The sequence below is a fragment of the Paenibacillus sp. ISL-20 genome (assembly GCF_018613005.1).
Taxonomy (GTDB): domain Bacteria; phylum Bacillota; class Bacilli; order Paenibacillales; family Paenibacillaceae; genus Paenibacillus_AQ.
Genome location: NZ_JAGGRD010000051.1, coordinates 1 through 57,671 on the forward strand (window position 1 = coordinate 1; position 57,671 = coordinate 57,671).

Annotated in this window: 52 protein-coding genes, 1 tRNA gene and 1 rRNA gene (1 of these 54 running past the window's edge); 36 read left to right on the top strand and 18 right to left on the bottom strand. The window is 47.0% G+C overall.

Annotated features, from left to right (window positions below; genetic code table 11):
• The 3 genes from J7E85_RS25830 to gyrA all read right to left on the bottom strand — a co-directional run.
• Positions 1-85: ribosomal RNA gene (locus J7E85_RS25830) — 16S ribosomal RNA — on the bottom strand; the annotation flags it as partial.
• A 297-nt stretch (positions 86-382) separates the two neighbouring features.
• Complete coding sequence (locus J7E85_RS25835; RefSeq protein WP_215162861.1) at positions 383-1,495, bottom strand: HD-GYP domain-containing protein; 1,113 nt, start codon at positions 1,493-1,495, stop codon at positions 383-385.
• A 173-nt stretch (positions 1,496-1,668) separates the two neighbouring features.
• Positions 1,669-4,167 (bottom strand): DNA gyrase subunit A, encoded by a 2,499-nt coding sequence (gene gyrA / locus J7E85_RS25840; RefSeq protein ID WP_215162862.1) that lies wholly within the window; start codon positions 4,165-4,167, stop codon positions 1,669-1,671.
• Between the two features lie 411 nt (positions 4,168-4,578).
• On the opposite strand from gyrA, the gene J7E85_RS25845 reads away from it, so the two are divergent.
• Positions 4,579-5,397, top strand: coding sequence for a YheC/YheD family protein (locus J7E85_RS25845; RefSeq protein ID WP_215162863.1), 819 nt, complete (start codon positions 4,579-4,581; stop codon positions 5,395-5,397).
• A gap of 133 nt (positions 5,398-5,530) precedes the next feature.
• Here J7E85_RS25845 and gyrB read toward each other — a convergent pair whose 3' ends face one another.
• The 6 genes from gyrB to dnaA form a co-directional block, all read right to left on the bottom strand.
• On the bottom strand, positions 5,531-7,441 hold the full coding sequence (gene gyrB, locus J7E85_RS25850) for a DNA topoisomerase (ATP-hydrolyzing) subunit B (RefSeq protein WP_215162864.1): 1,911 nt from the start codon (positions 7,439-7,441) through the stop codon (positions 5,531-5,533).
• 26 nt (positions 7,442-7,467) lie between these two features.
• Positions 7,468-7,719, bottom strand: a complete 252-nt coding sequence (gene remB, locus J7E85_RS25855) for an extracellular matrix regulator RemB (protein ID WP_071219299.1) — start codon at positions 7,717-7,719, stop codon at positions 7,468-7,470.
• A 13-nt stretch (positions 7,720-7,732) separates the two neighbouring features.
• Positions 7,733-8,845, bottom strand: a complete 1,113-nt coding sequence (gene recF, locus J7E85_RS25860) for a DNA replication/repair protein RecF (RefSeq protein ID WP_076326306.1) — start codon at positions 8,843-8,845, stop codon at positions 7,733-7,735.
• Between the two features lie 56 nt (positions 8,846-8,901).
• Positions 8,902-9,117, bottom strand: a complete 216-nt coding sequence (gene yaaA / locus J7E85_RS25865; RefSeq protein ID WP_076326305.1) for a S4 domain-containing protein YaaA — start codon at positions 9,115-9,117, stop codon at positions 8,902-8,904.
• 38 nt (positions 9,118-9,155) lie between these two features.
• Positions 9,156-10,298: a DNA polymerase III subunit beta gene (gene dnaN / locus J7E85_RS25870; protein ID WP_215162865.1), complete on the bottom strand. Its 1,143-nt coding sequence runs from the start codon at positions 10,296-10,298 to the stop codon at positions 9,156-9,158.
• Between the two features lie 202 nt (positions 10,299-10,500).
• Positions 10,501-11,847, bottom strand: a complete 1,347-nt coding sequence (gene dnaA / locus J7E85_RS25875; RefSeq protein WP_285228853.1) for a chromosomal replication initiator protein DnaA — start codon at positions 11,845-11,847, stop codon at positions 10,501-10,503.
• A 734-nt stretch (positions 11,848-12,581) separates the two neighbouring features.
• On the opposite strand from dnaA, the gene J7E85_RS25880 reads away from it, so the two are divergent.
• Entirely contained in the window at positions 12,582-13,295 is a 714-nt protein-coding gene (locus J7E85_RS25880; protein WP_251036053.1) for a DUF6199 family natural product biosynthesis protein, read from the top strand.
• Between the two features lie 174 nt (positions 13,296-13,469).
• Here J7E85_RS25880 and gntK read toward each other — a convergent pair whose 3' ends face one another.
• The 4 genes from gntK to gnd all read right to left on the bottom strand — a co-directional run bounded on the left by gntK (position 13,470) and on the right by gnd (position 18,343).
• Positions 13,470-15,017 carry a gluconokinase gene (gntK, locus tag J7E85_RS25885; RefSeq protein ID WP_215162868.1) on the bottom strand — a complete coding sequence of 516 codons (1,548 nt, stop codon included), beginning with the start codon at positions 15,015-15,017 and terminating at the stop codon, positions 13,470-13,472.
• A gap of 87 nt (positions 15,018-15,104) precedes the next feature.
• Positions 15,105-16,466 carry a GntP family permease gene (locus J7E85_RS25890; protein WP_215162869.1) on the bottom strand — a complete coding sequence of 454 codons (1,362 nt, stop codon included), beginning with the start codon at positions 16,464-16,466 and terminating at the stop codon, positions 15,105-15,107.
• A 164-nt stretch (positions 16,467-16,630) separates the two neighbouring features.
• On the bottom strand, positions 16,631-17,308 hold the full coding sequence (locus tag J7E85_RS25895; protein WP_215162870.1) for a GntR family transcriptional regulator: 678 nt from the start codon (positions 17,306-17,308) through the stop codon (positions 16,631-16,633).
• Positions 17,309-17,443: 135 nt separating this feature from the next.
• Positions 17,444-18,343, bottom strand: coding sequence for a phosphogluconate dehydrogenase (NAD(+)-dependent, decarboxylating) (gene gnd / locus J7E85_RS25900; protein WP_215162871.1), 900 nt, complete (start codon positions 18,341-18,343; stop codon positions 17,444-17,446).
• A gap of 454 nt (positions 18,344-18,797) precedes the next feature.
• On the opposite strand from gnd, the gene rpmH reads away from it, so the two are divergent.
• The 12 genes from rpmH (at position 18,798) to J7E85_RS25960 (ending at position 31,623) form a co-directional block, all read left to right on the top strand.
• A complete protein-coding gene (rpmH, locus tag J7E85_RS25905) occupies positions 18,798-18,932 on the top strand; it encodes a 50S ribosomal protein L34 (RefSeq protein ID WP_006207379.1) in 135 nt (44 codons plus the stop codon).
• Between the two features lie 228 nt (positions 18,933-19,160).
• Complete coding sequence (gene rnpA, locus J7E85_RS25910; RefSeq protein ID WP_009591465.1) at positions 19,161-19,511, top strand: ribonuclease P protein component; 351 nt, start codon at positions 19,161-19,163, stop codon at positions 19,509-19,511.
• A gap of 75 nt (positions 19,512-19,586) precedes the next feature.
• On the top strand, positions 19,587-20,480 hold the full coding sequence (locus tag J7E85_RS25915; RefSeq protein ID WP_215162872.1) for a YidC/Oxa1 family membrane protein insertase: 894 nt from the start codon (positions 19,587-19,589) through the stop codon (positions 20,478-20,480).
• Positions 20,477-21,262: an RNA-binding cell elongation regulator Jag/EloR gene (gene jag, locus J7E85_RS25920; RefSeq protein WP_215162873.1), complete on the top strand. Its 786-nt coding sequence runs from the start codon at positions 20,477-20,479 to the stop codon at positions 21,260-21,262. Before J7E85_RS25915 ends, jag begins: the two co-directional genes overlap by 4 nt.
• 190 nt (positions 21,263-21,452) lie before the next feature.
• On the top strand, positions 21,453-22,829 hold the full coding sequence (gene mnmE / locus J7E85_RS25925; protein WP_215162874.1) for a tRNA uridine-5-carboxymethylaminomethyl(34) synthesis GTPase MnmE: 1,377 nt from the start codon (positions 21,453-21,455) through the stop codon (positions 22,827-22,829).
• A 110-nt stretch (positions 22,830-22,939) separates the two neighbouring features.
• Positions 22,940-24,826, top strand: a complete 1,887-nt coding sequence (gene mnmG / locus J7E85_RS25930; protein WP_215162875.1) for a tRNA uridine-5-carboxymethylaminomethyl(34) synthesis enzyme MnmG — start codon at positions 22,940-22,942, stop codon at positions 24,824-24,826.
• Positions 24,827-24,829: 3 nt separating this feature from the next.
• A complete protein-coding gene (rsmG, locus tag J7E85_RS25935; RefSeq protein WP_098749600.1) occupies positions 24,830-25,552 on the top strand; it encodes a 16S rRNA (guanine(527)-N(7))-methyltransferase RsmG in 723 nt (240 codons plus the stop codon).
• Positions 25,553-27,019: 1,467 nt separating this feature from the next.
• Positions 27,020-27,838, top strand: coding sequence for a nucleoid occlusion protein (gene noc / locus J7E85_RS25940; protein ID WP_076326293.1), 819 nt, complete (start codon positions 27,020-27,022; stop codon positions 27,836-27,838).
• Between the two features lie 267 nt (positions 27,839-28,105).
• Positions 28,106-28,867: a ParA family protein gene (locus J7E85_RS25945; RefSeq protein ID WP_076326292.1), complete on the top strand. Its 762-nt coding sequence runs from the start codon at positions 28,106-28,108 to the stop codon at positions 28,865-28,867.
• A complete protein-coding gene (locus J7E85_RS25950; RefSeq protein ID WP_076326291.1) occupies positions 28,860-29,699 on the top strand; it encodes a ParB/RepB/Spo0J family partition protein in 840 nt (279 codons plus the stop codon). Before J7E85_RS25945 ends, J7E85_RS25950 begins: the two co-directional genes overlap by 8 nt.
• 236 nt (positions 29,700-29,935) lie before the next feature.
• Complete coding sequence (locus tag J7E85_RS25955; RefSeq protein WP_215162876.1) at positions 29,936-31,084, top strand: aminotransferase class V-fold PLP-dependent enzyme; 1,149 nt, start codon at positions 29,936-29,938, stop codon at positions 31,082-31,084.
• 38 nt (positions 31,085-31,122) lie between these two features.
• Positions 31,123-31,623, top strand: a complete 501-nt coding sequence (locus tag J7E85_RS25960; RefSeq protein ID WP_215162877.1) for a DUF4446 family protein — start codon at positions 31,123-31,125, stop codon at positions 31,621-31,623.
• On the opposite strand, the gene yyaC is transcribed toward J7E85_RS25960, so the two are convergent.
• Positions 31,598-32,203 (bottom strand): spore protease YyaC, encoded by a 606-nt coding sequence (gene yyaC, locus J7E85_RS25965; protein WP_076326288.1) that lies wholly within the window; start codon positions 32,201-32,203, stop codon positions 31,598-31,600. The genes J7E85_RS25960 and yyaC overlap by 26 nt on opposite strands.
• Before the next feature lie 260 nt (positions 32,204-32,463).
• On the opposite strand from yyaC, the gene J7E85_RS25970 reads away from it, so the two are divergent.
• From J7E85_RS25970 to J7E85_RS25985, 4 genes are all read left to right on the top strand, one after another.
• Positions 32,464-32,718, top strand: a complete 255-nt coding sequence (locus J7E85_RS25970; RefSeq protein WP_215162913.1) for a putative Se/S carrier protein — start codon at positions 32,464-32,466, stop codon at positions 32,716-32,718.
• A 15-nt stretch (positions 32,719-32,733) separates the two neighbouring features.
• A complete protein-coding gene (locus tag J7E85_RS25975; protein ID WP_215162878.1) occupies positions 32,734-33,630 on the top strand; it encodes a mechanosensitive ion channel family protein in 897 nt (298 codons plus the stop codon).
• Between the two features lie 67 nt (positions 33,631-33,697).
• Complete coding sequence (locus tag J7E85_RS25980) at positions 33,698-33,919, top strand: DUF951 domain-containing protein (RefSeq protein ID WP_076326286.1); 222 nt, start codon at positions 33,698-33,700, stop codon at positions 33,917-33,919.
• A gap of 72 nt (positions 33,920-33,991) precedes the next feature.
• Positions 33,992-34,082, top strand: a tRNA-Ser gene (locus J7E85_RS25985).
• Between the two features lie 577 nt (positions 34,083-34,659).
• Here the strand turns inward: J7E85_RS25985 and J7E85_RS25990 are convergent.
• Entirely contained in the window at positions 34,660-34,854 is a 195-nt protein-coding gene (locus J7E85_RS25990; RefSeq protein WP_053490757.1) for a YjzC family protein, read from the bottom strand.
• 238 nt (positions 34,855-35,092) lie between these two features.
• Between J7E85_RS25990 and rpsF the strand changes: the two genes are divergently transcribed.
• From rpsF to J7E85_RS26080, 18 genes are all read left to right on the top strand, one after another.
• Positions 35,093-35,377, top strand: coding sequence for a 30S ribosomal protein S6 (rpsF, locus tag J7E85_RS25995; RefSeq protein ID WP_215162879.1), 285 nt, complete (start codon positions 35,093-35,095; stop codon positions 35,375-35,377).
• A gap of 48 nt (positions 35,378-35,425) precedes the next feature.
• Entirely contained in the window at positions 35,426-35,926 is a 501-nt protein-coding gene (ssb, locus tag J7E85_RS26000; protein ID WP_215162880.1) for a single-stranded DNA-binding protein, read from the top strand.
• A gap of 21 nt (positions 35,927-35,947) precedes the next feature.
• A complete protein-coding gene (rpsR, locus tag J7E85_RS26005) occupies positions 35,948-36,220 on the top strand; it encodes a 30S ribosomal protein S18 (protein WP_006207333.1) in 273 nt (90 codons plus the stop codon).
• A gap of 797 nt (positions 36,221-37,017) precedes the next feature.
• The gene (locus tag J7E85_RS26010; protein WP_215162881.1) at positions 37,018-37,692 is read left to right on the top strand and encodes an SOS response-associated peptidase; all 675 of its coding nucleotides are present in this window, start codon (positions 37,018-37,020) and stop codon (positions 37,690-37,692) included.
• Between the two features lie 727 nt (positions 37,693-38,419).
• Positions 38,420-40,183 (top strand): ABC transporter substrate-binding protein, encoded by a 1,764-nt coding sequence (locus J7E85_RS26015; protein WP_215162882.1) that lies wholly within the window; start codon positions 38,420-38,422, stop codon positions 40,181-40,183.
• 66 nt (positions 40,184-40,249) lie between these two features.
• Positions 40,250-41,212, top strand: coding sequence for an ABC transporter permease (locus J7E85_RS26020; protein WP_215162883.1), 963 nt, complete (start codon positions 40,250-40,252; stop codon positions 41,210-41,212).
• Positions 41,213-41,224: 12 nt separating this feature from the next.
• Complete coding sequence (opp4C, locus tag J7E85_RS26025; protein ID WP_215162884.1) at positions 41,225-42,148, top strand: oligopeptide ABC transporter permease; 924 nt, start codon at positions 41,225-41,227, stop codon at positions 42,146-42,148.
• 11 nt (positions 42,149-42,159) lie between these two features.
• Complete coding sequence (locus J7E85_RS26030) at positions 42,160-43,134, top strand: ABC transporter ATP-binding protein (RefSeq protein WP_213647618.1); 975 nt, start codon at positions 42,160-42,162, stop codon at positions 43,132-43,134.
• The gene (locus J7E85_RS26035) at positions 43,134-44,099 is read left to right on the top strand and encodes an ABC transporter ATP-binding protein (protein ID WP_215162886.1); all 966 of its coding nucleotides are present in this window, start codon (positions 43,134-43,136) and stop codon (positions 44,097-44,099) included. The genes J7E85_RS26030 and J7E85_RS26035 overlap by 1 nt, the downstream gene beginning before the upstream one ends.
• A gap of 220 nt (positions 44,100-44,319) precedes the next feature.
• The gene (locus tag J7E85_RS26040; protein WP_215162887.1) at positions 44,320-45,291 is read left to right on the top strand and encodes a D-alanyl-D-alanine carboxypeptidase family protein; all 972 of its coding nucleotides are present in this window, start codon (positions 44,320-44,322) and stop codon (positions 45,289-45,291) included.
• Between the two features lie 242 nt (positions 45,292-45,533).
• On the top strand, positions 45,534-46,520 hold the full coding sequence (locus J7E85_RS26045) for an LCP family protein (protein ID WP_215162888.1): 987 nt from the start codon (positions 45,534-45,536) through the stop codon (positions 46,518-46,520).
• A 224-nt stretch (positions 46,521-46,744) separates the two neighbouring features.
• Positions 46,745-47,179: a CBS domain-containing protein gene (locus tag J7E85_RS26050; RefSeq protein ID WP_076326274.1), complete on the top strand. Its 435-nt coding sequence runs from the start codon at positions 46,745-46,747 to the stop codon at positions 47,177-47,179.
• 262 nt (positions 47,180-47,441) lie between these two features.
• The gene (locus J7E85_RS26055) at positions 47,442-47,744 is read left to right on the top strand and encodes a MazG-like family protein (protein WP_179090743.1); all 303 of its coding nucleotides are present in this window, start codon (positions 47,442-47,444) and stop codon (positions 47,742-47,744) included.
• On the top strand, positions 47,741-48,667 hold the full coding sequence (locus J7E85_RS26060) for a DUF2232 domain-containing protein (protein WP_353049561.1): 927 nt from the start codon (positions 47,741-47,743) through the stop codon (positions 48,665-48,667). The genes J7E85_RS26055 and J7E85_RS26060 overlap by 4 nt, the downstream gene beginning before the upstream one ends.
• Before the next feature lie 11 nt (positions 48,668-48,678).
• Positions 48,679-50,679, top strand: a complete 2,001-nt coding sequence (locus J7E85_RS26065) for a DHH family phosphoesterase (protein ID WP_215162890.1) — start codon at positions 48,679-48,681, stop codon at positions 50,677-50,679.
• Entirely contained in the window at positions 50,676-51,119 is a 444-nt protein-coding gene (gene rplI / locus J7E85_RS26070) for a 50S ribosomal protein L9 (RefSeq protein ID WP_071219349.1), read from the top strand. The genes J7E85_RS26065 and rplI overlap by 4 nt, the downstream gene beginning before the upstream one ends.
• A gap of 1 nt (position 51,120) precedes the next feature.
• Positions 51,121-52,485 carry a replicative DNA helicase gene (gene dnaB, locus J7E85_RS26075; protein ID WP_215162891.1) on the top strand — a complete coding sequence of 455 codons (1,365 nt, stop codon included), beginning with the start codon at positions 51,121-51,123 and terminating at the stop codon, positions 52,483-52,485.
• A 303-nt stretch (positions 52,486-52,788) separates the two neighbouring features.
• Positions 52,789-54,078, top strand: coding sequence for an adenylosuccinate synthase (locus tag J7E85_RS26080; RefSeq protein WP_215162892.1), 1,290 nt, complete (start codon positions 52,789-52,791; stop codon positions 54,076-54,078).
• Between the two features lie 432 nt (positions 54,079-54,510).
• Here J7E85_RS26080 and J7E85_RS26085 read toward each other — a convergent pair whose 3' ends face one another.
• The 3 genes from J7E85_RS26085 to J7E85_RS26095 form a co-directional block, all read right to left on the bottom strand.
• Positions 54,511-55,209 (bottom strand): ABC transporter ATP-binding protein, encoded by a 699-nt coding sequence (locus J7E85_RS26085; protein WP_215162893.1) that lies wholly within the window; start codon positions 55,207-55,209, stop codon positions 54,511-54,513.
• Positions 55,209-56,309, bottom strand: a complete 1,101-nt coding sequence (locus tag J7E85_RS26090) for an ABC transporter permease (protein ID WP_215162894.1) — start codon at positions 56,307-56,309, stop codon at positions 55,209-55,211. The genes J7E85_RS26085 and J7E85_RS26090 overlap by 1 nt, the downstream gene beginning before the upstream one ends.
• 121 nt (positions 56,310-56,430) lie before the next feature.
• A protein-coding gene (locus J7E85_RS26095) for a sensor histidine kinase (protein ID WP_215162895.1) crosses the window boundary here: on the bottom strand, positions 56,431-57,671 show its 3' portion. The gene runs 142 nt beyond the window's last position; only the last 1,241 of its 1,383 coding nucleotides appear in the window; its start codon lies off the right edge, out of view; the stop codon is at positions 56,431-56,433.

The following is a 57,671-nucleotide window of genomic DNA, read 5'->3' on the forward strand; positions in this document are numbered from 1 at the left end:
ATGAACTCCATCAAGTCCGCTCGACTTGCATGTATTAGGCACGCCGCCAGCGTTCGTCCTGAGCCAGGATCAAACTCTCCAATAAAGTGTTTGATTTGCTCATTTCTTAACTGACGAGAATTTGTTCAATTCTCTATTTCAACGTTCCACCTAAGTGGTTCGTTTTACTCACTCGTTGTTCAGTTTTCAAAGATCAACTTCTTCGTCACTAGCGAATCTCGTTCGCACCAGCAACTCTTATAATATATCACAATCTCAATTATTTAGCAAGCTTTTTTTTGAAAACTTTTATTTCATTGAAAGCTGCGATATATATCCGCTCAGAAGCGGCAAGAAATAATATATCACAGCATTCCTATGTAGGTCAACCCTTTTTTTGAAATCAATAAATGACTTCTTCTATATAGAGTTGGCGCTGCTGCATCAAGTTAATAATCTCTCCCTGAACCGATACCATCGGTCTCGTTGAATGCTGGGCGTCCGTAAATACAATTTCTCCCGAAGTGCCATTGCTCAACCGCACTCGAGTACCTGAATGCAAGGAGGTTACCTTTTGGATGAAAGTCTGAACGATCTTTGGATCCAGCTTGCCAAAGGCCTCCAGTTGGATTTGTTCCAACACAACATAAGGCGATTGGGCATTTCGATAGAACTTATCCAGTGTCATCGCATGAAAGATATCGGTAACAGCAACGATCTTGGCATAGATATGAATCTTGTTCCCCTCCAGCCGCAGTGGATACCCCGAGCCATCTACTTTCTCGTGATGCTGGAGAGCTGCCAGCCGAACTCCTTCATTCACCGCCGCAACATTCTTGAGAATCTGATAACCGTAGGTCGTATGCTGACGTACTTCTTCGTTCTCTTCGTCGGTTAGTTTGGAAGGTTTGTTCAACACAATCGGATCAATCTTGGCATTTCCGATATCATGCAGCAGTCCTGCAAAGGCTACTTGCATCCAATCTTTCTGCGGAAGCCCCACCCATTGTGCCAGCTTATAGGAGGAAAGGGCACACAATACTGCACTGTGATAGCGATAATCATGGCGATTGGTCATGCGTGGAATAAATTTAAGGATATGATACTCATGTTGGTGTTTTAATAAGTTGTCCATTTGATTACGAACTTCATACATTCGCAGCTCGCCCGTTATGGCGGATTGGTAACAGTTTTTGACCAGGATCATGGTCTTATCGTATTCCTCATGCAAGGCCAAGTCTTTTCGAACAGGTACCTCTTCGTTCCCACTGCCCTGTTGATTTCCCGTAAAGATCAGCGACGGCTTCTGTCCGGCGGATTTTACGGTCGGTATTCTAGTGCTGTCTGCCTCAACGGATTCCACAATAAGATGGTCCACCATGAAAGCTTTCAATACCTCTAGATCCCGGGGAAGCAAGACCTTCCCTTTTTGAAGCAAAAGGCCTCCCAGAGGCGTATACACATCTTTGGCCAGCTTTACTCCAGCCACCACTTCATTCACGGCTTTGATCGTCATGATCAACCTCTCCATCTATTAAGCTGCGTCATAGCAGCAAACTTCACCTTATATTATACATATTATAGTTTGTCTTTCGCGGCCTGTACAATACCAATTCCCTGAATTTGTAATCCGGTAAGACAAAAAAAAGAGCATGAACGCAAATCTGCATCCATGCCCGATACTTTCGTTTATTCTTCCGTCGGCTCAAGCGGCTCCGTGCCATCTTGACCTTCTTCTTCCTCTTCGCCCGCTTCAGGCTCATCGCTCTTATCCGCACGGCACACGGTACCTACGGAATCATCCTCACGGATGTTGATCAGCTTCACGCCCTGAGCATAACGGCCCATGGTAGAGATGCCCTCCATGCTCGTACGGATGATGGTGCCGCTAGACGTAATAATCATGAGATCCTCTTCCGATTTCACGACCTTAAGTGCCACAACCGGTCCATTTTTCTCCGTAATATTGATGGTCTTAATGCCTTTACCGCCACGGGTCTGGCTGCGGTAGTCGCTTGCAGGCGTCCGCTTGCCGTAACCTTTGGTCGTTACAATAAGGATATCAAGTTCCTGGTCCACCACGTCCATGCCAATGACTTCATCATGGTCATCCAGGGTAATTCCTTTAACCCCCGTCGCGCTTCTTCCCATCGAGCGAACATCGCTCTCCTTGAAGCGGATGGACATTCCCTGCGCCGTACCCATGATGATCTCCTGCTGACCATCTGTCAGCTTAACCTCGATCAGGGAATCATCCTCGCGCAGGTTGATCGCAATCAGACCGCCCTTGCGGATATTGACATAATCCTCAAGTGGGGTTTTCTTAACGACACCCTGGCGCGTTGCAAAGAACAGGAAATTATCGCTGTCAAAGTTCTCCACCGGGATCACGGCATTGATCGACTCGCCCTGTTCAATCTGAATCAGGTTGATGATCGGCGTTCCGCGGGCGGTACGGCTAAGCTCTGGGATCTCATAAGCTTTCAACCGGTACGCCTTCCCTTTGTCCGTGAAGAACATCAGGTAGTGGTGAGAATTCGTGACGAAGAGATGCTCGACAAAGTCCTCACTCTTCGTATCCATCCCCACAACGCCGCGGCCGCCCCGCTTCTGGCTGCGATAGGTGTTCGCAGGCAGACGCTTGATGTAACCGGTATGCGTAATGGTGATGATCACTTCTTCCCGTGGAATCAGATCCTCGTCCAGGATGCTGTCTTCCCCGACCGTAATTTCGGTACGGCGTTCATCAGAGAAGCGCTCCTTAATCTCTTGTAGCTCATCATTGATGATCTGAAGCACAAGATGCTCATTAGCCAAGATCTCGCGCAGTTCCGCGATTCTGGCCAGCAATTCTTGGTACTCGTTCTCAATCTTCTCGCGTTCGAGTCCGGTCAGGCGCTGCAAACGCATATCCAGAATAGCCTGCGCCTGCTCATGACTGAGACCGAAACGCTCCATCAAGCCTTCGCGGGCAGCCTCTGTGGTCTGTGACGCACGAATGAGGGCAATAACCTCATCGAGATGATCCAGCGCAATCCGCAAACCTTCGAGAATATGAGCCCGAGCTTCCGCCTTCTTCAGTTCAAACTCGGTCCGGCGACGGATAACGACGACCTGATGCTCCAAATAGTGGAACAGCACGTCACGCAGGTTCAAAATTTTCGGCTCATTGTTTACGATGGCCAGCATGTTAATACCGAAATTAGACTGCATGGCCGTATGCTTGTACAGGTTATTCAGAACGACATTCGGATTGACGTCTCGGCGCAGCTCAATAACAATCCGCATACCGTTACGGTCCGACTCGTCGCGGAGATCCGTAATGCCGTCAATCCGCTTATCGCGAACCAATTCCGCGATCTTCTCAACCAGACGAGCCTTGTTCACCTGATACGGAATCTCGTGAACGACAATGCGCGCCTTGTTGTTATTATTCTCTTCAATGGTCGCCTTCGCCCGCATCGTAACGGACCCTCGGCCCGTGCGGTAGGCTTGACGAATCCCTTCACGTCCCAGAATATATCCCGCTGTCGGGAAATCCGGTCCTTGAATATATTCCATCAGCTCCATCGGTGTGATATCAGGGTTTCGAATCATCGCCTGAACGCCATCGATCACTTCACCGAGATTATGAGGCGGAATATTGGTAGCCATACCTACTGCGATCCCGGATACGCCGTTGACCAGCAAGTTAGGATAACGCGCAGGAAGAACGACCGGTTCCTGTTCCTCACCGTCATAGTTAGGAGCAAAGTCTACAGTCTCTTTATTAATATCACGCAGCATTTCCATAGCAATCTTCGATAAACGAGCCTCGGTATAACGCATAGCTGCTGCCATATCGCCGTCAATGGAACCGAAGTTTCCGTGTCCATCAACAAGCATATAACGCATGGAGAAGTCCTGCGCCATCCGAACCATGGATTCATAAACTGCGGAATCACCATGAGGATGGTACTTACCGATAACCTCGCCAACAATTCTTGCCGATTTCTTATGCGGTTTATCCGGGGCCATTCCAAGTTCAGACATCGCATATAAAATACGACGGTGTACTGGCTTCATTCCGTCCCGTACATCCGGCAAAGCCCGGCTGACAATGATGCTCATCGCGTAGTCCATAAAGGACTCGCGCATCTCGGTACCAATGTCACGATCTTTGATTTGGGAGAAATTTTCTTCCGCCATGCTGGACCTCCTTCATTTTCCTATCAACCATGCCTTGATCTATGTGAAAAAAGCAGAATAGTGATCAGAAACCTAAAAACGCACTAACCTTTATTATATTACTTTCACAAACCGTGCACAATTAAACACGGGATGGATCAAGTGAAAGAATGATTTTGCCCGGAAATCGGGATATACGCCCTGTCCTCCGTGCCCCTTTTCACATACAATGCATTGCACAGGACTTTTCGTATCATCACATCTTTATATTATACCACTGTTTGTCATACTTGTCCTATGTTTTCCGGGTATAGGCTCTCTTGCTGGAGATGGCCCCCATTCTTTCAAATCAACCGGATCAACACGAGTTTGTATTACGCGACAGGCCAAATCCTGTCACTCCCATCATACAACTGGAAAGGATGAAGATGGTTGACTATTCAACGCGTTGCAAGCAAGTGGGCGAAAACGAAAATACTCTTGAAAAATAAAGGTCTCGTCTCTTATGTTCCCTCCACCCGCCAATATTCGTTGGAGGCGCTTGAAGACATGCTCGGTACACATAAGCTTGTGTATATCAAGCCTGACCGGGGGACCTACGGTATCGGCGTCATGTCAGTCGAACAGCTCCATTCCCAAAACGCTGATGCTGATGCCGATGAAACCACGACTACTTCCTACAAGCTTCGTTATGAACAGAAAACCGAAATATTTACCTCTCTGGAGGGTCTCCATAAAACACTGAGCACTCTGTTCCAGGGCCAGACGTATCTGATTCAGCAAGGCATCCATCTGCTTAGTCATAAGGGTAACCCCTTTGATCTTCGAGTACTTACACAGAAAAGTCCATCGGGTCAGTGGGTAAGCACAGGAATCATTGGCCGGGTAGCAGCCAATAATAAAATCATTACCAACCATCACAGCGGCGGCGTGGTTCAACACTATAAACCGCTGATGACCGAGCATATGACGGCAGAAGAGGCAGAGAATATCCGAAGAGAGCTGAATACGCTTGGGGTGAATGTCGCAGCCCAGCTGCAGAAATCCTATCCCAATCTGAAAGAAATCGGCTTGGATATTGCCATTGATAAAAGCTGGAACATCTGGATCTTGGAGGTTAATACCAAACCTGCACTGTTCCCGTTCAAGAAATTTTTCAAAGATCCCAGCATCTACAAACAGGTTAAGAAATATGCTACCGCTTATGGCCGTAACTTATCCACCAAGAAAAAAGCCAAAAAGACCGGTTAGCATGCGATATATTAATTAATCCCCCAAATTTAGGTTATATGACGAGCACACCAAATCCACATCCATCGTAAAAATAAAGGGGCAACCCTGAGGCCTTCACAGACCTTGGGATGCCCCTTTTTGAATGAAAACCTTATACGTCCAAATTACGGACCGACTTCGCATGCTCCTGAATGAAATCCCGTCGCGGTTCAACGTTATCGCCCATCAGGGTATCAAACAACGTATCGGCCAGGATCGCATCTTCGATGGTCACCTGAAGCATGGTACGGCTCTCCGGATCCATCGTCGTCTCCCACAGCTGTCCGGCGTTCATCTCGCCGAGACCTTTGTAGCGCTGTACGTTAATTTTGACGTTCTCACCGAATTCCTTAATGATCTGGTCGCGTTCTTTCTCACTGCCGGCATAACGGATCACCTTATTGCGCTCGACCTTGAAGAGCGGCGGTTGGGCTATATAGATATATCCCGCTTCTACCAGCTTACGCATGTAACGGTAGAAGAACGTCAGCAGCAAGGTACGAATATGCGCACCGTCGACGTCGGCATCGGTCATAATAATGATTTTGTGATAACGGGCCTTGGACAGATCGAAATCTTCCGCAATCCCTGTGCCCAGCGCCGTAATGATCGCCCGGATTTCCGCATTGGAGAGGATACGGTCAAGCCGCGCCTTTTCCACGTTGAGAATTTTACCCCGAAGCGGCAAAATGGCTTGGAAATGTCGATCGCGTCCCTGCTTGGCGGATCCGCCGGCAGAGTCACCTTCGACGATGTACAGCTCACTGATGGAGGCATCCTTGGAAGAGCAGTCTGCCAGTTTACCAGGCAATGCGCTGACTTCAAGCGCACTCTTCCGGCGTGTCATCTCGCGGGCTTTACGCGCCGCTTCACGAGCACGTGATGCCTGGAGCGCCTTCTCCAAGATCCGACGGGAAACCGACGGATTCTCCTGCAGGAACTCCTGCAGCTTCTCAGCGAACAAGGATTCCACAATTCCGCGTACTTCACTATTGCCGAGCTTAGTTTTGGTTTGCCCTTCAAACTGCGGCTCCGGTACTTTGACGGAGATGATTGCCGTCAATCCTTCACGCACATCGTCACCCGACAGGTTGTTGGTGTTATCTTTGATCAATCCCGTTTTGCGGGCATAGTCATTGATGATTCGAGTGAGCGCACTCTTAAAGCCGGATTCATGCGTTCCGCCTTCGTGCGTGTTGATATTATTTGCAAAAGAATAAATATTCTCGGTATAGCTGTCGTTATACTGAAGCGACACTTCGACCTGAATATTATCCCGTGAACCCTCAACATAGATAGGGTCTTCGTGCAGCGCTTCCTTCTTCTCATTCAGGAACTTGACGTATTCAATGATTCCGCCCTCGTATTTGAAATAGTCGGAGGCACCCGTGCGTTCGTCCGTCAGTGTAAGCGCAATGCCCTTGTTCAGGAACGCCAGCTCACGGATCCGTGTCAGCAGCGTGTTGTAATCATATTCCGTTGTTTCCGTGAAAATCTCCGAATCCGGCAGGAAGGTTACGGTTGTCCCGTGATCGTCGGAATCCCCGATGATCTTGATATCATATTGAGGTACGCCGCGATGATACTCCTGTTGGTAGATGTGCCCATCACGTTTGACCTGAACCACGACTTTCGAAGACAGTGCATTCACAACTGAGACACCAACACCATGCAGACCGCCGGATACTTTATATCCACCGCCGCCAAACTTACCGCCGGCATGAAGAACGGTCATAACGACTTCCAGCGTCGACTTCTTCAGTTTGGCGTTCTCGCCGACCGGAATTCCGCGCCCGTTATCGACAACGGTAACACTGTTATCCTCATGGACAATGATTTCGATATGGTCGCATATTCCCGCCATCGCTTCGTCAATACTATTGTCCACAACTTCCCATACCAAATGATGCAAACCCTTAGCACTGGTAGACCCGATGTACATCCCCGGACGTTTACGAACGGCTTCTAATCCTTCCAGTACCTGAATCTGATTCTCATCATATGTCGGTTGATTCATAGACATGCCTTCACCTACTTCTACAGATTCTGTTATGCCTGAGCTACAAAATGATTGGCTCTCTTCTTAAGCGTTGCAGAGGAGATCGGAGAGTAATAGACGATCGATTTCGTCACCACAATGGATTTCGGATCTTCTTCGCCAATCATCTCCACGACTTTATGCTGCTGGGCATGCGTGACGAACTGCTTGGAGATTTTTGAAGATTTCTCTATCGAGATATCAAAAATTCCAACCAGCTCCGACGAACGGATGATCTTCTCTCCGCCCAAATGAATATACATATGGAATCACTCCTTAAGAGCCCACCTGTCCGTCATGGACATGAAAAATGCTGGCACCCTTCAATTTGTCGGTATTCAAACTCTCAATGCCCGTCGCCGTGATGAATGTCTGCACTTTGCTCTGGAATGTCTCGATCAATTGTGTCTGCCGGTACGGATCCAATTCAGAAAGCACATCATCCAAAAGCAGCACCGGATATTCACCGATCTCTTCCTGTATCAGCTCGATTTCAGCCAGTTTCAAAGATAGCGCTGTCGTCCGCTGCTGACCTTGAGATCCATACGTTTGGACTTCTTTGCCATTAATATAAAAAGCCAGATCATCTCGATGAGGACCTGCCAATGTCATACCACGCCGTATTTCTTGCTCTTTCATTTGTGATAATTTTATCATAAATGTCTCAAATAAGACAGCTTCATCTTCTTCCTCCGCGTCAGCAAAGGACGGAAGGTAGTGTAAAGAGAGCTCTTCCAGGCCGTTTGTGATTCCCTGATGGATGCTTTCAGCCCACTTTTGCAGCTTTTTTATAAATTGTTTCCTCTTCTTGACGATTTTAACACCATGTTCTGCCAATTGGCTGTTCCAAATGTCCAGCATCGCTTGTTCAGCACTGCCCTTCCCCCATAATTGCTTCAGCAGATTGTTGCGCTGCACGAGCACCTTCTGGTATTGCTGCAGATGAAACAAGTAGCTTGGTGCCACCTGGCCGATCTCCATGTCAAGAAACCGGCGGCGAACCCCCGGCGTGCCTTTGACAATCTCCAGATCCTCGGGTGCAAACATCACGACATTGAGCGAGCCGATGAAATCGCTAAGCTTTCGCTGCTCAAGTCCATTGATTTTTGCTTTCTTCCCCTGCTGGGATAAGCTCAGCTCCAGCTTCAAAGCTCCGTACTTGCGGTCGATCTCGGCTGATATATGGGCACTGGATTGCTCGAATCCAATCAATTCGCGATCCTTGGAGGTACGGTGGCTCTTCGTTAAAGCAAGCACGAAGAGCGCCTCCATCAAATTCGTCTTTCCCTGAGCATTGCGTCCGATAATCAAATTAACGTCACCAAACGCCTCAAGCTGCAGCTTCTCGTAGTTTCGATAGTGCTGCAGGCTGACATTTTTGACAAACAAGCTTATCCTCTCCCTCGTCTTCCGCGCGTAGCGCCAAAGCGGCTGCGGGAGGCTGTCTATTGTGCTGCCACCTGAAACGTTCCGCAATCCTCCACCTTGACGATGTCGCCAGGAACCAGTTTGCGTCCGCGCCGCTCTTCCTTTTCGTCGTTGACCAGAACTGCTCCTTCCTGCAGCAGCGCCTTCGCCATCCCACCTGTGGATACGCAATCTGAAAGCTTCAAGAACTGATCCAGCTTAATATATTCACTGTGGATAAATATTTGTTTCATGACTTCGTCCTTTCATCCCTATCAACATGGGGATAACTTTAATTGGCTGTACGATACGGCAGAATAATATATTGGCTCTTGCTGTCGTCGAGCGGTTTAAGAATGATCGGGCTCATAACTCCCATGAAAGCGATCATCAGCTGTTCACTTTCAACCACTTTTAGCACGTCCAGCATATATTTGGAGTTGAACGAGATGCGCAGTGGCTCCCCTTTGAAATCGACCAGATCCAATTCTTCACGAACTTTACCAAGCTCGGAGGAGCTGGAAGAGATCTCGATGCCGCCATGTTCCATCGTTTGCAGGAGAACAATGTTCGTTTTCTCCTCTTTGGAGAGCAGGTAGGCGCGGTCGATCGACTCGCTTAATTTTTTTGTGTCCAAAACGAGTTCTGTTTTATGCGATGTTGGAATAATTCTAGAAGTATCGGGATAAATGCCGTCCAGTATACGAGAATAGAACAGAACACGGTCAATTTTAAATAATACCTGATTATCGGCCACAACGATATCGACCAGCGTATTTTGGTCCGGAATGATTTTGCTCAGCTCATTCAGCGTTTTACCGGCAATAACGACATTGTTGAACGAAATGTCCTGCACATTGTCCAGCTGTGCGGAGCGAGTTGCCAATCTGTGACGGTCTGTAGCGGTAAATTTCAGCTCATTGTCGTTCAGACTCCATAATACCCCAGTCAGAATAGGTGTTGTTTCATGGGTGGAGATGGAGAACACCGTTTGCTTAATCATATTTTTCAGCAGATCTCCAGGCAAAGAAACGGTTTGGCTGTCTTCAATGTTGGGCAATACCGGGAATTCTTCCGGGTCCAAGCCCACCATCTGAATTTCCGTAGCTCCCGAAGAGATAAAGGTGTGGAAGTTTTCTTTTACCTCCATCTGGATTTCTTGGGAAGGGAGTTTCTTGATGATTTCAACAAAAAATTTGGCTGGCAGCACAACACTACCAGGCTGCTCTACCTGGACGATGGTATGCTTCTCATCTTCCGCAGGAATAAACGATTGAATGGAAATATCAGTATCGCTAGCAGTTAGTGTGACACCTGAATAGGTGACATCCAGTTTAATGCCGCTGAGGATCGGAATCGTGGTTCGGCTGGAAATCGCCTTGGATACGTGTTGAATGGATTCGTTTAATACATTTTTTAATATGCTGATTTTCATCAATTTCACTCCTTACGGAAAAATGAGAGGGGTTTTTTCACTTGGCGAATGCCAAGAGGATTCCCCTCTTTATGGTTAAATTATTTATTAATTATTATTAGTAATAGTAATAGGGGCACTGAATATGTGGATAAGCCCCGGAAAAGGCATAAAATTAAGCCTATCCACATGTGTATAGATTGTGCATAGGCTTTGAACTTGTTCAGGTTGGATTTTTGATTTTCTCCGTAATATTATTGACCACTTTGAACAACTCCTGGTCATTTTTCAGAGATTGGGTAATCTTCTCATGGGCATGGATGACAGTGGTATGATCCCGGCCTCCGAATGCTTCTCCGATCTTGGGAAGGGAAAAGTCGGTTAATTCGCGGGACAGGTACATGGCAATTTGCCGCGGAAACGCGACGGCTTTGGTCCGCTTGCGGGCTTTGAAGTCTTCCATCCTCAGGTTGTAATACTCGCCGACCTTTTGCTGGATGTCCTGAATCGTAATCATTCGCGGCCGGCTGGACGGAATAATATCCTTCAGGGCTTCGGCTGCCAGATGAGTTGTTACGTCCTGATTGGTCAGGGAGGAATAGGCAACGACACGGATCAGGGCACCTTCGAGCTCACGAATGTTCGTATCGATCTGATTGGCGATATACATCATGGCTTCGTTCGGAATATCCAAATTCTCGGCCTTCGCTTTCTTGCGAAGAATAGCGATCCGCGTCTCCAGATCCGGTGGTTGAATATCGGTGATCAATCCCCATTCGAACCGGGAACGGAGCCGTTCTTCCAGCGTCGGTATCTCCTTGGGCGGACGGTCACTGGATATGATAATCTGCTTCCGCTCTTCGTGCAGGGCGTTAAACGTGTGGAAAAATTCCTCCTGCGTCGATTCTTTGCCTGCCAAGAACTGAATATCGTCAATGAGCAGAATATCGACGCTACGGTACTTGTTGCGGAAGCTTTCAGCCCGGTTGTCCCTAATGGAGTTGATGAACTCGTTGGTGAATTTCTCGGAGGAAATATACACGACTCTACTGCTGGGATTGTGCTCCAAAATATAGTGGCCGATGGCATGCATCAAGTGCGTTTTTCCAAGACCAACTCCACCATATAGGAATAATGGGTTATACGCCTTAGCCGGAGCTTCGGCAACAGCGAGCGAGGCAGCATGCGCGAACCGGTTGCCAGAACCGATGACAAAGGTATCAAACGTATACTTCGGATTCAGCATATGAGACTGAATTTCTTCCCCGGATATTTCAAGCGGCGGCGAGGGCTGCTGCGGAACAGGTTCATGTCCTTTAGCCTCTTCAATGACAAAGCGGACATCCACCTGTTTGCCCACCACCTCCAGTACGGTTGCACTAACCAGCTTGGTGTATCGGCTCTCCAGCCATTCCACAGCAAACGTTGTCGGTGCTGAAATGACGACGGAGTGATCGTTAATGGTCAATGCCTTGGTCGCTTTAAACCAAGTGTCAAAACTCGGTTTACTCAGCTTGGTTTGTATGATCGATAATATTTCTTGCCATAATTCGGAAGTATGGCTTTCCAAAACTGTCACTCCTTTAAATCTTCCAAATGTGGCTAGAGCCATGTGTGGAATTGTCGAAAGAAAATGAATGATGTCTAATTATCCCCAGAACTAACTCCTGTGGAAACAAAAAAATATGGATAAATTGAAATTGTTCACAACTTTATCCACAGCCTGTTGATAATATTATAGCTTCATTCACATATTCACAACCAAAAGTAATATCATCATAGCAAAAGAAGGCCTTATTTTCAATGTATGTCGCTAATTTATCCACAAATTCAATACGTTGTGCATAATTTTTATTCACACCACTATATATTGTTTATAATTTGTTTAGCCTTCGACATCATTGGCCTCAAAACGCGAAAAATTATTCACAGGTTGTCCGATTCGCATGCAGAATTTTCTTCTCTCACCATCTGTTCATAACTTATGGTTGAATGTTCTAGCAGCCAATCAATCGACCAAGGGTGAAAAATGACTGTGGATAGTCTTCAAATGGAATCGATAGATTTCCATTTGAGGGCTTTTTTTGAAGAGATAAGAAAGTATAAACATCCGAGGCTTAGCATCCTTATCTCGCAAGAGAAACTTCCTCTAAAGCGCGATTGGTGTCGTATAACGGCAATTTATTAGGGACTTAAGTTGGTAACAGGCAACCCTCTGGCTTTTGAAACTTTTTTTGCGAAGGGACCGTATGATTAGTAAAAATCGGAATGGGGAAATCAAGGATGCGGACGGAAGGGAAGGCCTTGAAGTGGAGAAGAATAGGGTTACTACTCGCTCTGGCGGCCGCATTGGTTCTAATTACCGTGTGGGCCCAGGGCTATTATTCGAAGAAAGTGTTTCATATGGAAGGACTAAAGTACGCCAAATATGCCGATTTGGGAAGCGGGAGCATCGAATATAGGGCTTCATTTGGCCGCGGCGAGCCAATTTATGTTCATACTTATGAAGAAGAGAAACAAGTTGAGATTGCGGGCGAGATATATGAAATCCGGGAATATGGAAAGGAATCGGGCCATTCTGCGTCATATGAAGTGAGTTATCCTGACGGTAAAACCTACCGAGCGAAGCCTTTTGGAGATCGGAGTTTTCTTTCATACGACGAGAAGGGAGAAATGGTGGTGCCCGGCATCAGGTTCAGTGATGGAACGGGGCAAGTCCACCGATCCGATCCGGAAGAGCCTCGCTACTTCCCCTCAGAGCTGGTGAAGGCTTCCGACGTGCGGAATCATGACCCCAACGGCAGCGTAGGATTCTTCATTTTGGCGCTCGTGATGCTGATCTATGCCTGGTGCGGATTCCGTTATGAAGCCTTTCAACGCTTTTTGTTTCATATATCGCCCTCGAATTGGATGGTTGAAAGTCCGGAGCCCAGCGATTTCTACTTCTTTATGTGTAAGGCAGGGGGAATTTTCGGCATGGGATTCTCACTGTGGATATTTTTCACACAGGCATTATGACAAAAAAAGCCCGTTTTCGCCATGGATCGGATCCATCGAAAACGGGCTTTTTTTCAGATAAAGTATAAACTTCGAAACTTGGCCTACCTGATATTGCAAGAAAAACAACATCTAATCGCGGGTCTGTTTTCTCTAGAATGTACGTAGATAGACGTTTTCCTTACTATAGTAAGCTTACGATTGCTCGAATCGGCGCTGAAATTGGCTAATGGCTTCATAATCTTCTTCCAGTTTCCGCGAAATGCGGATAAAGATTGGCAGCAGAGCCTTATAAACATCAGAACTTTCCTTCACAGGCTGGTGTTCATGGGTGCCGCCAACCATCGTCTCTACAATGTCGAGTGAATCCGCTCTTCCTGTAGCGTACAGACCAAGGACTACGGCGCCAAGGCAAGAGCTCTCGTAGCTCTCCGGCACGATCACCTGCTGGTCAAAAATATCCGCCATCATCTGCCGCCAGATCGGTGAACGGGCGAAACCGCCGGTGGCATGGATTTTGGCCGGCCGGCCGATTTGTTCCTCCATCGCCAGCAGAACGGTATACATATTAAAGATCACGCCCTCCAGCACGGAGCGGATCATATGCTCTTTTTTATGATTCAGGGTTAAACCAAAGAACGACCCTCGGGCATTCGGATCCCATAACGGCGCACGTTCTCCGGTCAGGTACGGGTGGAATAGCAGTCCGTTCGAGCCTGGCGGAATACGGTCCGCGATTTTGGTTAGTACATCATACGAATTGATGCCGAGCCGCTTGGCCGTTTCGACCTCGGAGGCGGCAAATTCATCGCGAACCCAGCGGAAAATCATGCCGCCGTTGTTAACCGCGCCGCCGATGACCCAGTGTTTCTCCGTTAATGCGTAGCAGAAAATACGACCCTTCGGATCAGTCATCGGTTTGTCGACAACCGTACGGATTGCACCGCTCGTACCGATGGTAGCGGCAACGACTCCCGGTTTGATGGCATTCACGCCGAGGTTCGACAGCACGCCGTCGGCAGCGCCAAGCACGAAGGGTGTGGAAGTGGAGAGCCCCATGGCTGCGGCATACTCTATTTTCAGGCCTTCTATGATATGTGTCGTCGGTACTATCGTAGATAAATGGTCCTCCGTGATGCCAGCGAGCTCGAGCGCCTGCTGGTCCCATGCCAGTGCCTCGAGGTTCATCATTCCGGTACTGGAGGCAATGGAGTGGTCTACAATATATTGGCCAAATAGTTTGAAATAAACATATTCTTTAATCGAAATGAATTTGGCTGTTTGATGAAAGAGGGAGGGCAGCTCATGGCGCATCCACATCAGCTTGGTCACAGGTGACATCGGATGAATCGGAGTTCCGGTTCTAAGATACAGCTCCATGCCGCCGAGTTCTTTTTTGAGCTTTGCAGACCAGGCAGCACTGCGGTTGTCGGCCCAGGTAATGCAGCGAGTCAACGGGGTGCCTTGGCTATCTACGGCAATGACGCTGTGCATCGCCGCACTGAAAGATACGAACAGAACTTGAGCCGGATCAATCCCGCTCTGCGACATGACCCCTTGGACAGAGGAAATGACAGTCTGAAAGATTTGCTCCGGATCTTGTTCCGCCGTAGAGGGAGTAGGGGTGAGCAGCGGATATTCGCCGCCAGCTTTGGCTACAACCTCACCATTCTCCTTGAAAAGCACGGCTTTGGTGCTGGTTGTTCCGATATCGACACCGATCATATAGTTCTGAGTACTCAAGAGACATACCTTCTTTCTACGTAAGGGCACCCGGTTCGCTGTCAAAATATCAGCATTCCGGGAGCCCCCATGTGTCTTATTGCTTCATTATACAATTACATTGAGAACCAGAGCCAACACCAGTCCGGTCAGGGACAGAATTGTCTCCATCACGGTCCAGGATTTCAGCGTCTGGGCTACCGTCATGTTAAAGAATTCTTTTACCATCCAGAAGCCGGCATCGTTCACGTGAGACAGTACGATGGAGCCTGCCCCGGTAGCAAGCACCACAAGCTCTACGTTAGCCCCAGGCGTCATGGCAAGCACAGGAGCGACAATCCCAGCGGCAGTCGTCATGGCTACAGTGGCGGAACCGGTTGCAACTCGAATGAGTGCGGCTACAAGCCACGCGAACAGGATGATATTGATATTTGCACCGGTTGCAATTTCGGCAATGGCATTGCCGACGCCGCTGTTGATCAGAACCTGCTTGAATGCACCGCCCGCACCGATGATCAGAATGATCGTAGCGATCGGAGCGAGACATTCGCTGGTGAAGCGGGACAGATCATGTTTATTAAAGCCGCGTGCGAATCCCAGCGAGAAGAAGGAGAAGACTGCAGCGATGAGCAGTGCAATGACTTCATGACCGATAAATTTGCAGAACACGGCTATAAAGCTGGTGGACTCCGGATCGATAATATCGGCTGCGGAACCGATAAGCATCAGAATGACCGGCAGCAAGATTGTAAACAAAGTGATGCCGAAGCCGGGTAATCCGCGTTCAGCTTTGCTTGAGAACTGCTCGGCAAGTTCCTCGGGTGGTTCGGTTCGGATCCGTTTGCCGATAAATTTGCCGAACACCGGACCGGCCAGTATCGCTGCAGGGATCCCGACCAGGAGCGAGTAGAGGATCGTCATGCCAAGGTTCGCATCATAAGCTTCAATAGCAATCATTGGAGCGGGATGCGGAGGCACCAAACCGTGAACGGTGGACAATCCGGCGAGAATTGGAATGCCGATGTGCAGCAGAGACATTTTGGTTTTGCGTGCAACCGTGAAGACAATAGGAATCAACAGGATAACGCCCACCTCGAAAAATACGGGAATACCGACGATAAAGCCGACAATCATCATGGACCAATGGACCCGCTTTTCGCCGAAGCGATCAACGAGGGTGGTCGCGATTTGCTCGGCGCCTCCGGATTCAGCCATCATTTTTCCGAGCATGGTACCAAGGGCGATAACGATGGCAATCGTCCCAAGCGTTCCCCCCAGTCCGCCGGTGATCGAAGTAATAACATCCGCAGTCTGCATGCCCGTCAATAGGCCAAGGATCAGTGCGGAGATCAGTAGGGTCACGAAAGGGTTCCATTTATATTTGGAAATCAGCACGATCAGGAAGACGATCGTCAGCAGCGTCCAAATCATTAATGTAGCATTATGACTGAGACCGAATAGTGAATTCATATCTTGCTTCCTCCTATAGATTACCCCTTTTGAATTGGGAAATGGTTCATATCGAGCTGTTCTGCGGTAGTATACCCAAAACAAAGCTGAATTCTGATTGTATACTTGTCGACAACTTAGAGCGTACACTGTGTTTCGTAAGACGGGGGGAAGGGAGGATTAAGCTAACCCTCCGGAAAACTAAGATGAAGCGTCTGACGGGAATCATCGAAATAATGTTGAACTGCCGTTTGGATCCGTGCCGGATCCAGAGATTCCATCTCTGCAATAAGCTGAATATGCTTGTCCATGACATACCGAATCTTGGTGCCTCCGCCACCGAACACCTGACGGGTCGTAATTAACATGACTGTGATTACGATAGGGCGAATGCTCTTCCACAGATGAAGAATCCGTTTATGGTTCGCTTCCGTAATGATCCGTTCATGAAAAGCCAAATCCTGATAGGAGAATTCAACCGGGTCCTCATGTTTGGCGGCAAGCTCCATCCGATCAACGATTTGTTTTAAATGTTGGATTAATTTCGGCTGGGGATTCGCAAACACTTGGCCTTGAACAAAGCTCTCAATAAGATAACGGACATCGTATAATTCTTCTACTTCCTTAAGCGATAAGCCCATGACAACGGCGCCCATGCGCTCCAATTGTATCAATCCCTCGCTGGACAGCGTTTTCATTGCTTCCCGCACAGGAGATCGGCTGGTGCCGAATTCACCTGCAATCCGGTTCTCGGACAGGATTTCTCCGCGCTTGATGGTACCGCTAATAATCTGTAATCTCAGTTCACTGGCGATGGTCTCTCCAAGAGAGGCTCCTTGAAGCCACGTTGAGGGAAATTTCATAGCATAATTCTCCAATCCGGTACTGATTCTAATTTTCTCTAGTGGTAATGATACCACATCGAAAGGAAAAGGGACCATAAAGAGGCTATGACATGATGCCCTTAAGAAACAGCAGGTTATAGAAGAGAATTAATGCTATTCCGATTTCTCAACCGCATGGCCGCCGAATTCATTACGCAGTGCTGCAACGACTTTACCGTGGAACGTATCTTGGTCAAGGGAGCGATATCGCATGAACAGCGACATGGCAATGACTGGAGCGCTGGCTTGAACCTCAAGTGCCGTTTCAACGGTCCATCTTCCTTCGCCGGATGATTTCATCACGCCTTTGATGCCATCCAGCTTCGGATCCTTGGAAAATGCGTTTTGCGTCAGCTCCATGAGCCAGCTCCGAATGACGGAACCATTGGACCATACCCGCGCGACATCCTCATAGTTGAAGTCGAACGCGCTTTTTTCCAACACTTCAAAGCCTTCCGCAATGGATTGCATCATGCCGTATTCGATTCCGTTATGGACCATTTTCAGAAAATGACCGCTGCCGCTTTCCCCGGCATACAAGTAACCGTTCTCAACAGCCATATCCTTAAATAGGGGTTCAATGCTGTTGAATACGTCGCGGTTGCCCCCAATCATAAAGCAGCCACCGTTATGAGCGCCTTCCATACCGCCGGAAGTGCCGGCATCAAAATAATAAATGCCTTGATCCGCCAGGCGCGCTGCACGGGCTTTGGAATCTTTATAATGTGAATTGCCACCGTCAATCAGAATATCACCGGACTCGAGGAGTGGGGTGAGGGAATCGATGACGGAATCCACGATATCTCCAGCTGGTACCATCATCCAAACGATGCGGGGTTTATCCAGTTTGGCAACAAGCAATTCAGTTGATGCTGCGGCCTCGGCACCACACTGGGCAGCTTGATTGACCAATTCCTTATTTAAGTCGTAAGCTACGACCTGATGCTGATGATGAATTAGATTCTGAACCAGATTGAGGCCCATTTTCCCCAGACCGATCATGCCTATTTTCATAAAACAAAGCAGCTCCTTCTTAGATGTATACTTGTATACAACTTAAATTCAATTATTTATACTACTCTTTTATAGCTCCTGTGTAAATAAGGGACATTTTAGGGATGAAAGGCGTTATATGGATCGAAAAATGACATCCACAACCTATTTAAATAGGTTATCCCCATGTGGATAATTCAAAACTAGCAATAATGACTACTTGTGGAAAACTTAAGTGCTTGCTGAAGTTAACTAAGGTTTGACTTTTGGGCCTGAACGTGATTAAATATATAAAGGCATTTTCTGTGAAGATGAGAACATTATCCGCTATCATTTAGCGGTCTGTTTACAAGAGATACGTCCATAGACGTCGGTTCAACAAATCGCGGTCTATTCTTCCGTGAAAGTGCGTCGATTGACGTTATGATCTTAAAATATGGGTACGACATATTCCTGTAAGGGGGTGCATTAATTCATGAGACCGACTTTCAAACCGAATGTAAGCAAACGTAAAAAGGTACACGGCTTCCGTAAAAGAATGAGCACGAAGAACGGACGCAAAGTATTGGCTAACCGCCGTCAAAAAGGCAGAAAAGTACTGAGCGCTTAATATTGTGCCACGAAGACCACCGAGGTGGTCTTTTTTTCGTAATATCTCCTGCAGTGTGAGGAGTTTCCTTTTGAAATCGGCAGGATATAAGCTATAGTGTGTCTTAAAGTAAAGTATTCCAAGTGAGTGTTTATAGCGGTTTTGGCATGACTATACTATTATAATAGAAGAGATGCCAAAGAAACGTTTAATTCTTGAACTTGATTAACGGCAGGGCGGGAGAAACTTGTGCATAGAAAACTTCGTTTACGGAACCGCGCTGATTTCAGCCGGGTATATCGACACGGAAAGTCCTTCGCCAATCATCAATTTGTTGTATATTGGTCACGCAAAAAAGAGGTAGAGCAGTTTCGCGTTGGCGTTTCATGCAGCAAAAAGATCGGCAATGCGGTTGTCCGCAACCGGATGAGACGGCTGGTTAAAGAGATTGTCAGGCACCATCAGCATCAGATTATCGAGCATATTGACCTGATCTTTATCGTTCGAAAGGGAGCACTCGATAAGTCATATCAGGAGCTGGAGAAAAGCGTGCTTCATGTATTGAGGAAATCGTCCCTTCTGAAAGCGAAGAGGGGCTGAACCATGTGTTTATTTGTCCATATAAATATGTTATGATTTACCGTGGAATGGAATGGCGAAGAGAGGGGTTTTGAAGTGTCGTTCATGAAGACAAGACGAGGGAAATGGTTCCTCCTCACCGCTGTAATACTTGCAGTGGCCGTTATATCAGGTTGTGCGCCTGGTGGAGCTGACCAAACGCGTACCATTGAAGATTTGAAAAATGGAGGCTTTTGGCAGAGCAACGTTGTTTATTACTTTACATGGGCACTTGATACGTTTGCTACATGGTTTAACGGTGAATACGGATTGTCCGTACTCGTGATGGTGCTTATCGTCCGTACTTTGATTTTACCGCTGACTCTGAAACAGGTCAGAAGCTCGAAGGCAATGCAGGCCATTCAGCCTGAAATTCAGAAAATTCGCGAGAAATATAAAGATCAACCTGAAAAAGTTCAAATGGAAACGATGAAGCTCTTCCAGGAGAATAAGGTTAATCCGATGGCGGGATGTTTGCCGCTGATCGTACAAATGCCGATATTTATCGCACTCTATCATTCGATTTACTATAACAATCTCCTTCGTGATCACGAATTCCTGTGGCTGCAATTAGGTCAACCGGACAAGCTGTTTATTTTGCCGGTGCTTGCCGCTGTAACTACGTTTTTCCAAACGAAAATGATGATGAAGATGAACCCGTCTCAGCAAATGGGAATGATGCAGTTCATGCTGTTCGTTTATCCGATTCTGATCTTTGTAATGTCCTTCCAGTTCCCTTCGGCACTTCCGTTGTACTGGTTCTACAGTAACCTCTACACGATCGTGCAGAACTACTTCTTGTACCGCAACAATGACAAGGCTGCTCTCGTGGCAAGCGTTGCCAGCGCAACCGACGGTCAGAAGAGCAATAAGAGCGGTAACAAGGGCGGGAAAAAGAGTGGCAGCAAAGGCGGGAAAAAAGGTTCGAAGGGAGCCAAGAAGTCGAGATGAGTAAAATCGTCGCAACAGGAAAAACCATTGAAGATGCTGTCGCACAAGGGCTGGCCCGATGGGGTGTAAGTCAAGACCGTGTATCGGTTCAAGTATTGAGTCAGCCATCAAGAGGATTCCTGGGCCTGTTCGGGGTCAAGGAAGCGAAAGTCGAACTAACGCTCCTGCCTGACGGTGCTGGCGGCGATTCATCTGTGAAGGAAGTACCACCTACGAACGCGCAAGCTGTTCCAGCCAAAGTGGTTCAGGTCTCTAATACCTCTGTAATGACGCAGGAACCTGCTGTCAGCATGGATACAGAGAGCCCTGGCACAGCTTCGCTTGCAGGCAAGGATCCTTACCAGGAAGCCATCACCTTTCTGATTGAAACCGGACAAGCCATGGGGCTTGATATTTCGGTTGACGTCGAGAAGGGGAAAGACTTTACCACGCTTCAAATTTCCGGCGCCGGACTTGGACTAATGATCGGGCGCAGAGGTCAGACTCTGGATGCCCTTCAGTATCTGGCGAATATCGTAGCTAACCGTTACTCCGACAGCTATCTTCGCATCGTACTGGATGCCGAGAATTTCCGTGATCGTCGCAAGAAGACGCTGGAGGATCTGGCGGATCGGTTAGCGGGACGGGTTCTGAAGACCCGTAAAGAGATTGTGCTTGAGCCTATGCCTGCTGCTGAGCGGAAGGTGATTCACGCCAAACTCCAGTCGCATGGAGCCGTGAAGACGTACAGCAAGGGCGAAGAGCCGAACCGGCGGGTTGTCATTACACCCAAGTCGTCCTAAATGAGTTGAAGAGTATATATAAACAATGACTCCTTAAGCTTCAAGAGGGAGTCATTGTTTTTTAAAAAGACATATACAGGAAGACTCCAGCAGGAGGTTTTCTTTAACGTTGATAGATGTAGCAGCTGGATTATATATGATATGTCTGTAATTCTGATGTTTTTTACGAAAGAAAGAGGTGAAGGAAACGATGTTTAGTGATACGATTGCAGCGATTTCAACAGCTGTCGGTGAAGGCGGCATTGCGATTATTCGCGTTAGCGGGCCGGACTCCGTTCAGGAAGTGGAGCGTATATTCAAAAGTAAAAACAAGTTAACGGAAGTGGACTCCCATACCGTTCATTACGGTCATATTGTAGATCCGATAACGGGAGAAAACCTCGAAGAGGTGCTCGTAACCGTGATGCGTGCTCCTCGATCGTTCACGACCGAGGATGTCGTCGAGATCAGTGCTCATGGTGGGGTCATCTCCGTCAAGCGGGTGATGGATTTGTTGCTTCAATTAAACATCCGTTTGGCGGAACCCGGTGAATTTACGAAGCGGGCCTTCTTAAACGGGCGGATCGATCTATCCCAGGCGGAAGCCGTTATCGACCTGATTCGTTCGAAATCCAATCGCGCCTTTTCCGTTGCCCTCAAGCAGGTTGAAGGAACGTTATCCCGTAGGATCAATGAGCTGCGACATACTTTGGTCGAAACGCTGGCTCATATTGAAGTGAATATCGATTATCCTGAGCATGACGTGGAGTCGCTTACTTCAGAATTCATTAAAGAGAAAAGCCAGCTTGTCATGGGTGAAATTGATAAGCTGCTGAAGACCGCACAAGAAGGGAAAATCCTGCGTGAAGGGATTACGACAGCCATTATTGGTCGCCCTAATGTGGGCAAATCTTCGCTTCTGAACACGTTGGCCCAGGATAATCGGGCGATTGTCACGGATATACCCGGGACGACTCGCGATGTCATTGAGGAATTTGTGACCATTAACAATATTCCGTTGAAGCTGCTCGATACGGCGGGCATCCGGGAAACGATGGATGTGGTCGAGCAGATTGGCGTTGAACGATCCAAGCATGCGGTAAACGAAGCGGATCTCATTCTGCTCGTGCTGAATGCCAGTGAACCGCTGCATCAGGACGAATTGGAATTGATGGAACAAATACGCGGTAGACAATGTATTGTCATTATGAATAAAATGGACTTACCGTCTAATCTCGATCTGGATATTCTGCATCGGTACTATCCCGATGAATTGATTGTTCCCATGTCGATGAAGGCACAAGAGGGAATTGACCGGTTGGAAGAGGCCATATCCAACTTATTCTTCAGCGGCCAGATTGAAGGCGGAGATCTGACGTATGTGAGCAATGTGCGACATATCGCTTTGCTGAAGAAATCCAAGCAGTCGCTGCAGGATGCTTACGATGCGGCTGAACAGCTCATCCCGATCGATATGATCCAAATCGATGTGAGAATGGCTTGGGAGCAGTTAAGTGAGATATTGGGCGAAGCGGTTGGCGATTCGCTCATTGATCAGATTTTTTCACAGTTTTGCTTGGGTAAATAAGCTCCAAGGATTACTATATATAGTAGGAACAGTTCAGCAATTACAGGGATATCCGAGGTAGGATGCCCTTTGATTACGTATATAACACAATAAGAACAGGATGGTGAGCTATGAGCTATATGGGTGGCACTTATGACGTGATTGTAGTCGGTGCAGGACATGCCGGCTGCGAGGCTGCACTTGCATCTGCACGAATGGGTGCTGAAACGTTGATGGTTACCATCAACTTGGATATGGTTGCTTTTATGCCTTGTAACCCGTCCATTGGAGGGCCTGCCAAAGGCCATGTCGTTCGCGAAATCGACGCACTCGGCGGAGAAATGGGACGCAATATTGATAAAACCTTCATTCAAATGCGTATGTTGAATACAGGTAAAGGTCCGGCTGTCCACGCACTGCGTGCTCAAGCGGATAAGTTTTCTTATCAGCATACCATGAAAGAGACGATGGAGAAGGAAGAGAAGCTTACCCTTCGTCAGGGTATGGTGGATCAGCTCATCGTAGAAGATGGTGTGTGCGTGGGGATCGTAACGCAGACGGGTACGGAATATCGTGCGAAAGCCGTTGTGCTAACAACCGGTACGTATTTGCGCGGTAAAGTTATTATGGGTGAATTGATGTATGAGAGCGGTCCGAACAATCAACAGCCGTCAGTAAAACTTGCGCATAACCTGCGCGAGCTTGGATTTGACCTTGTTCGCTTCAAGACAGGTACGCCACCGCGGGTGCATAAGGATACGATTGATTTCTCCAAGACCGAAATTCAGCCTGGGGATGAGAAGCCTAAGTTCTTCTCTTATGAAACAAAGTCCTCCGACAATGAGCAGCTTCCTTGCTGGTTGACGTATACGTCGGTGGATACGCATCAGATCATCAATGACAACCTTCACCGCGCACCGATGTTCTCTGGCGTTATTGAAGGTACTGGGCCACGTTATTGCCCATCCATTGAGGACAAGATCGTTCGTTTTGCCGACAAACCGAAACATCAAATTTTCCTTGAGCCTGAAGGTAAAAATACGAAAGAATACTACGTGCAAGGGTTATCCACCAGCATGCCGGAGGATGTTCAGCTTGCGGTTCTTCGTTCCATTCCCGGAATGGAGAAGGTAGAAATGATGCGTAACGGATATGCTATCGAGTATGATGCGATGGTGCCAACACAGCTGTGGCCGTCTTTGGAAACGAAAAAACTGCCGGGTCTGTTCACAGCCGGACAGATCAATGGAACCTCGGGCTATGAAGAGGCAGCAGGACAAGGCATTATGGCGGGAATCAATGCAGCACGTAAAGTGCAGGGCAAAGAGCCTGTTATACTGGATCGTTCCCAGGGTTATATTGGAGTGCTGATCGATGACCTGGTGACCAAAGGGACAAATGAGCCTTATCGTTTGCTCACCTCCCGTGCAGAATACCGTTTGCTGCTTCGTCATGATAATGCCGATCTGCGTCTTACTGAAATCGGCCATGACATCGGCCTCATTTCAGAAGTGCGTTATGCTAAATTCATTCAGAAGAAGCAGCTGGTTGAGCAGGAGATCGAACGTCTTGGTCAAACGAAGGTGAAGCCGGTTGAAGTGAATGCGATGCTTGAAGCGGCCGGTTCTGCACCGATTGTGGATGGAAGCAATATGCTGACGATTCTGCGTCGTCCGGAAATCACGTTTGCGATGATTGAGTCGCTCTCTCCTTCTCCTTATGAACTGGATGAGGAAATGAAGGAGCAAGTCGAAATTCAAATCAAATATGCGGGTTATATTGAGAAACAGCTGGGTCATGTGGAAAAGCTGCAGAAGATGGAGAAAAAACGCATTCCCGAAGATATCGTTTATGACGAAATCAACGGACTGGCCATGGAAGCTCGGCAGAAGCTGAACAAGATACGCCCGATCTCCATCGGTCAGGCATCACGCATTGCAGGTGTAACGCCAGCGGATATTTCGATACTTCTCGTTTACCTGGAGCATTATAACCGGGTAACCGCAGCGAAAGGATAAGGAATGGACGACATTCAGAAGGCTTTTGTTGACCGGCTCGGTGAGCACGGGATTACGATTGATGAGAAACAACTTCACCAGTTCGAGATGTATTACGAAATACTGGTGGAGTGGAATGAGAAAATGAATTTAACCGGGATTACCGAACGGGAGCAAGTTTATACGAAGCATTTTTATGACTCGATTACGCTCGCCTTTTACGTGGATATGACGCAAATCGGCAATCTGGCGGATATCGGATCAGGCGCTGGCTTCCCAGGTATTCCTCTGAAAATATGTTTCCCGCATGTGAAACTGACGATTGTGGATTCGCTTAACAAACGAATTAACTTTCTGAAACATGTTGTGGATACGATTGGCCTGACTGGGGTTGAACTGATTCACGGACGTGCGGAAGAGGTTGCTCGTAAGCAGGGGTACCGTGACGGGTTCGATCTGGTCACCGCAAGAGCAGTTGCTCGCATGGCTGTGTTGAACGAGTTCTGTCTACCTTTCACCAAGGTAGGGGGGCGATTCGCCGCTATGAAGGGCAGTGACCCTACGGAAGAGGTGAAGGAGGCGGCTCGCAGTTTGAAGGAGCTGAGAGGGGCTTTGAACAAGGTTCATTCGTTCTCCTTACCCGTAGAGGAATCTGGCCGGCATATCGTGGTGATCGATAAAAAGGGAGCCACGCCTTCCAAGTATCCCCGCAAGGCGGGTACGGCCAGCAAGACGCCGATTGTGTAAGTTCTTGCAACTCCAATCTAAGGCAATATCAATGACTCCGGCCTCTCTTGCGGAAGCAAGCTTTGCAAGAAGACAAGTAAACTAATCAAAGAGAAGGACTCTATGGAGTTCTTCTCTTTTTTTGACTGTGTAAGATTTGTCTTGAGCGGGCAGGTCGGTGGTTAATTATTCATAAATGAAATACATAGAGACCGTTTTTTATTTTAATTTCGTTAGGTAAGTCCATCAGTGCGTTTATCTATTCTATAGATTGGGGCGTGGGGTGAAGTCACATAAAAATTCAACTCGGATCACCGAGTGGGAGGAAGTCTATACGGAAGTATCTTTAGGTTTTGATCACGCGCTCACCCTTTGTGCGGAATTTATTAAACAGAACCAAGGCTGACCTCTAAAGGGAGATTTTTCAGTTCAAGCAGCGCTTATGAATAAGAATAAAATCAACGATGTGGATGCACCTGATAACTTGCAATGTTTCACGTGAAACATTAGAAGTAAGTTGTCGGATATAAATAGACATCCCTTTGGAAGTGTTATCGCTTGTTAGATTATTTTGATTTCAATCATGCTATCTGCCTTGGATATTGAAGGATAGGCCTTTAAGGGAAGGAAGTCTGAAGCTATCATAATCATGTGCCGGACAACGCTATGTGCGCACAGGGAGCAGAGACACACAAATGTTACATAATTCGTATTCATCTACTAGCTTTTGAGATTCAGCTCGTCTTGGACTTGGATGATATTGGTCGTTGAAGAAATCTAATCTATTGGCAAATCCCACAATTATTTTGAATGCTAGGATCGTTAGAAAGGCTGCAGGATAGATAAGGTGGCCTATAATATGATATCGACGCAAAAACTTTGGAACTGTGCACAAATCATGTATAAAGCAAGCGAGAAATGAAGGAAAAAAGGTGATATTGGAGAATAGAGTTATAGGACAAAAAGTGGTAGAATAGAATCGTAGTATCCATTTGGACAGAAGGGCCGGTTTGCCCGTTCTTTAATAGGATGAAAGAGTATAAATCCTGGTTTGGTCACTTTTCCATCCTTGCTTCGTGCAGTCAACAACCTTGATCGTTGTGGCTGCTGTTTTTTGGAAAGTGCCGTGCGATCCCAAGGGGATCATGGCCTTATGCGAAGTAGAAAACATATATACCACTTGTGAGATATCAATTGATTGTAAGCATCATGATAAAACCTCCTGTTATATCTCTCAAGAAGCAACCGCTTCATGCAGCGGTTTGGATCAGAGTAATACGGCTATGATCACCACAGGCGTCTTTTCTCTGATCAGCATGAAATCTGTTTTTGCAGGGAAATGCCTGGCACCACAGTGGATTCTAGCGCCAATGGATGGTGGAATCATCTGTGTATGGCTCCATATTGTGGTTGTCCAATCGTTTAACCGATTCCGGGATATTCGGAGGCTTATCCGTGCTATCATGAAATTAGGTGGTAATATACGGAATGAAAGAACAATTTTCGAGATTGTTTGGCTTAGCGGCAGAGCGGAACCAAGGGGATGAAGTGAAACAAATCCCGGTAAACGAGATTGTCAGCAGCCCATACCAGCCACGGACGATTTTTGATGATGAGAAGATTGATGAACTACTCCAGACGATTAAAACTCATGGAGTCATTCAACCTATCGTTGTTCGTGTCCGTAATGGCATGTATGAGATCATTGCAGGGGAACGCCGCTGGCGTGCGGTTAAGAAGCTGGGTCTGGACACGATTCCGGCCATTGTTCGGGAGTTCAACGATTCACAGGCGGCATCGATTGCGTTAATCGAAAATTTGCAGCGTGAAGGACTGACGTCCATTGAAGAGGCTGTCGCTTATCAGAAGCTGATTGATCTTCATCAACTGACACAAGAGAGCTTGGCACAGCGTTTAGGAAAAAGCCAGTCTACGATTGCAAACAAGATTCGCTTGCTGCAGCTACCGGAAGCAGTCAAAGTGGCCTTGATGGAACGTAAAGTGACGGAACGCCATGCTCGTGCACTGCTATCTTTGGATAATGAAGAAACCCAGCTCAAGGTGCTGGATGAGATCATTACCAAGGAATTGAATGTGAAGCAGACGGAGGCACGAATCGCCTTTTATAAAGAAGTAACAACGATGAAGAAGTCTAAGCGTATATCTTATAGTAAGGATGTCCGCCTGGCTCTGAACACGATTCGCCAATCGATTGATATGGTATCCGGTTCCGGGATGGCAATCAAAACAACAGAGAATGATCATGAAGATCACTATGAAATCGTTATAAAAATACCAAAACGTTAAGATATGGTGTGAAGCGGTATGCATCGTACCGCTTTTTCTGTTGATCAAGAGATAGTGCTCTGCAGCAGGCTGCATCGTTTAACGAAGGGGTTAGGTTTGTTGTTACAGATGAGAACCATGTAATTTATTATTACTCATTTTCATCGCAGCTATATCCTGGGCATCCCGGGGTTACCGGGATTGTTCGCTTAAAACATATACAGCTTATCGCTGTATATCATCTATTGCGACTACTTAGAAGAGTCTTCCTACATTGAGGTGAAATGAGTGTCAAAAATAATTGCCATAGCAAATCAAAAGGGCGGTGTCGGCAAAACGACGACTTCCGTCAATCTGGGAGCTGGATTGGCTTCGCTAGGCAAACGGGTGCTTTTGGTGGATATAGACCCCCAAGGAAATACAACGAGTGGGGTTGGCATTAATAAAGCCGATGTTGCAAATTGCATATATGATATTATCATCAATGAAGTTCACCCGAAGGACGCCATCTGTGGGACTAACATAGAGGGATTGGACATCATTCCGGCAACCATTCAATTGGCTGGTGCTGAGATTGAGCTTGTCCCTACGATTTCCCGTGAAGTACGATTGAAGAAATCATTACAATTAATCAAGCCTCAGTATGATTATATTTTGATTGATTGTCCTCCATCGCTTGGCATTTTAACGATCAATTCATTGACCGCGGCTGATTCTGTAATCATTCCGATTCAATGTGAGTATTACGCACTGGAGGGTCTGAGTCAGCTACTGAATACGGTTCGCCTTGTTCAGAAACATCTGAACACCTCTCTCAAGATTGAAGGCGTATTGCTGACGATGCTGGATGCGCGCACGAACCTGGGCATTCAAGTGATTGAAGAAGTGAAAAAGTATTTTCAGGAAAAAGTGTACAGAACGATTATTCCTAGAAACATTCGTTTGAGTGAGGCACCTTCTCATGGACAGTCGATCATTACATATGATCCTCGTTCTAAGGGAGCGGAAGTATACTTGGAGCTGGCAAAGGAAGTGATCTCGTATGAGTAAACGATTGGGAAAAGGGCTGGATGCGCTTATTCCATCTTTGTCTATTCATGATGATGACAAGGTAGTGGAAATTCCGCTCAGTCAATTGCGAGCGAATCCGTATCAGCCGCGCAAGACATTTAACGATGAGGCAATCCAGGAATTGGCGGAATCGATCCGTCAGCATGGAGTTATACAACCGATTATCGTCCGCAGTGTGCTGAAAGGGTATGAGATTATTGCCGGGGAGCGCAGATTCCGGGCATCTCAATATTGCGGAAAAGCTACGATTCCGGCGGTGGTTCGATCTTTTAGCGATCAACAAGTTATGGAAATTGCCCTGATTGAGAACCTGCAGCGCGAGAACCTGAACGCCATGGAGATTGCTGTAGCTTACCAAGGTCTGATGGAACAATTTTCCTTAACCCAAGAAGAGCTTTCATTGAAGGTAGGTAAGTCTCGTTCTCACATCGCTAACTTTTTGCGGTTGCTTTCTCTACCAGAAGAAGTGAAGGACAATGTTTCACGTGGAACATTGTCCATGGGACATGCCCGAGCGATCGTTGGAATTAAGGATCCAATTCTTGTTAAGCAGTTGGCAAAACAGTGTGTGGAGCAAGAGTGGAGTGTTCGTGAACTAGAGGAAGCTGTCAAGAATCTGGATCGTAAACCAACGGATAAAGCGAAACCTAAGGTTAAGAATAGAGATCCTTATATCGATCATCTGGAAGAGGATCTGAGAGAACGGTTTAAAACAACTGTCAAAATTAAGCACAATAAGGATAAAGGGAAGATTGAGCTTAATTACTATAGCAGACAGGACCTGGAGCGGTTGTTGGAACTTCTTCAATAAAGAGTCGTGGTTTTGTTGAAGAAGATACTATTGTGAGTGACGGGTTGAACAACAAATGGTCGAACAGCAAATGAGTGCGATTAAAAACCAAAGACATGTCGACGTTCCTGTAAGGAAATGAGATATGTCTTTATTTAACTAAACGTGAAGCCATAGCCTTGATGCTGGGTTTGAAGAGGTTTTTGGACATATCCTGTTAAGAGACACCAATACGGTAAAGATGAAGGGGAAACATCATGGACCCGATCGTTTATCTGGATCATGCAGCCACTTCGTGGCCAAAGCCTCCTGAAGTATTTGAGGCGATGAGAAAGGCGATGGAGGAGGCGGCTGCAAACCCGGGGCGTGGGAGTCACCGGATGGCGGTGAAAGCTTCGCGTGTACTCTACGGAACACGAAAGACGCTCGCGGATTTGTTTGGGGTGAAAAATCCTAATGATATTGCGCTGACATCGAATACAACAGAAGCGTTGAATTTAGCAATCAAAGGCTATTTGCGTGAAGGCGACCATGTGATTGCCACTATGATTGAACATAACTCAGTGCGAAGACCGTTAGAATATTTGAAACGCACCCGAGGGATACAAGTGGACTATGTTCCTGTCGATGAGGAAGGTCAGCTTGATGTGCAACTAATGGAGGGAGCTTTTCGTTCTAATACTAGGCTTGTTGTATGTAGTCACAGTTCCAATCTTCTTGGTTCGATTATTCCTCTCGTTGAAATAGGAGAACTGGTGAAGAGGAAAGGGGCCGTACTGCTCGTAGATGCTGCCCAGAGTGCCGGTATGCTGGATGTTCATGTTGAGGAGATGCATGTAGGTATGTTGGCTTTTCCGGGGCATAAGGGGCTTCTGGGGCCGCAGGGAACAGGCGGGTTATATATCTCGCCTGATATTGATCTGGAACCATTACTGCACGGAGGCACAGGGAGTCAATCAGAGGCTATTGAACAGCCAACGGTACGTCCGGATCGATATGAGGCAGGGACGCCTAACACGATTGGATATGCGGGATTGCAAGCGGGTGTGAAGAAGGTGCTTGAATGGACACCGCAGCATATTTACCGGCATGAATGGGAGTTAACGCAATATATGATGGAGGGTCTACAAGAGGCAGGAGGCCTTCGTATACTAGGTCCTGCTCTTGGACAGGCGAGGACAGGTATTGTTGCTTTTGTGTCGGAGCGATACAGTGCGTCTGAATTGGCTTTCCGACTGGACCGGGAATATGGAATTGCTGTGCGTGCCGGTTATCATTGTACACCGCTTGCCCATTTGGCATCAGGCACTGAACAGACAGGTGCAATCAGAGCGAGCGTGGGGATCTCTACTAGCCGTGACGAGGTAGAGTTCATGCGAAAAGCGATTGCAGAGATTCATAGTTAATCGAATAGATCAAGATGGAGAAGAGGAAGGAAAAAAGCATGTCTGAATTAAATGAACTGATCATGGAGCAGCTTCATTGGTTTGTCGTCGGAATGGTCATGATCATCTTGATCTTATGGGTAACTTTAATTGTACAGGGGACAAAACTGCGTAAAATGAGGCGTCGTTATGATGCGATGATGGCAGGCAGTGGGGTAGAAGACATCGAATCACTGTTGGTCCAATTGAAAATCCAAATGGATGAGATTGAAGAGGGGCATGTCAATCATCAAAAAATGCTGGATACGATCAGCGGTAGTTTGAAAGGGATGAAGTCCAAAGTTGGTATCGTACGATACAATGCGTTTGGCGAGCGGGGAAATGAAATGAGCTTCTCCCTGGCTATTCTCAGTGAACAAGAGGAAGGGATCGTGCTGACCGGTCTGCATAACCGGGAGAGCTCTTTTGTGTACGCTAAACCGCTCAAGGATGGGCAGTCTAAATATCCATTGTCTCCGGAAGAAAAAGAGGCTGTCACTCTTGCGCTGCAAGAAGGGTAGAACGGTTCCACTCTTTGATGCCTGCAAATAGGCAGGTTGCAATAATATCAGACAACCGCATGACCAAGCTTAAGCGAGTGTTCTGCAATACGAAGTATTCCATAAAGCCGCCGACATTGACGATACCTGTTACATGGATATCGCCGACCGGCGGTAATTCTTTATGTACGCCGGCTCCAGGCTTTAGAGGACCATCGGATATCTGAATAGAGCCTACACTTGATGATTGCCCTAAACAAGCATCAATTCCGATTACAAAAGGGTTGTCGAATTTTTCGTATATGGCCGTTAGCGTATCCTTCAGATTCATGGCGTGGACAGGCTCGTCCAGCGTACCGTAGAGATGAAACATGGAACTGTTGTAGCGTGCAAGTGAGGTGCCGACAAGCGGGCCCAGGCAGTCGCCGGTAGACCGGTCGGTACCGATGCAGACTATGACAAGCGGACGATGCTGAATACGGGCGTCAGAGAGATGGAAGAGCAAGCGATGTATAATAGCAGAATGGATATTAGGGTCCGTGTGTGGTATTTTTAAACTGGAAGCCTCCGGGCGAGACGTGATTTTAGATAGACGGTTCATAGAATCTTCCTTTCGTCTGCATTTGGTAGTATCAGTATATGGATGAAAGACTGTTTTTATACTTTGGGATTCGCTTAAAATGTGATTTATATTCATGTCAGACAGAAGGATGTTCTTAGAAAGAGGATATGACCTGGACTGCATGAGGTATATGAATATGTTGATCTATGAAAAGGTTTATATAAAACTCTTAATCATTGGAAATGATGATGAGAAGAACATACATAGAAATGATAGGCATGATGGAGGGGGACGGGGCAGTGGAAGGCGCGATGTTGATCGCATTCGATTCCACCCAGCAGGCACTGCGTGCGGAAATACTGTTGGAGTATGCGGATATCGAAATTGATCTTTTTCCTACACCAAAAGAGATTACAGCAGGCTGTGCATTATCGATTCAATTCCCATCTGATGCGTTAAAAGATGTTCAAGAGATCATTCAGCAGGAGCATGTGGAAATCCGGGGCATCTTTGCGCTGCATAACAACAAGAGGTATATCAACATCGAAGAGTAAGGGGAGGACATCAGGATGAGGGGCTTTGGTTACTTATCAGGGGATGCAGATGAGGTGGGTTTAGAGGAATTGGCTAAGGAGGCTGAAGGCTTGAAAGATACGGTCTGGAGATGGTTAACGAATGAAGAGATGTGGATAAATATCCTGTCATCCGGGATTCGCGTTATCATCATTTTTATTCTGACGCGTCTTGTGATACGGGTTGTGTATAAAATGATTGATCAGTTTCTCCTTAGGCAGGAGAAGAGCCGGATTCAAGTGAACTCAAGACGGTTTGTCACGGTAGGGGAGTTGTTAAAAAATGTAACCTCCGTTGTATGCAACTTTGTCATGATTTTGATCATTCTCTCGGAGTTCCACTTCAAGTTAGGACCGCTGTTAGCCGGTGCCGGAGTCCTTGGTCTTGCAATAGGTTTTGGTGCACAGAGTTTAGTGAAGGACGTTATTACTGGATTCTTCATTATATTCGAGGATCAGTTTGCGGTAGGTGACGTAATCAAAAGTGGTGAGTACAGGGGAACTGTCGAAATGATCGGGCTTCGCACCTCGCGTGTAAAGGGATTGAATGGGGAGACCTATATTATTCCGAACGGGATGATTACCAGCGTCACAAATTATTCCCTTTCCAACTCATTAGCTATTGTAGATCTACCGGTAAAGAACGACCAGCAGGTGAAGGACACGATTACACTGATTCAATCGGCCCTTACGGGAATCATGGACCGTCGCCCAGAGGTACAGCGGATACCGGATGTATTAGGAATCCAGTCATTGAATACTTCCGAATATGTTGTTCGTATTGTGGCGGAATGCAATCCGAATGCAAGGGAAGATGTGGAACGTCAGATTTTTACGGATATCAAACAGGCGATTGAAGCACGGGTTTTGGAACAAGAACGCGTGCAGGGTTGATCTAATCGGTTATCCAATGATATATAATAGATAGAAGAAGTGATAGAAGTAAAAGGGAGCGGTAGCCATGGAGCGCAAGGTATTTCAGTTAGGGGATATCGTTCAGATGAAGAAGCCGCATCCTTGTGGGAATAATGAGATGGAGATTATTCGCATGGGGATGGATATTCGGATCAAATGTACCAAATGTCAGCATAGTGTGTTGATCCCCCGTTTAAAGTTTGAGAAGAATATGAAGAAGGTTTTGCGTTCGGCTCAAGAGACGGAAGGGGCAGGAGATACACCGTAATATCTCCTTCCCGAAGCGTTAAGACAAGCTATTGACCAGATAATGTTTCCATGATATAATCAATCTTGCTGTGGAAAGGTACCCAAGAGGCCCAAGGGGGCTGACTCGAAATCAGCTAGGCGTCGCAAGGCGTGCGTGGGTTCGAATCCCACCCTTTCCGCCACCAATCGTTTAAAGTTCCGCTGTTATGGTTATAAACGATGTTGATTACATAAGTTAGGCGTTAAGCTGTAAAGCGCCTTTGAATAAAACACCCTCATGCAGACGACCTGCAGGGGGTGTTTTTCGTTGGAACAAACTTGAGTTTTTGGTCTCGAGCATTTGCACGATAAAAGAAGGGCCCGATTGGGCCCTTCCTTCTGGGTAGGCGGTGCTTGTGAATTGGAATCATTTTATCAGCACTTCTGCGAACCTTGTCAATAGCTTCACTTGTCCAAGAGGTCAAGCATTCGGCTCATTTCCTCAGCTTGCAATCCGTGTGACGATCAGAAACCTCATGCGTCGTTCTGCTGCAACGTTCAACGGAACCACACCTCTCTCATGCACCGCCTGATAATAATGTGCGCATATAGATGTCTTTGTATACACACTAATTTTACCGGATAAAAATTCCAATATTAAATGTTTAGAATGCATGGCTTGGTCAACAGTGATTCAAGCCATGCCCTGACTTTGTACCGTGGGCAAAGGATGAGGTAGGCATAATGTACAAAATTCTCGAGGCTGATCACTTCAGGTGGTTACTTAGGCTGCACTCTGCGCTTGTTTAACCATACACGATCGTCATTTTGGGTTTCAGGAAATGTATCACCCTTGTTCATTTGGATTTGACGAGGATTTTCGATCCCCATGATATGGTCTCTGACGCCCACTTCCATATAAATGCCGTTGTTTGGGGCTTTGTCACCTGCACGAAATTCGGACTGTTCTCCCATTGTGGAATTCCTCCTCATTATGATGGATGGACTGCATGTATTATCATGCGCCATTGGACTCTAAATCATCGCAGGGAAAGTGAGAAAAGCGCGGTAATAAAGGGAAGGGAGCATATTCAGCATCGAAAAGAAACTTGCATCCGATCATCCGTTCTGATATAGTATTATGGTGCGAGTTAGACTCGCTCCTTGCTCTCAACAGAGATTGAGGGCCGAAGTCCATAAGGAGGTGAAACATATGCGCAAATATGAAGTGATGTACATTATTCGTCCTGACATTGAACAAGAAGCTGTTCAAGCTGCAGTCGATAAATTCCAAGGCATTATCTCCAACGGCGGAGAAATTACAAAGCATGACGTAATGGGTAAACGCCGTCTTGCGTATGAGATCAAGAAATTCCGTGATGGCGTATTCGTTCTGGTAAACTTCAACGCAACACCTGAAGTTGTAGCTGAACTTGAGCGTCTCATGAAGATTTCTGACGAAGTTATTCGTTATCTCATCACGAACGACATTGCTTAATACGTAAAAAAACTTTGTAATTGATTTCGTTCTAAGGAGGGGATTGGATTGTTGAACCGTGTCATTTTGATTGGCCGACTGACTAAGGATCCCGAGCTGCGATATACTCCTTCAGGTGTTGCTGTAACGCAATTTACACTTGCTGTCGATCGTCCGTTTACTGGACAAGGCGGGGAGCGCGAAGCGGATTTCATTCCGGTCGTGACCTGGAGACAGCTTGCGGAGACTTGTGCAAACTATCTGCGTAAAGGCCGTCTGACGGCTGTAGAAGGGCGCATTCAAGTGCGGAATTACGAGAATAACGAAGGTAAGCGTGTATACGTCACCGAAGTCATTGCCGATAATGTTCGCTTCTTGGAGTCAAACCGTGAAACAAGCGGTGGCGGAGGAAATCGTGAGGAATCATCGTTTAGCGGAGGAAGCAACAGCAATAGCAATAGCAGTGGCGGAAACCGTGGGAACAATACCAACTCGCGAAACAACAATCAGGATCCTTTTTCCGATGAAGGAAAACCGATCGATATTTCGGATGATGATTTGCCATTTTAATACGGAAAGGACTGACAACACATGGCTTTTAAACAAAGAGAAGGCGGAGACAACGACAAAAGACCGGCACGCCGCGGCGGCCGCAACAAGCGTCGTAAAGTATGTTTCTTCACTGTGAACAAAATTACTCACATTGACTATAAAGATACAGACCTGCTCAAGAAATTCATCAGCGAGCGCGGAAAAATCTTGCCTCGTCGTGTAACAGGTACTAGCGCTAAATATCAGCGTGCCCTGACGATTGCGATCAAACGCTCCCGTCAAATCGCATTGCTTCCATACACAACTGAGTAATCATTTGTGTCAGAGCGGTCCAGCCTAACTTATAGGCTGGACCGCTTTTTTATTATGTACAGGCTGGTATCGAGGAGGGATGTGTTGGGAGTAGTTGGAGACGAGAGTCTTACCAGTAACAATCCAAGTTGAAAGCTCAGCACTCTTGATGTGGAAATCATTGATTTTGGGATGAATCGAGGTTATCCAGATGTTGGGATATATAATGTCTCCACAGAAGAACCGTGTCTCCCCAGAGTGTACAATAAGAAGGAAAAGCAGCTACCGACAAACACAAGCCTGGTGTAAAGCTTTCCAGTTTTAAAGCCCTGAAACCATGTCTGCTTTAAACGGACAGTGTCTATTGTAAGCAATACATTTTATAAGATAATGGAGTACTCTTGTATGAAATAAAAATACGATTATGAAGGCGGAAAAAGCAATTTGAAATAATTCCTTCTATTATATATAGGTATGTATCGGCTCATCAAATGAAAGCTGGTTCGATCACCACTTTGAAAATAAAGTACAATCGAAATGTTGGCTCAATAAAAGACAACGTTTATGGGCAAATTTGATGCTTACTTGGTCGAAGATGATGTCTATCGTATACAAACATGATACCAGAGCATTGGTACGACAGAGCGCTAAAGAAAATTTAATAATGTGATTACATAAAACTTGCAGAAACCTTTCAATTATATGATGTCCACTCCAGGGATACAAGCGTACAAGTAGTGGAAGCTCCATGTTGTTAGTCTTATTATGCATATTCCGCCTCCATTATCCAAACGATAAAGGAAAAAGGAGGTAGTAGTATGTGCAGACGATTCTCGCTGTCCGCAGGGATCGATGAAGTGAATCAACGCTTTGGCATCAATCGGGTAATGTATTACTACAAGAGCCGGTACAACATTAGTCCTACCCAAACCATGCCGGTCATTGTACAAGAACAGGGAGAGCGGGTGCTCGACGAGTATCGTTGGGGGCTAGTGCCCTATTGGGGTAAAGATGCGGTCAATGCTGATATTACAACGGTTGATCAAAATCCCACTTACCGTAGAGCGATTGACACAAGACGCTGTGTGATCCCTTGTAACGGTTTATATTACTGGAGAACGGTTGGTAAACGGAGTTATGCGGTACGGACCGTTATCGGAGATCATGAAATATTCGGCATGGCCGGTCTATACGAGACATGGCGGGATGCCAGGGGAAATGAAATGAGAACATGTACGGTTCTAATGACAGAGGCCAATGAAGCGATTCGAGAGTTCGAAACCCGAATGCCGGCGATTTTGTCAGAGGAAAACATGGCAAAGTGGCTGGATCCGGAAATCCAAGGAAGACATGCTGTGCATCCGCTGCTGCATACTTACCGCGGACAGATGCGAATATATCCGGTGACACCGTTAGTGGCTGACGATACGCATGATCATCAGCAGTGCATTGAAGAGATGGATTTAAAACTCGCTTGGGTAAAGAATCTGTAGTTCGCAAGTATGAAAGAGCAAGGTTGATTTATCTGACATGAAATTCAACGTGAAAGCAATCCGGATCACAGTCCCGGATTGCTTTTTTTAAGCGTTAACGCTGTAGGAGGCTAAACTATGAATAAGTAGAACCACAAATATAACGTCATCTAATAACGAATTGAAGCATATCGTAAGGATAATATATTACATAAAAATGGTTTCTAGTTATAATCAGGGTAGACCAACTCAAGTTATGTTAAATTAAATAACATATACATTACCTAATAGACCAAAAAATTAATGAATAGAATTTAATTCCGAAGTGTATGTAATTTAATATTACATGAACGCTGCAAAACCATGAACGAATATAGTTATAAATTGTAAATAAATCTTGATATTACATACATTTTCAGTAAACTAAGGATATACAACGGAGATAAACTTATTTATTAACCTCGAAAATGACGATAAAAACATGATTTTTGAGAAAAATGAAAAAAAGTAATTGACGTTACCTAAATTTACACGTATCATAACATTAATTTTATAGGCAAGAAGATTTTGCTAGAGACTTTGGCACTAATTGACCAATGGTATATTTTCTGTAAAACTTTCAATTTATTTCACATCATGCAATGACATCCTAGAGAACAAGAATTCTGTTCGAAATTATTTAAGGATGATTTCAATATTCGTCCTGATAATTTATAATGCAACAACATTTTTTAAGAGGAGGATTCGCATGAAGAAAAGAATGTCACTTCTGCTTGCACTCATGCTTTTGGCCATGACGGTATTGGCAGCATGTGCGGGCGGAGGAACAGCAGAACAGCCAAGTCAAGGGGAGCAAACGGAGCAAACACCACCAGCTGAAGGCGACAAAGATACTACAGAACCGCCTGCTGAAACTGGAGATGAAAGCCAAGGTTATTTCGAGGCTGAGGACCCATCTTTAAATCCTTCAGCAGCTAAAAATCGTAAAGATACACTGATCGTTGGTATGACTTCACCAAAAGGCGTTTTCAACCCGTTCTTCTGGCAAACAGCATATGATAAATATGTTGTAGAAGCAATTTTCGATTCTTTCTTCACGTTGAATGGTGATGGAACGTATTCGAACCGTTTGGCGGAAAGCGTAGAAGTTTCCGAAGATAAATTGAAATACACATTTAAATTGAAACAGGGTGTAACTTATTCAGATGGCACACCTGTAACAGTAAAAGATTATGCATTTGCGATGAAAGTTCTTCATGATGCTAGCTATGACGGTCAATCTGATATCTTCTCGACACATGTAAAAGGTGGTCAAGAGTATCATGATGGTAAAGCAAAGGACATCTCTGGTGTTAAAGTTATCGATGACCACACCATTGAGATTGAAGTAACTGAAGCAAACGCTATGACGAAGGATTCTCTAGGAGACATTTCTTTCGTACCAGAAGCATACTACGGTAAAGATTACAAACAAGGCAACCTGGAGTACATGAAGAACCTGCATACTAAACCAATCGGTAGCGGTCAGTATGTATTGAAGAGCTTCGCTCCTGGTCAAGAGGTTGTATTGGAAGCTAACCCGAACTACTTCCTGGGGGCTCCGAAAATCAAAAACGTAATTTACAAAACAACTACTGATGAAACTAAATTGGCCATGTTCCAATCCGGTGAAATCGATATGGATATGGTTACCGTTAACGAAGATACCGTAGAGGAGTTGAAATCCATGGGCTTCTTGGATATCAACATCTTCCCAACCAATGGGTACGGTTACGTTGCCTTGAACCATAAAAATCCTAAGTTCCAAGATCCGAAAGTTCGTCAAGCATTATTATACGGTTTGAACCGTGCAGAAATCGTTGAAATTATCTATGGTCCTTATGCTAACGTAATCAACATTCCACAGTCGAATGTATCATGGGCATATACTACTGAAGGTATCGATACACATGATTTCGACATCGAGAAAGCGAAGCAGCTTCTTGATGAAGCAGGCTGGGTTCCAGGTGCTGGTGGCATCCGCGAGAAAGACGGCAAGAAATTTGAGCTTCACTTCTCTGCAACAGCTGATAACCCGGTTGTAGATGCTTTGATTCCGGTAATGAATCAGAACTACCAAGAGCTTGGCATTAAGATCGTTGCAGAAACATTAGACTTCAATGCGATCATGGATAAGAAGGATAAAGGCGATTTCGAAATGTTCTTTGCTGCATGGGGCTTGACTCCAGATCCAGAATCCACTGTATACCGTACGGATGGACAGCAAAATGATATTGGATACTCCAATCCTGCTTATGATGCAGCAATGGATAAAGGTCTGAAAGCCTTCGATCTTGAAGAGCGTAAAGCAGCATATGCAGAAGCATATCAAGTGCTGAATCAAGACGTTCCGGATCTCCCGATTTACCAAAGACGTGATATGTGGGGTATCAACAGCCGAGTTAATGGTATGGAAATTACTCCATATAAAGACTTCGTACATGATCTTTACAAAGTCGAACTTGAACAATAACAGCAGGAAACATATGCTCAGCTCGCAAGAGCTGGGCATATCCACTTATAAGCCGGGAGGAATATTATGAAGCAGTACATTATCCGGAGGCTGCTGCAGATTATCCCGACAATGATCGGGATCTCGATTCTCATATTTGCAATATCAGCAATGGTGCCAGGTGATTATATCACTGCAATGGATAACCCGACGATGACTGCTGAGAAAGCAGCTCAACTTCGGGAAATTTATGGTTTGGATAAGCCGCCGGTAGAGCGTTACTTTACATGGGCTGGCAATATGTTAAAGGGCAATCTCGGAGATTCCCTTCAGCACAAACAACCGGTTACCACCGTTATGGGTAACTATGTATGGAACTCTGTTTTTATTGCCGTTTTTTCGTTGATATTTAGCTGGATAATCGCTATCTTTGCTGGGGTATTCTCGGCTAAATTTCAGTATTCATTGTTTGATAAGATCGTAACTTTATTCATCTTTTTGTGTATGTCACTGCCTTCTTTCTTTATCGGACTCCTTCTCATCAAGATTTTTGCCTTGGATTTAGGATGGTTTCCAGTTGGTAGTATGAAAACTTCAGGCTTGAATGGAAACACATGGCAGCAAATGATTGACATCGCATGGCATATGTTCTTGCCAGTGACTGTACTTACAATGCTAAGCACAGGCAGCTTGACGCGGTATTTCCGTACAAGCATGCTGGAGGTTATCCGTCAGGATTACATCCGCACAGCCCGTGCAAAGGGATTGAAGGAACGTACGGTTATTTTCAAGCATGCTTTGCGTAATGCAATGCTTCCTGCGATCACTTTGATGGGCTTCGAGTTGCCAGGCTTATTTGGTGGAGCCATCATTTTGGAAAAGATATTCATTTGGCCAGGGGTTGGCCAGGTATATCTGGAATCGATCAGTATGCGGGATTATCCGTTTATGCTCGGCTTCACGATATTTATTTCCGTATTGACATTGCTAGGTAACTTGTTATCAGATGTCCTGTATGGCGCCGCTGACCCAAGAATTCGCTTAAAGTAGGAGGAGATTCATTTGTCCGCAGAGGCTGCACCATTAAAAACGAATCTATCAGTACCGAAAAAGCAGCCGGATTCTCCATGGAGAATGGCCATTCGCCGTTTTTCCAGAAACCGTCTCGCTGTCATCGGACTTATCATAATTGTATTTATGTTTTTGCTGTGCTTTATTGGCCCGGTCTTTTCACCATATTCCCTATTTGATTACAGTGTGGCTGATAAGAATTTGCCTCCAAGCTCCAAGTATTGGTTAGGAACCGATAAACTGGGGCGCGATGTACTCCTGCGCATGATGCTTGCAGGTAGGATTTCCCTCACAGTAGGACTAATAGCGACAGGTATTTCCGTTATTATCGGAGCGACGCTTGGCGCATTGGCTGGATTCTATCGTAGATGGGTAGATACACTGATAATGCGTATTGCTGACGTTTTCATGGCCATGCCAACCCTTCCCATTCTAATCATCTTAGGTGCAGTACTGTCTGACTTGAAGGTGGAGCCTTCAGAACGTATCTATTTCTTGATGGTCATTATCGGTATATTGGGTTGGAGCGGTATTTCCCGTCTCGTACGTGGTCAAATATTGACGCTCCGTGAACAGGAATTTATGCAAGCAACGGAAGCCTTGGGACTTAAAGATCGTCGAAAAATCTTTCGCCATCTGCTTCCAAATACGATTCCAATCATAATTGTATCTGCAACGCTTGGTGTAGCGGGAGCTATCCTGTTTGAATCGGCATTGAGTTTCCTAGGGGTCGGGGTTGTTCCACCAACACCATCGTGGGGGAATATGATTTCTGCCGCCAACAATCTCATCGACTTCCGCAAGAGACCATGGCTATGGATTCCGCCAGGCATGTGTATTCTTGTGACCGTGGTTGCGATTAACTTGATCGGTGACGGGCTTCGCGACGCACTTGACCCGAAAATGAAGAAGTAGGAGATGCGAATATGGCAAAAGAATTAGTTGAATTCCGCAATTTAAAAACGCATTTTCAAACCTCCGCAGGCACCGTGAAAGCCGTCGACGATGTAAGCTTCAAAATCCGTGAAGGTGAAACACTGTGCGTGGTGGGCGAGTCGGGCTGTGGTAAAAGCGTAACAGCCATGTCTCTTATGCGTTTAATCGACACACCTCCAGTAGGAGGAGAAATTCTGTATGAAGGCAAGGACCTGCTGAAGATGAGCAAGAGCGAGATGAGCTTGATTCGCGGCAACGATATCGCCATGATCTTCCAGGAGCCAATGACCTCACTGAACCCGGTATTAACGATTGGGGAGCAGATTGTAGAGCCAATTGTGTTACACCAGCTCGTAAACCGTAAAGAGGCTAAACAACGTGCCATCGAACTCATCAATCTGGTAGGAATACCGCGTGCGGAGAAGATTTTCGACTCCTATCCGCATGAGCTCAGCGGTGGTATGCGCCAGCGGATTATGATCGCAATTGCACTTAGCTGTAATCCCAAGCTCCTAATTGCAGATGAGCCAACAACTGCGCTGGACGTTACGATCCAGGCCCAGATTTTGGATCTGATGCGCGACATCAAAGGGAAAATGAATACATCCATTATGCTGATTACGCATGACCTGGGTGTCGTAGCCGAAATGGCTGATTACGTTGTTGTTATGTATGCCGGAAAAGTCATTGAAGAAGCTCCGGTAATTGAGCTCTTCAAGCAGCCGAAGCATCCATATACCAAGGGACTTTTGAAAGCTAAGCCCATCATTAACCAGACCCAAGAACGTCTGTATTCGATTCCGGGGCAGGTACCCAATCCGGTAGATCTTGGAGATAACTGTCATTTCCATGATCGCTGTGAATCATGCATGCAGATTTGTAGAGAGAAGACGCCTCCGCTCGGTACGGATCCTAACGGCCATAAGGTCGCTTGCTGGTTGTATGAAGAGGAGGGGAAAGCGTAATGAGTCAAGCATTGATCGAAATTGATGGTTTGAAGAAATACTTTCCCATCACCGGCGGCATATTGCAGCGGACCGTGGGTAATGTAAGAGCAGTTGACGGAGTCAGCTTTACCATCAACAAAGGGGAATCCTTCGGGCTTGTAGGTGAATCCGGCTGCGGCAAGAGCACCATTGGCCGAACCATTCTCCGTTTGTTGGAGAAAACGGAGGGTAAAGTTATCTTTAATGGTCAAGATATCCATACCTTATCCAAAGAGAAAATGCGTGCACTCCGTCCGAAAATGCAGATCGTGTTCCAGGATCCATTCAGTTCCCTGAACCCAAGAATCAAGGTTGGCGAAGCGATCGGCGAAGCACTCATTGACCATGGCTTAGTTAACCGCAGAGATCTTAAAAATCGCGTTATAGAAACGCTTGAGATTTGCGGCCTTGCTGCCTATCATTATGATCGTTATCCGCATGAATTCTCCGGTGGACAGCGTCAACGGATCGGGATTGCCCGCGCGTTGATTCTGAATCCAGACTTTATCGTAGCGGATGAGCCGGTATCTGCACTGGACGTATCGATTCAAGCGCAAATCATCAACTTGCTTAGTGACTTGCAGCGCGAGAAACAGTTGACCTACTTGTTCATTTCTCATGATCTCAGTGTTGTAGAGCATCTGTGCAACCGAATTGGGGTAATGTATCTGGGATCGATGGTAGAAATGGCTAGCAAGGAAGAACTGTTCCGCAATCCTCTGCACCCTTATACGAAGGCATTGTTGTCGGCAGTTCCGGTACCGGATCCAACGCTGAAGCGCGAGCGGATTGTATTGCAAGGCGACATTCCGAGCCCGGCGAATCCGCCATCAGGCTGCAAGTTCCATACTCGCTGTCCACTGGCTTCAGAACTATGCAAGCAGGAGATTCCAGAGTATCGTGATATGGGTAATAACCACTTCGTTGCTTGTCACTACGCTTAATATGACTCTTCATATCTAAGTTTTCTGACAGCAATCAGAACATGTATTAGAAAACAAATAGATTCATAGGGAGACTTCCTCCGTCTGCGGACGGAAGGGGGTCTTTTTTATTTCCGAGTGACTAATCGATCGTATTTACAAAAATTTCTAAATAAAAATTCTGAAAAAAAGCAGACCAAATGCCCCTTTCAACCGTCTATAACTATGGAGGGCTAATTCTATGAAAAAACGGTGGCTTTGGCTGGTCATGATGTTGTTAATTATCGTCCCGATTGGGGCGGTTGTCATAGGAAATATAGAACGAGCGGGGTTTAAACCGAAGGTGGACGCGCGAGCAGTTGTCTTGATGGATTTAAACACCGGGCGTATTTTGCTCAGCAAAAATGGTGATGTACCTTTACCGCCTGCAAGCATGTCCAAGTTGATGACCGAGTTGGTTATTCTTGATGATATCAAAACCGGGAACAGATCCTGGGACGATGAAGTCAAAATAAGCGATCTCGCAACGGACGTCAGAGGAGTTAAGATTGCCCTGAAATCGGGTGAGATCCTGACGGTGCGTGAATTGTTCCAGAGCATAACGGTTTATTCGGCGAATGATGCCGCCGTAGCACTTGCCGAGCATTTTGCGGGTTCTGAGGAAGCGTTTGTCCGGAAAATGAATGCCAAAGCAAAAGAGATTGGTTTATCCAGCGGGACACGATTCGTGAACGCGTCGGGAGTCGAGCGAGACACGGCCAGCGATCAAGCCAGGCCATTGGATGGAGAAACAGTGATGACCGCAGAAGATACGGCTAAACTGGCAGTGCATTTAATTCGCAGCCACCCGGATATTCTTAGCACCTCCAGCAAGACTCAAACCAAGATAAGCGGACGGAATTTATATTTAAGCAACACCAACTGGATGCTGCCATCGGTAGGAGGCCCTTATTCCTATGAAGGCACGGACGGCTTAAAAACAGGGTATACGGTCAATGCAGGATACTGCTTCACGGGCACCGCGGAGAAACAAGGCAGTCGGCTTGTTGCCGTTGTCATGGGTACCGAGTCCAAAGAAGCAAGATTTGAAGAGACACGCAAGCTGTTTGACTACGGATTCGCTAAAACGTTAACATGGAGAGAGCGGCTGGATGACTGGTTTCAATATTCAGGAGTCACAGCCGCTCTTACGTATGATAAGAGACCCGTTTAGCGGATCGATGAAGATTTGGTAGATTTATAGAACTGCCCGTAAAGGGTTCACATTTGACAATAATCTGGTTTACAATAGATGATGTGTTGAAACTGGCCTACTGATATGTAGTGAGTCAACGGGAAGAGTTCCCGTTTAATAAGGAGAGGAGGGTGAGCCAAGTAGCTTGGGGTGCAAGCAAGGACCTTTAACGATCTGACTTATCCATTAAATTATTTTATAATAAAGAAGGAATCGAACTCATGAAGAGGAAATCAATATATATTACTCTCGCTTTGGTCATACTGCTGGGCTCCACCGCGTTTCTGTTTAGAACGCAGCTTGCGGTTGTAGCATTTGATCTGTTTATGGCAAAGGATGTAGAGGAATCATTACAGAAATCGTATAAACCGCTCCAGAGCGACAAGACACCCGAACCTGTAGTACTCCAGAGCGAACCGTTCTCGGTTATGCTGCTCGGGAGTGACCAGCGAGAGGATGAACCTGCGCGTTCGGACACGTTGATCTATGCGGTTGTACGTCCCATGGAGTCCAAAGTGCTCTTAATATCGGTTCCAAGGGACACGTATGTCGATATTATCGGTAAGGACAAGAAAGACAAGATTAACCACGCGTTTGCATTTGGCGGTCATCAAATGGCCAAAGATACGATGGAGGCATTTTTCGAGGAAGAACTTAATTATTATGCTTCCATTAATTTTAAGGGCTTGAAGAATGTTGTTGATGCCATCGGGGGCGTGGAGCTGCCGATTGGCAAGGATATCGTCAATAAAGGCAGAGACCATGAGAAATTCACGATTGAAGCCAACAAACCGATATATAACGGCGAGGAAGCTTTGAATTATGTCCGATATCGGGAAGATAGCGACTTTAATCGTGCGAAGAGACAGCAAGTGTTTTTGGACGTAGCGGCCAAGCGGGTAATGAAGCTTGATCAGATCGGTAAGGTGCCTGAACTGATTGAGATCATGGGAGATAATTTCCAGACCGATATGCAGCCTAAATTCATTATTGACCTGGCGAAGCAGATGCTGACCGGGGGCAAAGTGGATATGACCAGCTTTACAATCATGGGGGAAGGCATGAAAATTGGCGGCGTCTATTACAACGAGCCCGACATGGATGATGTGCAGGAAGCTCGGGATTTAATTGACAACTGGATGAATTCGGATACACCGGCTGACCAGCTGCTGCAGCCCAAAGATGCAGAGAAGCAAAAGTTGAAATAAATATACACCGGTATACCCGGATGAATGTCATAGTACGTTGCTTCATCTCAATCAGCAGTCGGATGGCTGCTGATTTTGTGCCCTATACAAGGAATCAGAACGACGAAGTTAACGTATGTATGAGTATGGATAGGGGAAGGAGTAACCTGCATACCTAGGCTTTAAATCAGGAAGGTTACTTAACATGACTTCAGAAGTTGGAGTCATAAGGAGGATAATGCATTATGAATATCGCTTTTTTTCTATTACCAAAGCAGGAAGTGATCTGTTTAACACTGGATTCTACGCTCAGGCAGACGCTGGAACGGATGGAGTTTCACCGATATACGGCTGTGCCCGTACTGGATAAGAACGGACAGTACGCAGGGACTGTAACGGAAGGTGATCTGTTGTGGCATATGAAAAATTCGGATGGCAAAATCACTTTTGAGAACGCTTCGAAATTTTTATTGAAGGATGTTCCTTTTCGTATGGATATTAAACCGGTGTCGATTGACGCCCGGATGGAGGATCTGATTAATCTGGCCAAGGTGCAGAACTTTGTGCCTGTGGTGGACGATATGAACCGCTTTATCGGCATTGTACGCAGAAGCCTTATCATTGAATACTGTGAACGGTTTGTCTCCAAGGAGACGATGGAGTCCCACGGGGCATCATAATCAAGTAGATCTGTGAATAAACAAGGGCGTGGGACCACGATGGCAATGTGGGTAACACGTCCTATTTTTATAGAAGCGAGGCAGCAGTGAAAGAGCGGGGAGGAATACCCGGGACCCGATTGGAGTACAAAGAGAAGGTAGGTTATCGATTTTCTACTGGGACTAAGGATGGACAGGGTGCATGGGCCTTTGTGTGGGCGGCTTTTTTTTATGCTATAATGGAGAATAAAGCTGTTTTCAGGGAGAGATGGATATGCCAAATATGCCGAAGGACTTGGATGTAGCTAAACGCGCCAAAGTGATTGAATGGCTCAAAACCGAAGTAATTGACAATGTATCCCGGTTATTCAAAGCTTTATGGGAAGGCAGCACTACAAAGGTTGGAGACAGTTTGGCAAGCCTGATGATGAGCTCCTACATACTGGGCCGAAGGCTCGGCTTGACCTATCGGGATTTAGACGATCTCTTGTTAGAGAAATTGAAAAAGCATAAGCAGGAAGGACATCAGCTGGAAGATTGGTACCAGGATATTTCCGCGCTCGAAGAACATTTGCGTAAGAGGTGAACATATTGAAACTGCGCTGGACTACGGCGGTATGGAGCGTTATTTATTTGCTTCTGCTGCTATCACTACTCACACCCTTTTCGATCGTAACGGCTTTCTTGTTAGTTCTGCCGGTTGCGATTCTGTTTACGGCTTTGAATACAAAATCATTTATCATGCATGTGGTGCCCGTGTGGCTGATCGCGCTTCTGATTCATCCCATATATGTGTTATTCGCGATCTATTTTGCCATTCCGGGGATCGTCATGGGATATTTGTACCGGAAGCGAAAGGCAGCCATGCAGGTATTGAAGTATGGCATGGCTGTCATGCTGGTGGAAATGCTCGTTCTGCTCATGATCAGCACGGCCTTCTTCCAATTAAATCTGTCGGAGTACGTGGATGAGATTGTGAGGATGACGACCGCTCCGCTCACTGAGATGGGTGTAGAAGGCGGCCTGGGCGGACAGTTCCTTGGCACCGAACTCGATACACAGTTCATTAAAGATCAAACGATGCGCTTGGTTCCATTTGCGATGATTATCAGCTCGTTCCTCATGACGGTGGTAACCCATGCTTTGGCTCGTCCTACACTCAACAGCATGGGCTTGTCCGTGCCGCGGCTGAAGCCGGCTAGAGAATGGATGCTGCCGCGTTCCCTGATCTGGTACTACTTGCTCATTTTCTTCATCAACATAGCAACCGTCGATTCGGACAATACCTTCATGAAGATGATTGTGGCTAACGCTACGCCTTTGCTGCAGATCTGCTTCATGATCCAAGCGCTGGGGTTCTTCTACTATCTCGCTCACGAACGGAAGTGGCATCCGATTGTACCGCTTTTGACGGCTATACCGATTGTGCTGTTCCCGCCGGCTATGATTATCGGAATCCTGGACTTGGCGTTCCCACTTCGTCAGGCGTTTAGTAAAACCAAAAGATAGGGTGATGAGTCATGCCTAAATTTCTGCAGAAGCGCTGGCACGGCTATCATACCGTCTGGGCGTTTGCGCTGGTGCTTCTGCTTGTTATTTTTCTGTCGTTCTACAATACCATTCTGGGGCTGGTCGGATTGCTGCTTGCGGTGGTAGGCGGCTATGCGATGCTGAAGACGGAGATGAAATTCCGCCGCGAGCTGGTGGATTATATTGGGGATCTGTCATTTCGGATTCAGCGGGTCGAGGGCGAAGCGGTCAGCGTACTGCCATTTGGCATTGTGCTGTACAGCGAAGACAAGACAGTGGAGTGGCATAACCAATTCGTAGTCAATATGTTTCCGCATCAATCGTTGGTCGGGGTATCCTTGCAGGAGTTATTTCCTCAGCTGGTTAACACGATGAAGGAAGCCCAAGAGAAGAAGGATAACAAGGAGAAGCTGCCGAAAGAAATTCGTCTGGAGATCTCCCACGAGGATAAGTTCTATGGAGCAACCGTCATTCCGGATGAGCGACTCATATATCTGGATGAGATTACCGAGCTGGCCGTGCTAAGGCAGCGGTATGAGGATGAGCGATTGGCTTTGGGCATTATCATGATGGATAACATCGATGAGGCATCGCAGGGGATGGATGATCAACAGCGTACGGCATTGATTGCGAAGGTAACCAGTGAGATCACCGATTGGGCGCGTGAATTTAACGTCTATTTGCGGAGACTTTCCTCGGACCGCTATTTGATGATGCTCAACCACAGGTCGCTCGATGCGCTAGAGAACAGCCGTTTTCTCATCTTGGATGAAGTCCGGGAGATGACCGCCGATCTGAAGGTACCGCTGACGCTAAGCGCTGGTCTTGCCTTCGGTTCAGACGACATTACGGAGCTGGGGCAGCTGGCACAATCCAGTTTGGATATGGCGCTGGGCCGCGGCGGAGATCAAGCGGCCGTCAAAGCGGGTCAAAGGCTCTCCTTCTATGGCGGTAAATCCAATGCAGTGGAGAAACGGACGCGCGTAAGGGCACGTGTCATCTCGCATGCGCTGCGTGATTTGATGCAGGAGAGCGACAAAGTGATCATCATGGGCCATAAGCTGCCGGATATGGACGTGGTCGGCGCTGCAATCGGCATACTGAAAGCAGCCCAGATGTATAAAGTGGAGGCTTATATCGTAATGGAGGGAATGAATCCGTCGATTTCGAGGCTTATGGAAGAGGTCCGCAAGGACGAGGCCTTGATGAACCGATTCGTCTCCACCGAACAAGCGATGCAGATGATGACAGAGCATACATTGCTCGTTGTTGTTGATACGCATAAAGCCTCCATGACGATGGAGCCGCGGCTGGTTCATCGCGCAAGCCGGGTCGTGGTGATGGATCATCACCGGCGCGGAGAAGAGTTTATTAATGACGCGGTGCTGATCTATCTTGAACCGTATGCCTCCTCGACCTGTGAGCTGGTTACCGAGGTGCTGCAATATATTCATGAGCGGGTATCCCTTACTCCGGTTGAGGCTACGGCCTTATTGGCGGGGATCACGGTGGATACCAAGCATTTTGCCCTCCACACGGGATCAAGAACGTTCGAGGCTGCCGGTTTCCTGCGGCGTCACGGAGCTGATACGATGATGATTCAGCGGGTGCTCAAGGAAGATCTGACAGAATTTATAGCGAAGGCAGAAATCGTGAAACATGCTAAAATGGTATATGACCATATCGCCATTGCGGTATCGAAGAGCGGGGAGCCTATGCCGCAGCTGCTGATCGCTCAAGTAGCGGATATGCTGCTGAATATGACGGATGTGCAGGCATCGTTTGTCATTAGCGAACGCACAGACGGCAAGATTGGCATCAGCGCCCGCTCTATGGGCAAGATGAATGTTCAGATAATTATGGAACGTCTCGGGGGAGGCGGACATTTAACGAACGCCGCAGTACAACTGGATACGACGCCTGAGAAAGCCGAGGAGAAGTTGATGGAGGTACTGGAGGACATCGAAGCGAAAGAGGGGTTATTTGAATGAAAGTCATTTTCATAAAAGATATGAAGGGTCAAGGCAAGAAAGGTGAGGTGAAGGAAGTTTCGGAAGGGTATGCAACAAACTTCCTGATTCCGCGGGGAGTCGCTCGTCCGGCAACCGACGGCAACATGAAAACGCTGGAGCAGCAGCAGGCTTCAGAGGAGAAGCGCAAGGCCCAGGAGAAGGAAGAGGCGCAGGCTCTCGGCAAAAAGCTGGAAGAGATGACGGTTGTCCTGAAAGCTAAAGCTGGAGAGGGCGGCCGTTTGTTCGGCGCCATTACCAGCAAACAAATTGCTGAAGCTCTGGCAGGACAGAAGATCAAAATCGACAAACGCAAAATTGAACTTAGCGATCCGATCCGCAGTCTGGGTGTTACCCAGATTCCGGTGAAGCTGCATCCTGACGTCAAGGCGACGCTCAAGGTTCAAATTACGGAGGAGTAATATGGGAGGAGAACTCTATTTCGATCGGGTCCCCCCGCAGAACCTTGAGGCAGAGCAGGCGGTGCTGGGTGCCATTCTGCTGCAAAGTGAAGCGCTGATTACAGCGATGGAGCGGGTGCAGGCCGAGGACTTCTACGACAAAACGCATCAGATGATCTATGAAGTTATGGTGCAGCTCGGGGAAGGCAATCAACCGATCGATCTGGTGACCCTTACATCTCTCCTGCAAGATAAAGGGCAGCTGGAAGAGGTCGGAGGCGTCAGCTATTTAGCAAAGCTGGCTCATGCGGTCCCGACGGCTGCAAACGTGGATTATTACGCCCAGATCATCGAAGAGAAATCGATGCTGCGGCGGTTGATTCGAACTGCAACACAGATTGTCAGTGAAGGATATACCGGAGGAGAAGATGTATCCGGTATGCTCAGTGAGGCGGAGCGCCGCATTCTCGAGATTTCCAATCGACGCACAGGCAGCGGATTTATTGCGATCCGCGATGTGCTGATGGAAGTATTTGAGAAGGTGGAGGTTCTCCATCAGAACCAGGGGAACACAACGGGAATTCCATCCGGCTTCGTGGACTTGGACAAAATGACAAGCGGATTCCAGCGCAACGACTTGATCATCGTAGCTGCCCGTCCTTCCGTAGGTAAAACCGCATTTGCCTTGAATATTGCCCAGAATGTGGCGATTCGTGCCAAGGAAACCGTAGCGATCTTCAGTCTGGAGATGTCAGCGCCGCAGCTCGTACAGCGTATGATCTGTGCTGAGGCTAACCTGGACGCCGGGGTCATGCGTAACGGTGATTTCAAAGGTGATGAGGATTGGTCCAAACTCACGATGGGCATTGCAGCTCTGTCGGAAGCCGAGATCTACATTGATGATACACCGGGTGTTACGGTTGCCGATATTCGTGCGAAATGCCGTCGTCTGAAGAAGGAGAAGGGGCTTGGCATGATCCTGATCGATTACCTCCAACTCATTCATGGACGCGGCAAGGCCGGGGAGAACCGGCAGCAGGAGGTCTCCGAGATCTCGCGTACGCTTAAACAAATCGCCCGTGAGCTCGAAGTGCCGGTTATTGCGCTGTCACAGCTCAGCCGGGGCGTGGAGCAGCGTCAGGATAAGCGTCCGATGATGAGTGACCTACGGGAATCCGGTTCGATTGAGCAGGATGCCGATATCGTTGCGTTCTTGTACCGGGATGATTATTACAATCAGGAGACGGAGAAGAAGAACATTATCGAGATCATCATTGCCAAACAGCGTAACGGTCCAGTAGGTACGGTGGAACTGGTCTTCCTGAAGAACTTTAATAAATTCGTCAATTACGAGCGAACGCATGCCGATGCCTTCGCCGCTGGATAACGGCGGTATTCAATCCTAGTCTAGCCAGACAGATACCTGCCGCTGGCTGTAAGTTAGGGGCATTTCTTATGGCGGTTCCTCGAATAATGCGGCAATCATTGTATAATCTCGTCCTAATTCCGAACAATCGTACACACTGATGTGCGATTGTTCGTTTTTGTATTTGACTTTAAAAATGGGGACTGTTACACTGGTATTGCTGCTTTAGTGCAGTGAGGTTGAATTTTAATCATCATGTAGAGGTTATTTCATCAGTGTTACGTGAAATATTAAGGGTGTAACAGCCCGGGCGGAGGAATGAATATGTCAACGGTAGTCGTTGTGGGAACACAATGGGGAGATGAAGGGAAAGGGAAAATCACGGATTATTTGGCGGAAAGCGCTGACGTGGTAGCCCGTTACCAAGGCGGCAACAATGCCGGCCACACCATTCTGATTGACGGTAAAAAATTCAAGCTTAGCTTGATTCCATCCGGAGTATTCTATAAAGATAAAACCTGTGTGATCGGAAACGGTATGGTCGTTAACCCGGCTGCACTTATTGAAGAGATTAATTATATTCATGATAACGGGTTCAGTACGGATAATCTGGTAATCAGTGATCGTGCTCATGTTATCATGCCTTATCATATGGTATTGGATGCTCTGGAAGAGGATCGCAAAGGTCCGAACAAAATCGGTACGACTCGCAAGGGAATCGGCCCTTGCTACATGGATAAAGCGGCACGTAACGGTATCCGGATTGCAGATCTGATGGATGCGGAAGAGTTCGAGCTGAAGCTTCGCCATCTGGTGAAGGAGAAGAATCAAGTCATTACCCAAGTGTATGGCGGGGAAGAACTCAATGTCGAAGAAATTCTGACGCAATACCTGGAATACGCCGAAATCATTCGTAAATATGTGCGTGATACTTCCGTCATCCTGAATGATGCGATTGATGCGAATCAAAAAGTATTGTTCGAAGGCGCGCAAGGCGTTATGCTGGACATCGACCAAGGCACGTACCCGTTCGTTACGTCTTCGAATCCTTCTGCCGGCGGTGTATGTATCGGCTCCGGTGTAGGACCATCGAAGATTCAACAGGTGATCGGTGTGGCTAAATCCTATACGACGCGTGTAGGGGATGGACCTTTCCCAACGGAGCTGGACAATGAGATCGGTGAGTACATTCGTGAAAAAGGACATGAATACGGCACGGTGACCGGACGTGCTCGCCGCGTAGGCTGGTTCGATAGCGTAGTTGTACGCCATGCCCGCCGTGTGAGCGGAATTACCGGCTTGTCCCTGAACTCGCTTGATGTGCTGAGTGGTCTTGAGACCGTTAAGATCTGTACTGCATATAAATTCCGCGGTGAAGAAATCACACACTATCCAGCAAGCCTGAAAATGCTTGCTGAATGCGAAGCAATCTATGAAGAGCTGCCAGGTTGGAGCGAAGACATTACCGGAGCAAAAACGCTGGAGGATCTGCCGGAGAACACCCGTCGCTATGTCGAGCGCGTATCCGAGCTGACCGGTATTCCGATTGCTATCTTCTCCGTTGGTCGCAACCGGGAGCAGACGAATCAAGTGCTTCCGATTTACGAGAAATAAATCAGAGTTGGACCAAGAATAGAGAGATAGAAGTTCAACTTCAACAATAAGATAGGTCTATGAACCTGCCGATAGATATTGTCGGCGGGTTTTTCTTTTTGGTAAAGAAGTTGGAGATCAAAACGCATCGTGAGATAACATTGATAGCCTAAAGGTGGAAGAATTTGTCCCTACATTTGAATAATATTATCCCTTAGTCGGTTGTCCATCCACCCTATAATGGAGAGAGACATAGAGGACAGCACGCTGATAATTTGGAATTGGGGCTAAAGGCAGCGGGTATATGCAGTCAGAACAATGTAGGGGGGACAGAAGCCATACGAATTCAATGAGGCGTATGGCCTTCTTGGGAGCTGGACAAGGTACACGATCCAGCATAATAAAAACCGGATTCATCTACTAGATTGCTAGGGATGATCCGGTTTTTTCATTCTATAGCAGAGTGGGCGGTCGCTGTTCCGTTAACTTGCCGTCCTCGATATAGACGATTCGGTCACACAGATCGAGCATGCGCTTGTCATGCGTGACCATGACGGCGGCTTTCTGGCGTAACTTGACCTCATCGGCGAGCATCTGAACAACGGTTCGACCGCGCCCCGAATCCAGGCTTGCAGTCGGCTCGTCTGCCAGAATGAGCTCAGGATTGTTCATCCATGCCCGGGCAATGGCAACACGCTGCCGTTCGCCGCCGGATAAGCTCTCAGGGTAATGAAACTTACGGTGCGATAAGCCCAGCCGATGAAGCAGATCATCCGCCCGCTGCTGCGGCTCCTGGCCGTGCTGTCCTGCCAGCTTGGCAATCAGGAGGAGCTGATCGCGGACAGTCAGATAAGGAATCAGATTGGAGGATTGAAAGACAAATCCGATATGGTTCAGCCGCAGCTGATTCAATTTTTTTGCAGATAGCCTTGTAACCTCCTGATCGCCCATCCATATTCGTCCCTGGGTAGGGGATAGCAGTGCTCCTGCAATGGAGAGAAAGGTACTTTTACCGGAGCCGGAAGGCCCGATAACCGCGACAAATTCCCCGCTTTTGATGTCCAGTGATATGTTGTTAAGTACGTTAACTGTGGTATCCCCATCGCCGAATTCTTTGCTCACCTGATCCAATAACAGTTTGGATGATTTCATTATGCAGCCCTCCCGATAGCTTCGATGGCATCGATCTTGATGACACGATACAGCGACAATAGCGATCCCATCAGGGATACCGCGAGGAATAGCAACGAACAGAGCAGGACGACCGAAGGGGGTAATGAAAACGGCACGATGCCGGACAACAGGAGCGATACTCCATAAGTCAGGCCAATGCTGATCGCAAGACTGACGATGGTAAGGGTCAGGACTTGAAAGATTAGATTCCTCACCAGATAACCGGTCCCAGCTCCAATGGCCTTCAGGACGCCAAACTGATTCATTTTCTGAATCGTGATGACGTAAAAGAACACAGCCAGGACAAAAGCCGCGATCACAAACAAGAACACAATCATCATGATGAGAGAGCCTTGCTCCTCCTTAAATCCGGGGATGCCCTGCAGCGCATCGCTTTTCGTTATAATCTCAATACCAGATATGTCCCGCACCAGGGTTTCCTTTTGTTCCGGACTGCCATTCAAAGCAATTGCACTATAGATGGGTTCTTGCTTCGCACTCCTTGGCTGAAGAGCCTTCCACCCTTCAAAATTCATATGAATAACCGGGGCATGGCTGAAGGACTGTCCTTCAGTAAACGCCGCAATGGTATATGTGGCACCTGTAGCCTGATCAACGATCCGGTCACCTAACTGGTATCCGTCATCTTTCAAGGAGCGGTCAGCCATGACATGGTCCGCATCCGTATTGTTAATCATGGTACCTTCAACAACCTTGGGAGCTAACATGCTCTCCACGTCGATGGCAAAAAAGGCTGCATCGAATTTAGCTGTGGAGCCTTCCTTAGTCAGCGTATTCATGTGTACCCCCAGCGGGGTGGCCTTGTTTCCACCTGGGTGGCTCCGTACTTCGGTCCAGAGCTCCTCGGTAAGAATGGAGCGATTGATCCGATGATCGGACTCTTCCTGAAGGACCAGATAGTCGGCTTTCATATTTTGTATGGAAGAGGCGTTATCAGAGGAGAGTCCCTGGGCCAATCCGGTCACGAATAGGACGAGCCAGGCAATCAGCACCATAATGAAGCCAATCAGCAGATAGCGCAGCTTCGCATGTCGAAGTTCGCGCAGTGCAAGAAACATGTTTCTCATCTCCATTCCTGTAATTAAGCAGCACCTTATCCCTTCGTATCTATCTTGCGGGATATGCTTCAAGTATAGGAATGGAATATGAACAGAGCATGAACTTAGAGATAAGGCTTCATTACGCGATAGGGAGGATGACGGTGAAGGTGGTTCCTTTTTCAGGCTGACTCGTCACTTCAATATGTCCGCCATGCAGCTCGACAATCTTCCGGGTGATGGATAAGCCTAATCCGCTGCTGCCCTCGGAACGATCCCGAGCCTCATCCACACGGTAAAATCGGTTGAAGATGTGGGGGAGATGCTCTTGCGGAATGCCTATCCCTGTATCTGAGATCTCGATGCTGCATAGTTTGTTGTGTTGATCGGTGACACGCAGCGAGATGACGCCCTCCGGAGCCGTGAATTTAATGCTGTTCGTGATGAGGTTCGTCCATACTTGATGCAGCAGCTGTTGGTCACCGTGAATATAGGTTGACGGCAGCGACATATCGATGGTGAGATCCTTGCTCCGCCAGCTCCATTCAGTGTGGAACAATACCTGTTTGATCTGCTCGGCAACGTCGAAGGTGGTTCTCTCCAGAATATTCTCTTCCTTATCCAAGGAAGCCAGCATAAGCAGCTGTTTGCTGAGTTGTGACATGCGGCGGCTCTCCGCTTCAATGATCGCCAGGTAATGCTGCTGCTGTTCCTCGGACAAGCGCTTGGTTTGCAGCGTCTGCGAGAAGCCCTGAATGGAAGCAAGCGGTGACTGGATTTCATGTGACACATTGGATACGAACTCCTGGCGCATCTGCTCCAGCTGCGCTAAACCTTTGGCCATCTGGGAAAAATGATCCGCGAGCTGCCCCAGCTCATCCCGCCTGGCGACATTCAGCTCAATGTTATATTGGCCCTGCGCCACGCTTTGGGTAGCCGCGGTTAACTTCACGATCGGTTTCACGATGTATCGGGTAATGATGCCCACAAGCAGGATACTCAGCAGAATGGCGATCGCCATGATGATCGAGAAGAAGATCCGCATTTCTCCGAATTGAACCGTAATATCGGGCCTGATGAAGAGCGCGTGAGACCTGCCGTCAACCTGTAATGGAATGCCGATGGAATTGCTTAGGACATTGTCGAAAAAACCGGTAATGAACAGTTCAGATGGGAATTCCCCGATGCCATGGTACACATCCCCGTTCAGTACCCGCTGCACCGTTTCGGTCGAGAGATCGCGTTCACGGAATAAGCCGCCATAGAACCACTCTTTGCCTTGATCGTTTACCAAATAGAATTGATAACCGAGCTGTCCGATGTGGTGGAGATAATCATGTACATCCATCTCCGGGTGGCTGTTATAGAATTCACCGATATTTT

What these genes read in the sequence shown, in the direction of transcription:
- J7E85_RS25960 (WP_215162877.1), top strand. Translation starts at nt 31,123, where the DNA reads ATGTCTGAATTAAATGAACTGATCATGGAGCAGCTTCATTGGTTTGTC.
- mnmG (WP_215162875.1), top strand. Translation starts at nt 22,940, where the DNA reads ATGAGCTATATGGGTGGCACTTATGACGTGATTGTAGTCGGTGCAGGA.
- J7E85_RS26010 (WP_215162881.1), top strand. Translation starts at nt 37,018, where the DNA reads ATGTGCAGACGATTCTCGCTGTCCGCAGGGATCGATGAAGTGAATCAA.
- J7E85_RS25895 (WP_215162870.1), bottom strand. Translation starts at nt 17,308, where the DNA reads ATGAAATTTCCCTCAACGTGGCTTCAAGGAGCCTCTCTTGGAGAGACC.
- J7E85_RS25980 (WP_076326286.1), top strand. Translation starts at nt 33,698, where the DNA reads ATGGAGCGCAAGGTATTTCAGTTAGGGGATATCGTTCAGATGAAGAAG.
- gyrB (WP_215162864.1), bottom strand. Translation starts at nt 7,441, where the DNA reads ATGTCTATGAATCAACCGACATATGATGAGAATCAGATTCAGGTACTG.
- J7E85_RS26040 (WP_215162887.1), top strand. Translation starts at nt 44,320, where the DNA reads ATGAAAAAACGGTGGCTTTGGCTGGTCATGATGTTGTTAATTATCGTC.
- J7E85_RS25835 (WP_215162861.1), bottom strand. Translation starts at nt 1,495, where the DNA reads ATGACGATCAAAGCCGTGAATGAAGTGGTGGCTGGAGTAAAGCTGGCC.
- rsmG (WP_098749600.1), top strand. Translation starts at nt 24,830, where the DNA reads ATGGACGACATTCAGAAGGCTTTTGTTGACCGGCTCGGTGAGCACGGG.
- J7E85_RS26030 (WP_213647618.1), top strand. Translation starts at nt 42,160, where the DNA reads ATGGCAAAAGAATTAGTTGAATTCCGCAATTTAAAAACGCATTTTCAA.
- dnaB (WP_215162891.1), top strand. Translation starts at nt 51,121, where the DNA reads ATGGGAGGAGAACTCTATTTCGATCGGGTCCCCCCGCAGAACCTTGAG.
- J7E85_RS26050 (WP_076326274.1), top strand. Translation starts at nt 46,745, where the DNA reads ATGAATATCGCTTTTTTTCTATTACCAAAGCAGGAAGTGATCTGTTTA.
- J7E85_RS26080 (WP_215162892.1), top strand. Translation starts at nt 52,789, where the DNA reads ATGTCAACGGTAGTCGTTGTGGGAACACAATGGGGAGATGAAGGGAAA.
- yyaC (WP_076326288.1), bottom strand. Translation starts at nt 32,203, where the DNA reads ATGAACCGTCTATCTAAAATCACGTCTCGCCCGGAGGCTTCCAGTTTA.
- J7E85_RS25955 (WP_215162876.1), top strand. Translation starts at nt 29,936, where the DNA reads ATGGACCCGATCGTTTATCTGGATCATGCAGCCACTTCGTGGCCAAAG.
- J7E85_RS26065 (WP_215162890.1), top strand. Translation starts at nt 48,679, where the DNA reads ATGCCTAAATTTCTGCAGAAGCGCTGGCACGGCTATCATACCGTCTGG.
- J7E85_RS26020 (WP_215162883.1), top strand. Translation starts at nt 40,250, where the DNA reads ATGAAGCAGTACATTATCCGGAGGCTGCTGCAGATTATCCCGACAATG.
- J7E85_RS26055 (WP_179090743.1), top strand. Translation starts at nt 47,442, where the DNA reads ATGCCGAAGGACTTGGATGTAGCTAAACGCGCCAAAGTGATTGAATGG.
- noc (WP_076326293.1), top strand. Translation starts at nt 27,020, where the DNA reads ATGAAAGAACAATTTTCGAGATTGTTTGGCTTAGCGGCAGAGCGGAAC.
- J7E85_RS25890 (WP_215162869.1), bottom strand. Translation starts at nt 16,466, where the DNA reads ATGAATTCACTATTCGGTCTCAGTCATAATGCTACATTAATGATTTGG.
- J7E85_RS25975 (WP_215162878.1), top strand. Translation starts at nt 32,734, where the DNA reads ATGAGGGGCTTTGGTTACTTATCAGGGGATGCAGATGAGGTGGGTTTA.
- J7E85_RS25950 (WP_076326291.1), top strand. Translation starts at nt 28,860, where the DNA reads ATGAGTAAACGATTGGGAAAAGGGCTGGATGCGCTTATTCCATCTTTG.
- yaaA (WP_076326305.1), bottom strand. Translation starts at nt 9,117, where the DNA reads ATGAAACAAATATTTATCCACAGTGAATATATTAAGCTGGATCAGTTC.
- rpmH (WP_006207379.1), top strand. Translation starts at nt 18,798, where the DNA reads ATGAGACCGACTTTCAAACCGAATGTAAGCAAACGTAAAAAGGTACAC.
- J7E85_RS26090 (WP_215162894.1), bottom strand. Translation starts at nt 56,309, where the DNA reads ATGTTTCTTGCACTGCGCGAACTTCGACATGCGAAGCTGCGCTATCTG.
- J7E85_RS26035 (WP_215162886.1), top strand. Translation starts at nt 43,134, where the DNA reads ATGAGTCAAGCATTGATCGAAATTGATGGTTTGAAGAAATACTTTCCC.
- J7E85_RS25990 (WP_053490757.1), bottom strand. Translation starts at nt 34,854, where the DNA reads ATGGGAGAACAGTCCGAATTTCGTGCAGGTGACAAAGCCCCAAACAAC.
- dnaN (WP_215162865.1), bottom strand. Translation starts at nt 10,298, where the DNA reads ATGAAAATCAGCATATTAAAAAATGTATTAAACGAATCCATTCAACAC.
- J7E85_RS26045 (WP_215162888.1), top strand. Translation starts at nt 45,534, where the DNA reads ATGAAGAGGAAATCAATATATATTACTCTCGCTTTGGTCATACTGCTG.
- gyrA (WP_215162862.1), bottom strand. Translation starts at nt 4,167, where the DNA reads ATGGCGGAAGAAAATTTCTCCCAAATCAAAGATCGTGACATTGGTACC.
- J7E85_RS26015 (WP_215162882.1), top strand. Translation starts at nt 38,420, where the DNA reads ATGAAGAAAAGAATGTCACTTCTGCTTGCACTCATGCTTTTGGCCATG.
- rpsF (WP_215162879.1), top strand. Translation starts at nt 35,093, where the DNA reads ATGCGCAAATATGAAGTGATGTACATTATTCGTCCTGACATTGAACAA.
- rpsR (WP_006207333.1), top strand. Translation starts at nt 35,948, where the DNA reads ATGGCTTTTAAACAAAGAGAAGGCGGAGACAACGACAAAAGACCGGCA.
- J7E85_RS26085 (WP_215162893.1), bottom strand. Translation starts at nt 55,209, where the DNA reads ATGAAATCATCCAAACTGTTATTGGATCAGGTGAGCAAAGAATTCGGC.
- mnmE (WP_215162874.1), top strand. Translation starts at nt 21,453, where the DNA reads ATGTTTAGTGATACGATTGCAGCGATTTCAACAGCTGTCGGTGAAGGC.
- gnd (WP_215162871.1), bottom strand. Translation starts at nt 18,343, where the DNA reads ATGAAAATAGGCATGATCGGTCTGGGGAAAATGGGCCTCAATCTGGTT.
- remB (WP_071219299.1), bottom strand. Translation starts at nt 7,719, where the DNA reads ATGTATATTCATTTGGGCGGAGAGAAGATCATCCGTTCGTCGGAGCTG.
- rplI (WP_071219349.1), top strand. Translation starts at nt 50,676, where the DNA reads ATGAAAGTCATTTTCATAAAAGATATGAAGGGTCAAGGCAAGAAAGGT.
- jag (WP_215162873.1), top strand. Translation starts at nt 20,477, where the DNA reads ATGAGTAAAATCGTCGCAACAGGAAAAACCATTGAAGATGCTGTCGCA.